Annotated in this window: 28 protein-coding genes; 8 read left to right on the plus strand and 20 right to left on the minus strand. The window is 68.7% G+C overall.

The features are described 5' to 3' along the window. Positions 1 to 197: 197 nt before the first annotated feature. The 7 genes from RWO33_RS05730 to RWO33_RS05760 all read right to left on the minus strand — a co-directional run bounded on the left by RWO33_RS05730 (position 198) and on the right by RWO33_RS05760 (position 5,417). On the minus strand, positions 198 to 539 hold the full coding sequence (locus RWO33_RS05730; protein ID WP_145478618.1) for a lipid-A-disaccharide synthase N-terminal domain-containing protein: 342 nt from the start codon (positions 537 to 539) through the stop codon (positions 198 to 200). Then, positions 539 to 1,261, minus strand: coding sequence for a glycosyltransferase family 2 protein (locus RWO33_RS05735; protein ID WP_314103078.1), 723 nt, complete (start codon positions 1,259 to 1,261; stop codon positions 539 to 541). The genes RWO33_RS05730 and RWO33_RS05735 overlap by 1 nt, the downstream gene beginning before the upstream one ends. 87 nt (positions 1,262 to 1,348) lie before the next feature. Beyond that, a complete protein-coding gene (locus RWO33_RS05740; RefSeq protein WP_314103080.1) occupies positions 1,349 to 2,314 on the minus strand; it encodes an SDR family NAD(P)-dependent oxidoreductase in 966 nt (321 codons plus the stop codon). A gap of 4 nt (positions 2,315 to 2,318) precedes the next feature. After that, the gene (locus RWO33_RS05745) at positions 2,319 to 3,242 is read right to left on the minus strand and encodes a ParB/RepB/Spo0J family partition protein (RefSeq protein ID WP_145478613.1); all 924 of its coding nucleotides are present in this window, start codon (positions 3,240 to 3,242) and stop codon (positions 2,319 to 2,321) included. Continuing rightward, positions 3,242 to 4,039, minus strand: coding sequence for a ParA family protein (locus tag RWO33_RS05750; protein ID WP_145478612.1), 798 nt, complete (start codon positions 4,037 to 4,039; stop codon positions 3,242 to 3,244). The genes RWO33_RS05745 and RWO33_RS05750 overlap by 1 nt, the downstream gene beginning before the upstream one ends. Before the next feature lie 88 nt (positions 4,040 to 4,127). Continuing rightward, positions 4,128 to 4,766 (minus strand): 16S rRNA (guanine(527)-N(7))-methyltransferase RsmG, encoded by a 639-nt coding sequence (rsmG, locus tag RWO33_RS05755; protein ID WP_314103084.1) that lies wholly within the window; start codon positions 4,764 to 4,766, stop codon positions 4,128 to 4,130. Between the two features lie 51 nt (positions 4,767 to 4,817). After that, positions 4,818 to 5,417 carry a 4'-phosphopantetheinyl transferase superfamily protein gene (locus tag RWO33_RS05760; RefSeq protein WP_145478609.1) on the minus strand — a complete coding sequence of 200 codons (600 nt, stop codon included), beginning with the start codon at positions 5,415 to 5,417 and terminating at the stop codon, positions 4,818 to 4,820. 90 nt (positions 5,418 to 5,507) lie between these two features. On the opposite strand from RWO33_RS05760, the gene RWO33_RS05765 reads away from it, so the two are divergent. Further along, positions 5,508 to 5,762: a GlsB/YeaQ/YmgE family stress response membrane protein gene (locus RWO33_RS05765; RefSeq protein WP_145478608.1), complete on the plus strand. Its 255-nt coding sequence runs from the start codon at positions 5,508 to 5,510 to the stop codon at positions 5,760 to 5,762. Between the two features lie 82 nt (positions 5,763 to 5,844). Here RWO33_RS05765 and xth read toward each other — a convergent pair whose 3' ends face one another. The 4 genes from xth to RWO33_RS05785 all read right to left on the minus strand — a co-directional run bounded on the left by xth (position 5,845) and on the right by RWO33_RS05785 (position 11,605). Next, positions 5,845 to 6,612 carry an exodeoxyribonuclease III gene (gene xth, locus RWO33_RS05770; RefSeq protein WP_314103087.1) on the minus strand — a complete coding sequence of 256 codons (768 nt, stop codon included), beginning with the start codon at positions 6,610 to 6,612 and terminating at the stop codon, positions 5,845 to 5,847. A 229-nt stretch (positions 6,613 to 6,841) separates the two neighbouring features. Then, the gene (locus RWO33_RS05775) at positions 6,842 to 8,257 is read right to left on the minus strand and encodes a coniferyl aldehyde dehydrogenase (protein WP_314103089.1); all 1,416 of its coding nucleotides are present in this window, start codon (positions 8,255 to 8,257) and stop codon (positions 6,842 to 6,844) included. A gap of 168 nt (positions 8,258 to 8,425) precedes the next feature. Further along, entirely contained in the window at positions 8,426 to 10,081 is a 1,656-nt protein-coding gene (locus RWO33_RS05780; protein ID WP_145478605.1) for an MFS transporter, read from the minus strand. Positions 10,082 to 10,177: 96 nt separating this feature from the next. Continuing rightward, positions 10,178 to 11,605 carry a DcaP family trimeric outer membrane transporter gene (locus tag RWO33_RS05785; RefSeq protein WP_314103093.1) on the minus strand — a complete coding sequence of 476 codons (1,428 nt, stop codon included), beginning with the start codon at positions 11,603 to 11,605 and terminating at the stop codon, positions 10,178 to 10,180. A 359-nt stretch (positions 11,606 to 11,964) separates the two neighbouring features. Here RWO33_RS05785 and acs point away from each other — a divergent pair, with 359 nt between their 5' ends. The 3 genes from acs to RWO33_RS05800 all read left to right on the plus strand — a co-directional run bounded on the left by acs (position 11,965) and on the right by RWO33_RS05800 (position 15,678). After that, complete coding sequence (gene acs / locus RWO33_RS05790; RefSeq protein WP_314103095.1) at positions 11,965 to 13,908, plus strand: acetate--CoA ligase; 1,944 nt, start codon at positions 11,965 to 11,967, stop codon at positions 13,906 to 13,908. Positions 13,909 to 13,926: 18 nt separating this feature from the next. Next, positions 13,927 to 14,592 carry a response regulator transcription factor gene (locus RWO33_RS05795; RefSeq protein ID WP_145478602.1) on the plus strand — a complete coding sequence of 222 codons (666 nt, stop codon included), beginning with the start codon at positions 13,927 to 13,929 and terminating at the stop codon, positions 14,590 to 14,592. Between the two features lie 507 nt (positions 14,593 to 15,099). Continuing rightward, positions 15,100 to 15,678: a manganese efflux pump MntP family protein gene (locus RWO33_RS05800; protein ID WP_314103098.1), complete on the plus strand. Its 579-nt coding sequence runs from the start codon at positions 15,100 to 15,102 to the stop codon at positions 15,676 to 15,678. A gap of 21 nt (positions 15,679 to 15,699) precedes the next feature. Here RWO33_RS05800 and RWO33_RS05805 read toward each other — a convergent pair whose 3' ends face one another. The 3 genes from RWO33_RS05805 to RWO33_RS05815 form a co-directional block, all read right to left on the minus strand. Continuing rightward, on the minus strand, positions 15,700 to 16,827 hold the full coding sequence (locus RWO33_RS05805) for a hypothetical protein (RefSeq protein WP_314103100.1): 1,128 nt from the start codon (positions 16,825 to 16,827) through the stop codon (positions 15,700 to 15,702). A 75-nt stretch (positions 16,828 to 16,902) separates the two neighbouring features. Then, entirely contained in the window at positions 16,903 to 20,349 is a 3,447-nt protein-coding gene (locus RWO33_RS05810) for a PAS domain-containing hybrid sensor histidine kinase/response regulator (RefSeq protein ID WP_314103129.1), read from the minus strand. Between the two features lie 51 nt (positions 20,350 to 20,400). Next, a complete protein-coding gene (locus RWO33_RS05815; protein WP_314103103.1) occupies positions 20,401 to 21,747 on the minus strand; it encodes an ATP-binding protein in 1,347 nt (448 codons plus the stop codon). Positions 21,748 to 21,850: 103 nt separating this feature from the next. Here RWO33_RS05815 and RWO33_RS05820 point away from each other — a divergent pair, with 103 nt between their 5' ends. After that, positions 21,851 to 23,722 (plus strand): tetratricopeptide repeat-containing diguanylate cyclase, encoded by a 1,872-nt coding sequence (locus tag RWO33_RS05820; RefSeq protein ID WP_314103106.1) that lies wholly within the window; start codon positions 21,851 to 21,853, stop codon positions 23,720 to 23,722. A 9-nt stretch (positions 23,723 to 23,731) separates the two neighbouring features. Here the strand turns inward: RWO33_RS05820 and RWO33_RS05825 are convergent, their stop codons facing one another. The 4 genes from RWO33_RS05825 to RWO33_RS05840 form a co-directional block, all read right to left on the minus strand. Continuing rightward, the gene (locus RWO33_RS05825; protein WP_314103109.1) at positions 23,732 to 24,742 is read right to left on the minus strand and encodes an OmpA family protein; all 1,011 of its coding nucleotides are present in this window, start codon (positions 24,740 to 24,742) and stop codon (positions 23,732 to 23,734) included. Between the two features lie 10 nt (positions 24,743 to 24,752). Beyond that, the gene (locus tag RWO33_RS05830; RefSeq protein ID WP_314103111.1) at positions 24,753 to 28,106 is read right to left on the minus strand and encodes a hypothetical protein; all 3,354 of its coding nucleotides are present in this window, start codon (positions 28,104 to 28,106) and stop codon (positions 24,753 to 24,755) included. After that, positions 28,103 to 37,642 carry an SdrD B-like domain-containing protein gene (locus RWO33_RS05835; protein ID WP_314103113.1) on the minus strand — a complete coding sequence of 3,180 codons (9,540 nt, stop codon included), beginning with the start codon at positions 37,640 to 37,642 and terminating at the stop codon, positions 28,103 to 28,105. The genes RWO33_RS05830 and RWO33_RS05835 overlap by 4 nt, the downstream gene beginning before the upstream one ends. A gap of 222 nt (positions 37,643 to 37,864) precedes the next feature. Beyond that, the gene (locus tag RWO33_RS05840) at positions 37,865 to 38,590 is read right to left on the minus strand and encodes a response regulator transcription factor (RefSeq protein WP_314103115.1); all 726 of its coding nucleotides are present in this window, start codon (positions 38,588 to 38,590) and stop codon (positions 37,865 to 37,867) included. Positions 38,591 to 38,764: 174 nt separating this feature from the next. Between RWO33_RS05840 and RWO33_RS05845 the strand changes: the two genes are divergently transcribed. Next, positions 38,765 to 39,496 carry a hypothetical protein gene (locus tag RWO33_RS05845; RefSeq protein WP_314103117.1) on the plus strand — a complete coding sequence of 244 codons (732 nt, stop codon included), beginning with the start codon at positions 38,765 to 38,767 and terminating at the stop codon, positions 39,494 to 39,496. 13 nt (positions 39,497 to 39,509) lie between these two features. On the opposite strand, the gene RWO33_RS05850 is transcribed toward RWO33_RS05845, so the two are convergent. Further along, the gene (locus tag RWO33_RS05850) at positions 39,510 to 41,657 is read right to left on the minus strand and encodes a S46 family peptidase (RefSeq protein WP_314103119.1); all 2,148 of its coding nucleotides are present in this window, start codon (positions 41,655 to 41,657) and stop codon (positions 39,510 to 39,512) included. Positions 41,658 to 41,779: 122 nt separating this feature from the next. Between RWO33_RS05850 and RWO33_RS05855 the strand changes: the two genes are divergently transcribed. Both RWO33_RS05855 and RWO33_RS05860 read left to right on the plus strand, forming a co-directional pair. Further along, entirely contained in the window at positions 41,780 to 43,465 is a 1,686-nt protein-coding gene (locus tag RWO33_RS05855) for a molecular chaperone HscC (RefSeq protein WP_314103122.1), read from the plus strand. Beyond that, positions 43,462 to 44,910 (plus strand): heat-shock protein, encoded by a 1,449-nt coding sequence (locus RWO33_RS05860; protein ID WP_314103124.1) that lies wholly within the window; start codon positions 43,462 to 43,464, stop codon positions 44,908 to 44,910. The genes RWO33_RS05855 and RWO33_RS05860 overlap by 4 nt, the downstream gene beginning before the upstream one ends. 557 nt (positions 44,911 to 45,467) lie before the next feature. On the opposite strand, the gene RWO33_RS05865 is transcribed toward RWO33_RS05860, so the two are convergent. Beyond that, positions 45,468 to 47,679 (minus strand): translocation/assembly module TamB domain-containing protein (locus RWO33_RS05865; RefSeq protein ID WP_314103127.1); only part of this gene is annotated, 2,212 nt, incomplete at its 5' end.

The raw sequence follows: 47,679 nt of genomic DNA on the forward strand, positions 1-47,679 counted from the left end.
CCCCGGCGGGGTGGCCCTCCGAGTTTTGGCGTGTGGTTGTTGTTGTTTGGGTGGGTGCCCCCCCCCGGTCCGCCCCCCCCCCCCCCCCCCCCCGCTACCGGGGCGGTGTCGGGCCGGGCCGGGCCGGTGTCGGGCCGGTGCCGGGTCGCCCCGGTATCCCCAGGGTACGGGCCGGGTATCGGCGAGGTTCGCAGCCCTCAATGTTCGGCTTTATCCCGCTTCCAACCCCGATGCTGGATATCCAGTTTCAGGCTGTACAGCGCGGTAAACGCCGGAAACAGGTTCTGCAGCACCCCTACCGAGTCCTGCTTGGCCGAAAACAGGAAATAGCTCAGGGTCATCAGGCTGCCGACCACGCTCATGTACCAGAACAGGCGCGGGATCACCGGCTTGCCGGCGCGCCGCGAGGCGACGAACTGCACCAGCCAGCGACCACCGAACATCAGCGCGCCGGTGTAGCCGATCAGTTTCCAGCCGGTCACGTGCAGGCCGGTCCAGTACAGCCAGCTCAACGGCTGGTCGAGCCAGTGCAGTTCCATCAGCGTTCTTCCACGGCGGTGCGCCGGCTGCGGGTGATCAGCCAGGCCACCCCGCGCAGGTCGCGGATGCCGACCAGCGCACGGCCCAGGTTGTTGTACTTGGATACCCCGGCGGTGCGGTGGCGGTGGTTGACCGGCACGCTCACCGTCTTCCAGCCCGCCCGCTGCATCAGCGCGGGCAGGTAACGGTGCATGTGGTCGAAGTACGGCAGGTCCAGGAACGCGGCCCGCTCGAACAGCTTGATGCCGCAGCCGGTGTCCGGAGTATCGTCGCGCAGCATGCGTGCGCGGATGGCATTGGCCCACCGGCTGGCCCAGCGTTTGCTGCCGCTGTCCTGGCGGTGGACCCGCCAGCCGGCAAACAGCTTGACCTCGGCGGGCGCGGCGGCGCGGGCGGCCAGCAGGCGGGGAATGTCGGCCGGATCGTTCTGGCCGTCGCCATCCAGCGTGGCGATCCACGGTGCACGCGCCTGTTTGACGCCGTTACGCACCGCCGTGCTCTGCCCGCTCTGGCTGACGTGGTGCAGCACGCGCAGTTCCGGATGGGCCGGCTTCAGCGACTCGAGCACGGCCAGGGTGTCATCGCGCGAGTGGTCGTCGACATAGACGATCTCGAAGTCCAGCTGGCCGCGCAGTGCGGTGGTGATCTCGTCGATCAGGGGCTGGACGTTATCGCGTTCATTGAATACCGGGACGACGACCGACAGCTGGGGTTGGCTCATGATCGGGCTCTGCGAGGGGCCAGGAGTGAAAACGACCGCGCATTTTCCGTGTTCAAGGTTATCCGAAGATGAACCCGCCGTCGCACCTCAGGCGCGATCGCCGAAATAATCGCGGCACCACGCCACCACCGGTGGCAGGCCGCGCTCGATCGGCGTCACCGGCGCGTAGCCGAATGCGTCATGGGCACGCCGGGTATCGGCCATGGTGCGGACCATGTCGCCGGGCTGCATCGGCTTGTATACCTTGTGCGCCGGGCGTCCAGCGGCCGCCTCGATGACCCCGATGAAGCGCTCCAGCTCGATCGGGGTGTGGTTGCCCAGGTTGAACACGCGGTGCGGCAAGTCCTCGTCGGACGGATGCGCCAGCGCGCCGAGGATACCGGCGACGATGTCGGAGACATGTGTGAAGTCGCGCTGCATCTTCCCGTCGTTGAACACCTCGATCGGCCGCCCGGCCAGCACCGCGCGCGAGAACAGCAGCGGCGCCATGTCGGGGCGACCCCAGGGGCCGTACACGGTGAAGAAGCGCAGGCCGGTGGCGTGCAGGCCGAACAGCTGGGCGTAGGTATAGGCCATCAGCTCGTTGGCGGCCTTGGTCGCGGCGTACAGCGAGCGCGGCCGGTCGATGCGCTGGTCTTCGGAGAACGGCGGCGTGGCCGAGTCGCCGTACACCGAACTGCTCGACGCATACACCAGGTGGGCCACGCCGCGATGGCGGCACAGCTCTAGCATGTTGACGAACCCGGCCAGGTTGCTGTCGACGTAGGCCTGCGGGTTTTCCAGCGAGTAACGCACCCCGGCCTGGGCCGCGAGGTGGACCACGCGGCGGGGCTGGACCTCGTCGAACAGCGCGGCCAGGCCATCGCGGTCGGTGAGGTCGAGCACGCGGATGTCGGCGTCCGGGCACAACGCGGCCACGCGGTCGCGCTTGATCTGCGGGTCGTAGTAATCGTTGTAGTTGTCCAACCCGACCACGCGGTGCCCGGCATCGAGCAGGGCACGCACGGTGTTGGCGCCGATGAAGCCTGCCGCACCGGTGACAAGGACGGTCATGGGCTCAGTCCTTGCGGACGCGGAGCTTTTCGAGCACGCCGTCGAGCGTGTCCAGGTCGGTGTAATGGATGATCAGCTTGCCCTTGCCGCCACGGCCATGGTTGATCGCCACGCGTGCACCCAGCGATTCGGACAGCTCGGTTTCCAACGAGGCGATGTCGGCCTGCGGCGCGCTGGCGCTGGGCTTGCGGCGCAGGTTCGATGGCACCTTGCCGGCCGCGAACTGCTGTGCGCGGTGTTCGACTTCGCGCACCGACCAGCCCTGGTCGGCCGCTTCCTGGGCCAGCTTGCTGGCCAGTTCCGGGGCCAGGGTGAGCAGCGCGCGGGCGTGGCCCATTTCCAGGCGACGGGTTTCCAGCAGCAGGCGGATCGCCACCGGCAGCTCGAGCAGGCGCAGCAGGTTGGACACCGCCGCGCGCGAACGGCCCACCGCCTGCGCGGCTTCGGCGTGGGTCAGCGCGAATTCGCTGATCAGGCGCTGCAGCGCTTCGGCTTCTTCAAGCGGGTTGAGGTCTTCGCGCTGGATGTTCTCGATCAGCGCCATCGCGATGACGGTGCGGTCTTCCAGTTCGCGCACCACCACCGGCACTTCGTCCAGCCCGGCCAGCTGCGAGGCGCGCCAGCGGCGTTCGCCAGCCACGATCTCGAAGCTGTCTGCGCCGAGCTGGCGGACCAGGATGGGCTGGATCACGCCCTGCGCCTTGATCGACTCGGCCAGCTCGGCCAGCTTGGTTTCGTCCATGTCGCGGCGCGGCTGGTACTTGCCCGGCTGCAGGTGCTGGACCGGCAGCTTGCGCAGCACTTCACCCGGCAGCGGTTCGACCACGGCCGCGGCCTGCACCTGTGTCACCGCGCCCTTGGGCCCCAGCAGCGCATCGAGGCCACGGCCGAGGCCGCGTTTCTTGCCGGGGGCGGGCTTGGTGCTCATCAGGCGGTCTCCATGGCCTTCCCGGCCGTGTTGCGTTGGTGGTGGCGGCGGATGATCTCGCCGGCCAGGCCGAGGTAGGCGACGCCGCCGCGCGAGGCGCGGTCGTAGCCGACGATGCTCTGGCCGTGGCTGGGCGCCTCGGCCAGGCGGACGTTGCGGGGCACGATGGTGCGGAACACGCGGTCGCCGAAGTGGTCGGTCAGTTCGGCCGACACGGCATTGGCCAGGTTGTTGCGCACGTCGAACATGGTGCGCAGCACGCCCTCGATCTCCAGGCTGGGATTGAGGCTGGCGCGCAATGCGTCGATGGTTTCCACCAGTGCGCTCAGGCCTTCCAGCGCGTAGTACTCGCACTGCATCGGCACGATCACCGAATCGGCGGCGGCCAGGGCGTTGAGGGTCAGCAGCGACAGCGCCGGCGGACAGTCGATCAGGATGAAGTCGTACTGGTCCTGGATCGGCGCCAGCGCGCGCTTGAGCCGCTGCTCGCGCTCGCCCTGGTCCATCAGCTGGATCTCGGCGGCGGTCAGGTCGATGTTGCCCGGCAGCAGGTCGAACCCTTCCGGGGTGGTGACCCGGATGTCCGCGGCGGTGCTTTCACCCAGCAGCAGGTCGCAGGTGGAGGCGGCGACTTCGCGCTTGTCCACGCCGCTGCCCATGGTGGCATTGCCCTGGGAATCGAGGTCGACCAGCAGCACGCGCTTGGGTGCAGCAGCCAGGGCGGCGGCCAGATTGACGGCCGTGGTGGTCTTGCCGACGCCGCCCTTCTGGTTGGCGATGGCGATGATGCGGGCCATGCGGGTGAGCCTCATCGGCAGGGAGTGGGACTGGGCATTATGCGGTCACCGGGCGTGTCATGCACTGTGAGATGCGCGCACGGGCCGGTCATGGCCCGGCCACCACGACCAGATGGCGCTCGCCGGTGAGGCCGGGAACCTGCAGCGGCAGCACCTGCTCCACCTGCCAACCGGCGGGCAGCTGGGCGATCTCGTCGTGGGGGTACACCCCCTTCATGGCCAGCAGCTTGCCGCCCGGGCGCAGCAGGTGGCCACCCACGGCGATGATGCCGGCCAGGGTGTCCATCGCGCGGGCGGTGACATTGTCATACGCGCCCGGCTCGGCCAGCGCTTCGGCACGCGATTCAGCCACGCGTGCATTGGTGAGGCCCAGCTGGCGTACCGCTTCGCGCATGAAGCGGGCCTTCTTGCCGTTGCTTTCCACCAGGGTCACCTGCAGCCGGGGGCGTGCGATCGCCAGCGGGATCCCCGGCAGCCCGGGGCCGGTGCCGAGGTCGGCCAGGGTGCCCTGTTCCAGGAACGGCTGCATGGCCAGCGAGTCGAGCAAATGGCGGGTGACCATCTCCAGCGGATCGCGGATCGCGGTGAGGTTGTAGGTGCCGTTCCAGCGGTTCAGCAGGGTCAGGTAGGTCAGCAGCGGCGGCGCCAGGGCGGCATCCAGGCCCATGGCGGCCAGGCCCTTTTCAAGTGCGGCGGCGACGGCCGGCGGGAGCGTATGTTCGGTCATGCACCCATTATTGCAGGGTGGCGCCGCTGGCATTGCGCGAATCCGGTGCGCTCAAAGCGCGTGCCAGGCCAGCGCAGCGCGGAAATCGGCGGCGGCCTGCCATTCGTGCAGGTGCCAGCGCCCGGCCGGGCCGAGGTCGGGGTCGGACCAGGCCAGGTGCAGGGCGCCGTCCGCGCCCGGGGCCAGCTGCAGGCGATGCAGGCCGAACGAAATGCCCTGGCCCTGCGCCTTGAGGATCGCTTCCTTGGCGCACCACACCCGGAAGAACCAATGCTGGCGGGCGCTGTCGTCCAGGCCGAGCAGCCAGGCCACCTCGGCCGGGTGGAAGAAGCGCTCGATGATCTCGGCCATGCGCGGGCGCGGGCGCAGCGGCTCCAGGTCGACGCCCAACCGCACGCCTTCGCCCAACCCCACCAGCAGCAGGCCGTGGCTGTGGCTCCAGCCGGTCCCGATGTGGGCCAGCGGGCCATGCAGTTCGGGCCGGCCGCGCGGGTCGCGCTGCAGCGGCAGGGTGTCGGGGCGACCGCCCAGCTGTTCGGCCAGCAGCACCCGGGCCTGCGGCTCGCCGCGGGTGCCGGGCACGTGCGGCAGCCGCCAGACCGTGACCGGACCGAACCGCCAAGGGCCGTCCAGGGTGGCCGGCAGGCTCATGCGCGGGGCCCCCGGGGCAGGCTGCACAGCGACTTCACGGGGGCTGCCGTCAACTGGCGCGGCTTCATCCACTCAGAGGGAGTCACCAACATGGGCATCATCATCTGGTTGATCGTCGGTGGCATCGTGGGCTGGCTGGCCAGCATCATCATGCGTCGCGACGCACAGCAGGGCATCATCCTGAACATCGTGGTCGGTATCGTCGGGGCGTTCCTGGCAGGGTTGATCTTCAATCGGGGCAACATCAACGACGGCATCACGCTGTGGTCGTTCCTGTACTCGCTGATCGGCGCGGTGGTCCTGCTGGCCATCGTGAACCTGTTTACCCGCAAGCGCATCCGGTAACCGGTAACGGTAACGGATGGGTAACGACGGTGGGTCGTTACGTGTTTCGACAGGGCCCGGCATCCGCCGGGCCCTGTTGGTTTCAGCCCAGCTGCACCCACGCCGGCGCGTGGTCGCTGGGGCGGTCCCAGGTGCGCGGTTCGCGGTCGATGCCCGAGGTAAGCGCGCGTGCCTTGAGCGCGTCGGAAACCAGGGTCAGGTCGATGCGCAGGCCCAGGTCGCGGCGGAAACCGGCGGCCCGGTAATCCCACCAGCTGAACACGCCCGCGTCCTCGCTGTGCAGGCGGAAGGCGTCGTGCAGGCCCAGCTGCAGCAGCTTGTTGAGTGCACCGCGCTCGGCGGTGGAGGTCAGGATGTGGTTCTCGTTCCAGACCAGCGGGTCGTGCACGTCGCGCGCGTCCGGGGCGATATTGAAATCGCCCATCACCACCAGCTCCGGGTACTTCTGCAGTTCCGAGGCCACCCACGCATGCACGGCCTCGAGCCAGCGCAGCTTGTAGTCGTACTTGTCGGTGCCCACGTCCTGGCCGTTGACCACGTACAGGTTGATGATGCGCACGCCGTTGACGGTGCCGGCGATGACGCGCTTCTGTTCGTCCTCGAAGCCGGGAATGCCGATCTGCACGTCCTGCGCCGGTTCGCGCGAGAGCAGCGCCACGCCGTTGTAGGTCTTCTGGCCCGCAAACACGCTGCGGTAGCCCAGCCCGGCCAGCACCGCGTCGGGGAACTTGTGGTCCTCCATCTTGGTTTCCTGGATGCCGACCACGTCCGGCGCGAACGCGGTGAGCCACTGTTCCAGGTGCGGCAGGCGCACGTTGAGGGAGTTGACGTTCCAGGAGGCGATTTTCATGGGCGCATTGTAGCGGGTCGGCGGTGCCGTACCGACCAACGGTCGGTACCTACCGGTCCAGCGCGCGAGCGCCGGGCGAGGCGCCGGTCCACCGCGCGGGCGTCGGCATCGGCGCCGGTCCAACGCGCGGGCCTCGGTCGTGGCGCCGGTGGAACGCCCGCCTCGGCCGCGACGCATGCGGAACGATGCTGCCTCTCCGGTAGGTACCGACCGTTGGTCGGTACCCCCGTCAGCGCAGAATCACCTTCAGCAGGCCCGCAATGCGTGAATACGGCGGTTTGAGCATATCGCTCGCCGCCCAGCGCGACTGCCACAGCACCGGCAGCTGCTTGCTCATCGCATCGAAACCGGCACGCCCGTGGTACGCGCCCATACCACTGGGACCGACGCCGCCGAACGGCAGGGCGTTGACGGCGAAGTGCAGCAGGGTGTCGTTGACGGTGACGCCGCCGGCCACGACCTGGCCGAGGATCCGCTCCACCACCGCGCGATGTTCGCTGAAGACATACATCGCCAGTGGCCGGTCACGGCCTTGCACGTCCGCCAGCGCAGCGTCCAGGTCGGGGTAGGCGCAGACCGGCAGGATCGGGCCGAAGATCTCCTCCTGCATCAGCTCCAGGTCGGCCGGCGGGTCGAGCACGATGGTCGGCACAATCAGCCGTTCGCGGCGCGCGCGCTCCGGGTCGACACTGGCCAGTTCGATCACCGGCACGCCGCGTTCGCGTGCCTGCGCCAGATAGCCCTGCAGGCGCTGGTACTGCCCGTCGTTGATGATGCGGGTGTAGTCGCTCGGGTCGCTGAAGTCGCCATAACGCGCACGCACCTGGGTCTGCAGCTGCTGCACCAGTTCGCGCTGGCGACGGCTGTCGATCAGCACGTAATCCGGCGCGATGCAGGTCTGCCCGGCGTTGAACCACTTGCCGGTGGCCAGGCGCGCGGCAGCCTTGGGCAGGGGGTAGTCGCTGCACACGATGGCCGGCGACTTGCCACCCAGTTCCAGGGTGAGTGGCGTCAGGTGCCGGGCGGCGGCGGCCATCACCTTGCGCCCGACCGCAGTGGAACCGGTGAACACCAAGTGGTCCAGCGGCGAACCGGAAAGCGCCGAGGCCAACGCGGCGTCGCCCTGCACCACCGCAACGCGGTCGGCGGGGAACACGTCGGCCAGCAGCTCGTGCAGGAAGGCGCTGGTGTGCGGCGTGTGCTCGGAGGGTTTGAGGATGACGTGATTGCCGGCCGCGATGGCGGTGGCCAACGGAATCAGCGCCAGGTTCACCGGGTAGTTCCAGGGTGAGATCACCCCGACCACGCCGAGCGGAACTGCGCGGGTCTGCGCCCGCGCTGGCCAGAACCGCCAGCCCACCCCCACCCGGCGCGGGCGCATCCAGCCGCGCAGGTGCCCGAGCAGGTGGTCGATCTCGTTGAGCACGGTCATGCCATCGGCGATCAGCGATTCATGGGTGGAGCGGTGCCCAAAATCGGCGGCGATGGCTTCGGCCATCTGCGGCAGGCGCGCCTTGAGGATCGCGCGCAGGCGCTGCAGGTCGCTGCGGCGCTGTTCCAGCGACGGGCGGTTGGCCTGCCAGGCGGTTCGCAGGGTCTGCAGGATGGCCGGAAGGGCGGTGGGAGCGGTGTCGGCATTGTTCATGCCCGGAATATAGCAACGCCCGTTTCAGGCACCGCGAAGCCACGCAGGGCGTGGCTCTACGGACCATGTTCCCACGCGCGTAGAGCCACGCCCTGCGTGGCTTCGCGGATCCAAACGAAGAAGGGCCGTGGCAATGCCACGGCCCTTCCTTGGTCACGCCATCACCGCTTACTTGGTGATGTCCACACCCTTGGTTTCATGCAGGAACAGGCCGCCGACCACGACCGTCATCAGCGCGATGATGATCGGGTACCACAGACCGTAGTAGAGGTTGCCGGTGCCGGCCACCAGCGCGAACGAGATCGCCGGCAGGAAGCCACCGAACCAGCCGTTGCCGATGTGGTACGGCAGCGACATCGAGGTGTAGCGGATGCGGGTCGGGAACAGTTCGACCAGGTAGGCGGCGATCGGGCCGTACACCATGGTGACGTACAGGACCAGGATCCACAGCATCAGCACGGTGCCGGCGATGTTGATGCGCGCGTTGTCGGCCTTGGCCGGGTAGCCCGCCTCGGTCAGCGCGGCCTTGAGTTCACCGCCGAAGGCATCGCCCTTGGCCTTGAGCTCATCCTTGGTCAGGCCCGCGGCCTCGAACGAGGTCACCTGGCTGTTGCCCACGCTTACCAGCGCCAGCGAACCGGCGGCGGCAGGCTGCACGTCGTACGGCACACCGGCCTTGGTCAGCGCGGCGGTGGCCACGTCGCAGGAGCTTGTGAACTTGCGCAGGCCGACCGGATCGAACTGGAACGAGCAGGTGTTCGGGTCGGCGATGACCAGCGCCGGCGAGTTGCTGCGGGCTTCTTCAATGGCCGGGTTGGCGAAGTGGGTCAGGCCCTTGAATACCGGGATGTAGGTCACCGCAGCCAGCAGGCAGCCGGCCAGGATGATCTTCTTGCGACCGATGCGGTCCGACAACCAGCCGAAGAAGATGAAGAACGGCGTGCCCAGTGCCAGTGCAGCGGCGATCAGCAGGTAGGAAGTGGTCGCGTCGACCTTGAGCATGCTGCTCAGGAAGAACAGCGCGTAGAACTGGCCGCCGTACCACACCACGGCCTGGCCGGCCGCGGCACCCAGCAGCACCAGCAGCATCAGCTTGAGGTTGCCGTCCTTGAGGCTGTCACGGAACGGGGTCTTGGAGCCCTTGCCTTCGGCCTTCATCTGCTGGAACAGCGGCGATTCGCTCAGCTGCAGGCGGATCCACACCGAAATGCCGAGCAGGATGATCGAGACCAGGAACGGAATACGCCAGCCCCACGCTTCGAACTCCTCGTTGCCCAGGAAGTAGCGGCAGGCCAGGATGATCAGCAGCGACATGAACAGGCCGAGCGTGGCGGTGCACTGGATGAAGCTGGTGTACAGGCCACGCTTGTCGGCCGGTGCGTGCTCGGCCACGTAGGTCGCCGCGCCGCCGTACTCGCCGCCCATGGCCAGGCCCTGGGCCAGGCGCAGGATGATCAGGATCACCGGGGCGGCGAAGCCGATCGACGCGTAGTTGGGCAACACACCGACCAGGAAGGTCGAGATGCCCATGATCAGGATCGTGACCAGGAAGGTGTACTTGCGGCCGATGCGGTCGCCGAGGCTGCCGAAGAAGGCCGCGCCGAACGGTCGCACGAAGAAACCGGCGGCGAAGGCCAGCAGGGCGAAGATCATGCCCGTGGTTTCGTTGACCCCGCTGAAGAACTGCTTGGCGATGATCGCCGCCAGCGAGCCATACAGGAAGAAGTCATACCATTCGAACACGGTGCCAAGGCTGGACGCGAAGATGACCTTCTTGTGGCCTTTGGTAAGTTCTGCTTTTGCAGGTACGGGTGTGGTGGACATAAGACGCTTCCCCTCCGAAGCAATCATTGGTAGCGCCGACTGTGTGTCGGCGTTCGTGTTGTGTTCCGGTAGCGCCGACTGTTAGTCGGCACTCCTTTAAAAACTGTATTTAGTGGTGAATTGAACGCGGTTGATGTCGCCACGGCGGCCGTCTTCGATCTCGCGCACGCCGTACATGTACTCCGCACCGATATCGACCTTCGGCATCGGCGTGTAGAAGACGTTGCCGCGGATGCTCTGCACGCTCTTGGTGACCAGCGGGCCCAGCACGCTGTCGTTGTCGTAGTCGCTGCGGGCGTAGATCAGGTTGGTGCGCAGCTTGGGAGTGAAGGCGTGGCGCCAGCCGACATAGCCCGCCAGCACGCCGGTGGGATTGAGTTCGTCCTGGGCCACGTCGTAGGCGGTATCGGCGGTAACGCCAAGGCCCACGTAACGGGCGATGCCTTCGCCGCCGCTGATCTGGTAGTGCAGCTGGTCGCTGCCGCCCATGACCCACTTGCCGCCCAGGGTCAGGCCGCCGCCGATCTTGTCGGCGTCGGCGCCGGTGGCCTGGTTGTCGACCTTCAGCTGGCGCACGATACCGCCGACGCCGAAGGTGCCCCAGTCGCCCTTCCAGCCGTAACGCAGGGTGAGGTCGGGAAGCGAGCCACGGTCGCTGTTGCTGGCCGTATTGGTCCACGCGCCGGTGACCGGGTTGCGGGTACCGGTGAGCACGGTGGTTTCCGGGTTTTCCAGCGCGACGCTGAAGCCGCCGTTGGTGTAGCGGATCTGGGCCTGGCGCACGAACAGCACGCCGTCGGTGGGACCGACGAAGTCGGCCGCTTCCGGCAGCGAGGCGGCGTCCATGAAGTTCGACCAGGTCTGGCCGGCCATCCAGTTGTTCCAGTACATGTACGCATGGCGCAGGGTCACGCCATAGGTATTGGTAGCGGTCTGGTTGCCCAGCGAGTTGCCGAAGAAGTCCATCTCGAAGAACGCGCCGGCCTTGTTGCCCTTGTCCGAGACGTTGTCGATGCCCAGGTTGAAGCGCGAGAACTTGGCGTGGGCATTGAAGTCCACGTCCGAGCGCTCGCCGCTGCCGCCGGCACCGGCGACCGGGGTCTGGCCCGGCAGGTACAGCGCGCGGCCGGTGGCGTCGTCGGCCAGCTGGCCGTCGCCGGTTTCGGTGAGCAGGAAGTCGGCCTTGATGAAGCCGCCGATCTTGACCGTGGTGCCCGGCGCGGCGCCCGGGGTGATGGTGGTGACCTGGATCGGCTGCTTGCCGGCTGGCACGGTGGCCACGGCAGGCTGCTGCGCCTGCACCGACTTGACCGCGGTGACGTCGGTCTGGGCCTGGCTGATCTGGCTCTGTTGCTGCTGGGTGGTGGACAGCAGCAGCTGCACCTGGCGTTCCAGCTCGGCAACGCGCGCCTCCAGCTGCTTCTCTTTGGCGGTTTCGGCAAACGCCATGCCCGGCGCCACCAGGGCGACCAACAGGCAGGTCGCCAACGGCTTGCGCATGGTCTTCAACATACGGGTACTCATGTTGCCCTCTCTCCCGGGTGGCAAAGTGATCGCCGCGTGTGGGGTGCACGGTCGAGCCGAGCGTGCGGCCGGTTGACGCACCCGGGCTATTGGCAATTGGTCGTATCCGCCCCGGCGGGGCGGATACCTGGACGCCAAAGGCAGACAGCAGATGCCGCAGGCACATGGTAGGTACCGACCGTTGGTCGGTACGCTTCGGTCCGACAGGTGCAGCCACGCAGGGCGTGGCTCTACGCTGTTAATACGAAGGTCTAAGGGTCTGCGTACCGCTCGAGGCAGTGGATGCGGCAAACTGGGTGGGAACAATCGCGGGTTATGCTGCGATCGCACAACCCAGTCCTAGTGCAAGTGAGGGTGCCATGGCCGATCTTTACCCCGTCAAGGCGGACGTTGCCGCCAAGGCGCGCATTGACAAGAACACCTACCAGCAGCTCTACCGCGAATCGGTGGACAACCCCGACGCGTTCTGGGGCAAGGCCGCCGAGCGGCTGGACTGGTACAAGAAGCCGTCCACGATCCGGAATGTCAGCTACCAGCTCGACGATTTCCGCATCAAGTGGTTCGAAGACGGCGAGCTCAACGCCAGCGTCAACTGCCTCGACCGCCAGCTGGACAAGCGCGGCGACAAGGTCGCGCTGCTGTTCGAACCGGACAGCCCGGATGCGCCGTCGCAGGGCGTGACCTACCGCGAGCTGTACGAGCGCACCTGCCGCCTCGGCAACGCGTTGCGCAACCTGGGCGTCAAGAAGGGCGACCGGGTCACCATCTACCTGCCGATGATCGTAGACGCCGCCGTGGCCATGCTGGCCTGCGCGCGCATCGGCGCGATCCACTCGGTGGTGTTCGGCGGCTTCGCGCCGAACTCGATCGCCGACCGCGTGATCGACTGCGGCAGCAAGTTGATCATCACCGCCGACGAAGGCCTGCGTGGCGGCCGCAAGATTCCGCTGAAAGCCAATGTGGACGCGGCGCTGAAGCTGCCCGGCACCACCACGGTGGAAACCGTGCTGGTGGTCCGCCACACCGGCGGCGCGGTCGACATGCAGGCGCCTCGCGACCGCTGGTTCCACGACGTGGTGGACCCGCAGCCGGCGCAGTGCGAGCCGGAACGCATGAACGCCGAAGACCCGCTGTTCATCCTGTACACCTCCGGCTCCACCGGCAAGCCGAAGGGCGTGCTGCACACCACCGGTGGCTACCTGCTGTACGCGGCCTACACCCATGAAGCGGTGTTCGACCTGCGCGAAGACGACATCTACTGGTGCACCGCCGACGTCGGCTGGGTCACCGGGCACAGCTACATCGTCTACGGGCCGCTGGCCAACGGCGCCACCTCGCTGATGTTCGAAGGCGTGCCGAACTACCCGGATACCTCCCGCTTCTGGCAGGTGATCGACAAGCACCAGGTCAGCATCTTCTACACCGCGCCGACCGCGATCCGCGCGTTGATGCGCGAGGGCGATGCCCCGGTCAAGCGGACCTCGCGCGCGTCGCTGCGCCTGCTCGGCAGCGTCGGCGAGCCGATCAATCCCGAAGCCTGGCGCTGGTACTACGACGTGGTCGGCGATGGCCGCTGCCCGATCGTGGACACCTGGTGGCAGACCGAAACCGGCGGCATCCTGATTTCGCCGCTGCCCGGTGCCACCGACCTCAAGCCGGGGTCGGCCACCCTGCCCTTCTTCGGCGTGCAGCCGGCCCTGGTCAACGCCGATGGCGAGATCAAGGACGGTGCCACCGAAGGCAACCTGATCATCCGCGATTCGTGGCCGGGCCAGATGCGCACCGTCTACGGCGACCACCAGCGCTTCATCGACACCTACTTCCGCACCTACCCGGGCAGCTACTTCACCGGTGATGGCTGCCGTCGCGACGAAGACGGCTACTACTGGATCACCGGCCGCGTCGATGATGTGATCAATGTGTCCGGCCACCGCATCGGCACCGCCGAAGTGGAAAGCGCGCTGGTATCGCACCCGAAGGTGGCCGAAGCAGCCGTGGTCGGCTTCCCGCACGACATCAAGGGCCAGGGCATCTATGCCTACGTGACCCTGGTGGCCGACGAGGCCCCGAGCGACGAGCTGCACAAGGAGCTGGTGGCGTGGGTGCGCAAGGAGATCGGTCCGATCGCCTCGCCGGACCACCTGCAATGGGCGCCGGGCCTGCCGAAGACGCGTTCGGGCAAGATCATGCGCCGCATCCTGCGCAAGATCGCCGAGAACGCACCCGACCAGCTGGGCGACACCTCGACCCTGGCCGATCCTTCCGTGGTGGCCTCGCTGGTTGAAGAACGCAAGGTCAAATAGTTGGACCCCACCTCCCCCATGCCTACCCTGTTGATTGCCGATGACCACCCGCTGTTCCGCGAAGCCCTGCGCGGCGCCGTGCAGCGGGTGATGCCGGGCGTGCAGCTGTACGAAGCCGACAGCGTGGAAGCGCTGTACCAGCTGGCCGACGATCATGCCGACGCCGACCTGGTGCTGATGGACCTCAACATGCCCGGCGCGCAGGGTTTCAACGCGCTGGTGCACATGCGCGCGCTGCATCCGCAGTTGCCGGTGGTGGTGGTGTCGGCGCGCGAAGAGCCCACCGTGATGCGGCGGGCACTGGACCACGGCGCGTTCGGCTTCATTCCCAAGTCCGCCGACTCGGACACGATCGGCCATGCATTGGGCGCGATCCTGGACGGCGAAACCTGGGCGCCGCCCGAGGCGCACAACGTGCCGCAGACCGGGCGCGAGGAACGCGAAGTAGGGCAGCGGTTGCGCGAGCTGACCCCGCAGCAGTTCCGGGTGCTGCAGATGCTGGGCGCCGGTCGGCTCAACAAGCAGATCGCGTACGACCTCAATGTGTCCGAGGCCACGATCAAGGCCCACGTCACCGCGATCCTGCGCAAGCTGGGCGTCACCAACCGCACCCAGGCGGTGCTGATGGCCGGCAAGCTGACGCTGGACGACGAGCCGCTGGTGTTGCCGCCGGAGGAGGATTGATCGCGGATTGCGTGGCCGCGTGGCTGCGTGGCTGCGTGGCTGCGGTAGAGCCGACTGTTAGTCGGCTGCGGAGACATGCAGCGGACTAACAGTCCGCTCTACCTCCGGCTGCGGAGACATGCAGCGGACTAACAGTCCGCTCTACCTTCGGCTGCGGAGACATGCAGCGGACTAACAGTCCGCTCTACCTTCGGCTGCGGAGACTGCAGCGGACTAACAGTCCGCTCTACCTGCTTCGGCTTATAGCCGAAGCTATACATCCCAGCATGCCCTGCGCAATTCGGTGGTTTGGGCGATGAACCGCATCCGCGGTGCTAAGCTTCGCGTCCCCTTGGGGAGTAGCCTGTTTCCTGCTGAAGGAAACGCCCGTATCAACATGCTCGGCCAGTGCGCCGTGGTGCGGGCAGCCAGTGATGGTTGGCGAGACCAGCGGTCCGCGTGCGCAACGACAGGTTGGGCGCGAACGTGGGCCGTTGTCCGCCGTCGCCCAACCTGCACTGTCGTGTGATGTCCCCCATTTCGATGTTGTTGATCGGCTTTGCCATGTCCACCGATGCGTTCGCTGCGGCGATCGGCAAAGGCGCTGCCATGCGCAGGCCGCGCTTTCCCGATGCCCTGCGGGCCGGTCTCATCTTCGGCGTGATCGAAGGCGTTACCCCGGTGATCGGCTGGCTGCTCGGCCACGCTGCGTCGTCCTATGTGCAGGCCTTCGACCACTGGATCGCCTTCGTGCTGCTCGGCGCGCTGGGCGTGCACATGATCATCAACGGCGTGCGGCACGACCCGGCCGCTGACAGCGACGACCCCGACAAGCACCACGGTTTCTGGCACCTGGCCGTCACCGGTTTCGCCACCAGCATCGATGCCCTGGCCGTCGGCGTGGGCCTGGCGTTCCTGGATGTGCATATCGGGGTGATGGCGGCGGTGATCGGCCTGTGCACGCTGGTGATGGTCACGACCGGCATCATGCTGGGGCGGGTACTCGGCAACCTGATTGGCAAGCGCGCGGAGATCGCCGGCGGCGTGATCCTGATCATCGTCGGCAGCGCCATCCTGTATGAACACCTCAGCGGCGCCGCCGGCTGAGCGGCATCGGGCGGCCTGGCCTCAGCTGCGTGGATCGTGGTAGTCGACGATGTCGACCAGTTCGTGCCCGGCCGGGCCTTTGCGGTGCAGTAGCCGCCACACATTGCGGCCGGGGCTCTGCCGGCCCGCAAAGTGGATGTCGATGGCAAGGTAGTTCCTGCCTTGGTAACGCACCGGATGGCCGCACGGACGGTTCGCTGCGAGGTCCTGTTCGATCCGTCTCAGTTCCCTGCAGGTACGATTGCCCGCAGGCAGTCCGGCAATCTTTGCGCGCAGCAGCGGCCCCCGGATGATCCGTTCGCGGTCGGCGCCTGCTGGCGCGGGGATGTCCGCCACGGGCGCGGCGCTGGCGTGGCTCACGTACCGGCGCCGCGGCAGTCGGCGATGGGTGACATCCACCAGCGGACTGGTCGCCAGCGTTTCAACTGTTTCCCGGGCTCGCTCATGCAACGAATGCACGCGCATCTCGCCCTCGCATTCGTCGGTGGTGAACGCCTGCGCATCACGCAGCGCGGAATTGGCAAGATCCACCCGCAGGTACGGGCAGTGCAGCTGCCGCAGCACGGTGCCGGCACGGGTGCCTTCCCGGTTCAGCGCCTCGCCGATCGCCGGGGCCTGCCCTTCGCGCGCCGCCACCAGATAACACGCCGTCGCGCTGCGCTTGGCCACCAGCATGACCGCACGGTCGCGGAAATGGGTCAGGCAGAAATGGCGGATGACTCCGCCGATGAGTGGATTCGGCGGCACCTGGCGGCTGCGGCAGTACGCGTTGAACTCACCGGTCACCCGGCTGAAATCCCGCTCCAGCTGATCGGCCAGCCGCTTCAACGCGTCCAGGTCGTCCACGCTGGTACCGGCGTCGTGCAGCAGCTGGCGCACGCCCGGGTAATCGACCAGCGCGCGCTCATGCGGCTGCAGCGGCGCGATCGCCTTGCCCGGGTCCAGATAGCGCTGCACGTTGGTCCAGCCGATGCCCAACCAGCCTCCGATCAAGGCATCCGGTACGATGTTGGCGCAGCTGCGGAAGGCCAGTGAGAAGGTCAGCGAGACCGCGCCGCCCGTCAGCGCTCCCACGCTGCACCCGAGTGGCACGGCCCACGGCGAATGCAGCGGCGTGGCCAGGATCGAACGCAGCGAGGGAACGGGCACGGCAACTCCGCAGTACGGGTATAGGCCGCGCAGCATAGCCAGCCTGCCGGCGCGGCCGGGCCGCGCCTGTCGCCTTCACCCTTTCAGGGTCGAGTGCGCCGCCAGGTAGGCGCGCAGCGAGGCCGGCTTGATCGGCTTGGTCAGCAGGCGGTATCCGCGCTCGCGGGCCATCCGCTTCAGTTCGTCACGGCCATCGGCGGTAAGCAGGGCGCCGGGGATGTCGCTCCCGGCGCGCTCGCGCAGCGCCACCAGCGTGTCCAGCCCGTCCAGGCGGTCGTGCAGGTGGTAGTCCACCAGCATCACGTCCGGCTGTGCCATCACCTCGTCCAGCGCCTGGTCCACGGTGCTGGCGGTGATCACCTGTACCTGCCAGCGGCCGAGCAGCGCGCGCATGCCGTCGAGGATCTCCTGGTCGTTGTCCACGCACAGCACCCGCATGCCGGCCAGCGAATCGGTGCGCGTGGCGTGCTCGGGTGGGGCCGCCGCCGCATCGCTGGGCGGAAGTTCCGGCACCTGCGCGCGTGGCAGCAGGATCGAGAACATGCTGCCGCTGCCTACCTGGCTGCGCGCATTGAGCCGATGGTCGAGCAGGCGCGAGATGCGCTGGCAGATCGACAGGCCCAGGCCCAGCCCCTGCTCGCCCCAGTCGAACGGCTGCTGGTAGCGGTGGAACTCGTTGAAGATCTGCTGCATGTGGTGCTCGGGAATGCCCGGACCGGTGTCCCACACCTGCAGCTCGATCTCCTCGCCGCGGTGGCGCACCGCCAGCACGATGCGGCCCTGGCGGGTGTAGCGCAGGGCGTTGGCCATGAAATTCTGCAGCACCCGGCGCAGCAGGCGACGGTCGCTGCGCACCCAGGCCGGGCGCGCGAACAGGTCCAGGCGCAGGCCGCGCCCGGCCGCCACCGGCGAGTACTGTGCGGCCAGTTCCCGCATCAGCAGGCTGACGTCGAAGTCGCCGATCACCGGGTGCAGGCCGCCGGCATCCAGCCGCGATACGTCCAGCAGGCCGTCCAGGAGTTCTTCGGCCGCACGCAGCGAGGCATCCACGCGTTCGGCCAGGTGGCGCTGTTCGTCGTTGTTGTGGTGGCTGTCGCGCAGCGCCGACGCGAACAGGCGCGCCGCGTTCAACGGCTGCAGCACGTCGTGGCTGATCGCGGCCAGGAAGCGGGTCTTGGACTGCTGCGCCACTTCGGCTTCGTGCGAGCGCTCGGCCACGCGCTGTTCCAGGGTTTCATTGGCTTCCAGCAGCGCGTTCTCGGCGTGCTTGTAATCGGTGATGTCGTTGTAACTGGTGACATAGCCACCGCCGGGCAACGCCTGGCCGCGCATTTCGATCACCCGGCCGTCGCTGCGGGTACGTTCGAAGATGTGCGGCGAACCGGCGCGCATGTAGCCGATGCGGCGGTTGATCTGCACATCGATGTCGCCCTCGCCCAGCTCGCCGCGCTCGGCGTTGTAACGGATCAGGTCGGCCACCGGCCGGCCCACGTACAGCATGCCGTCGGGATAGCCGAACATCTGCTGGTAGCGGCGGTTCCAGGCGGTCAGGCGCATGTCCGGGTCGACCACGCTGACGCCGGCACTGATGTTTTCCAGCGTGGTGGACAGGATCTCGCGATTGAAGCGCAGCTCCTGGCCGGCCTCGTCCAGCACCGCCACCACCTCGCCCAGGTCCATCCCCGAGCCGCGCAGCAGGCTGGTCAGCAGCAGGCGCGCCGAGGCCGCGCCGATCGACGCAGCCAGCAGGCGCTCGGTGAACTGCACCCAGGCGCGGTCGGCGGCCGCCGACGCCTGCAGTTCGCTACCGAGCGACTGCGCCTGTTCGAAGAATGATCGGCGCGCGTGGCGGTCGCCGACCACGCGCGACGCCAGCGCCAGCAGGTCGCCCACGTGCACGTGGCCCGGCCATGCGCCGGCCACCGAGGGCCGCTCGGCATACGGGTCCAGGAACGGCGCGGCGCGCAGGCGCTCGTCCACGCCCGGGCGCCAGCGCACGGACACCAGCAGCATCGCCGCGGCATTGACCAGCAGCGACCAGAACGTGCCGTGGGTAAGCGGGTCCCAGCTGGTCATGCCGAACAGGCCCTGCGGCCGCAGCCAGGCGATGCCGAACGGACCGTCGCTCAGCCAGCCCGCGTCCATCCACGCGGCATGGGTCAGTGCCGGCAGCAGCAGGGTGTAGATCCAGGTGCCGAAGCCGAGCAGGATGCCGGCCTCCACGCCGCGACGGCTGGCGCCACGCCAGTACAAGCCCCCGATCAACCCGGGCGCGAACTGCGCCACTGCCGCGAAGGCCATCAGCCCGTACGAGGCCAGGGTGCTGTCGTTGCTGCTGCCGCGGTAGTAGCTGTAGGCCGCCATCGCCAGCAGCAGGATCGCCAGGCGGCGGATCCACAGGACCCGCGACGCTACGTCGGCCGCTTCTTCGTGGTCGCCACTGCGGCGCAGCAGCACCGGCATCACCAGGTCGTTGCTGACCATGGTGGCCAGCGCGATGGAGGCCACGATGACCATGCCGGTGGCGGCAGAGAAGCCGCCCACGTAGGCCACCAGGGCCAGGAACTTGCGACCCTCGGCCAGCGGCAGGGCCAGCACCATGCTGTCGTCGGCGACGCTGCCGCCGGTGCCGAACAGGGTCACGCCGGCAGTGGCGATCGGGATCACCATGGCCGAGATCACCACCAGGTAACCACCGAACATCCAGCGCGCGCGGCGCACGTCGCGCACATCGCCGCATTCCACCACGGCCACGTGGAACTGGCGCGGCAGGCAGATGATCGCCAGGAAGCTGAGCAGGGTCTGCGAAATGAACCCCACCGGCGGCAGGCCGGTGAACAGCGTGTGCGCGCTGCGCACCACGGTTTCGCCGCGGTCGGCCAGCCACAGGTAGGCGAACAGCCCCAGCGCCACCATCGCGATCAGTTTGATCATCGACTCCAGCGCGATCGCCAGCATCATGCCGTGATGGTGTTCGGTGGCGTCCACCTGGCGGGTGCCGAACAGGGTGGCGAACAGCGCCATCAACAGCGCCACGTACAGCGCCGGGTCGCTGAAGTACCCGGTTGGGCCGTCATGCCCGGTCAGCACCTGCAGGCTCATCGCCACCGCTTTGTACTGCAGCGCCAGGTAGGGAATGATGCCGATCAGCGCGATCACTGCTACCAGCGCGGCCAGCCGCCGCGAGCGGCCGAAGCGGGAAGAGATGAAGTCGGCGATGGAGACCACGTTCTGGCTGCGTGCGATCAGCGCCAGCCGTTCTATGATGCGCCAGCCGAACATCAGCAGCAGCAGCGGGCCCAGGTAGATCGGCAGGTAGCCGATGCCGTTGCGCACCGCAGTGCCCACCGCGCCGTAGAAGGTCCACGACGAGCAGTACACCGCCAGCGCCAGGCTGTACACCACCGGGCGCAGCCACGGGCGGTCGGGGTACATCGGGCGTCGGTCGCCCCACCAGGCCACGCCGAACAGCAGCGCGGCATAGGCCACCGACACCAGCAGCAGGATCCAGCTAGAAACCACGGGCATGTTTCCGCAAGCGCAGGCCGCAGTGTAGCCGCTGCACGCGCCTGCTCACGCCGCCAGTGGACGCGAGGGCAGCTGCAGGTCGATCCGGGTGCCTTCGCCCGGGCGGCTGTGCACCTGCACCGTACCGCCGGCCGCCTCGACCAGGCTGGCGGTCACCGCCAGGCCCAGGCCGGTGCCCTGCCCGACCGGCTTGGTGGTGAAGAACGGCTCCAGGCAGCGGGCGCGCACCGCTTCGCTCATGCCCTGGCCGGTGTCCTGCAGCTGCAGTACCAGCCGCCCATCACTGTCGGGCGGCTGCAGCCGCAGCGTGAACCGGCCACCGTCGGGCATGGCATGGCTGGCGTTGACCGCGAGGCTGAGCAGGATCGATTCGAGCTGTGCCGGGTCGAAGTGGATCAACCGCCGCACGTCGCCGGTTTCCACTTCGCACTGCACGCGCTCACCGAACACCTGCTGCAGGGTGGGCGCCACCGCGGCCAGCGTGGCGGCAGCGTCCAGCAGCTGCGGCCGGCCGGGCTCGAGCCGGCTGAAATCCAGCAGCCGCCGGCTGACCGCGCTGGCCCGCCGGGTCGCCGAATCCGCGCCCTGCAGGGCGGCGTGCAGCGCCTCGCCCTCGCTGCGCCGCGCCTTGGCCACGTAGCCCTGGATCAGCGCCAGCAGGTGGTTGAAGTCGTGCGCGATGCCGCTGGCCAGGCGACCGACGTTGTCCATCTTCATGGCGTGCACGAGCTGGTCGCGCGAGCGCTCGCGCGCCTGCATCTCCACCTGCAGCTCATCGCGCTTGCGGGCCAGTTCGTCGCTGCGCTGGCGGGCCTCCTGCAGGCTTTCGCGCAGGCCGGTGACACTGTGGTGGAGCAGCCAGGCGGCCATGACCGTTCCGAAGGCCGACACTGCCAGGTCGGTGGTCGCGTGCAGCACGCGCTCGGTGCGGAACAGGGCCGCGGCCGCATCGACCCAGCCACCCAACGCCATCAGCCCACACAGCCACGCGGCGGTCCAGGCCAGCGGACGGCGGCCGAGCACCGCCGCGACCAGCAGCACCGGCAGCAGTTGCACCAGCTGCACCCGCAGCTGGGCGGCCAGGCCCCAGTACCCGTAGGCCAGGACCAGCAGCAGCAGTTCACCGACGAGGAAGGTCGCCGCCGCATGCAGGGTGCGGCCGGCACGGTGTTCGATCGTGCACAGCAGGCACAGCAGCAGGTGGGAGGCGGCCATGGCCGGGACCATCATGTCCAGCCCCGTCCCCAGCCGCGCCGCCATCCAGGCGGCCAGTACCACGTGGTACAGCCCCACCAGCAGCAGCAGCCCGCCCAGCATGGCATCGGTGCGCCGACCCAGCCCGGTGGGGCGTTCAGCGACGGCGGCGCGGACGGAAGGCGACGGCTCGGGCATGCGGCAGGAAATGGGCGGGCGGCGCCGGCGCGCGGCGGCAACATGGGTATATTAGCAGTGCGCTGTAGATCGTCTGCACTCGACCGGGGAAGTCGTTGTCGCCATGCCTATGTTGTCGCTAGTCCGGCGCGGACTGACTGCGCCTGCCGTCCTGTTGTTCCTGGCCGCGCTGCCCGCACTCGCGCAGCGCCCGCTCGACGCGGCGCCGCAGATGGCCAAGGTGGAGCAGTGCCATGCCCTGCTCACCAGCGAACCACAGGCCTCGCTGCAGCTCGCACGCAGCCTGCTGGCAGCGCCGTCGCTGTCCACCTCGATGGAAATAGGCGCGGTCGGCTGCCTCGGCGTGGCCCTGCGGGCGCTGGGCCAGCTGGACCAGACCACCGAGCTGCCCGACCGCCTGCTCGCGGCCGCAGCGCGCGATGACGCCAGCGAAGACGATATCCAGCGCGCCCGCACGATGGCCGCGCACCTGCTGCTGTGGCGCGGCGACCATGAACGCGCGCTCGGTTTGACCGGCACCCTGCTCGACGATGCGGTACGCCAGCGCGACGTGCATGGCCAGATCGGCGCGTTGATGCAGATCGCGATGATCCGGGGCGACGCCATGGGCGATGCCGAGGGCGCACTGGCGTATCTGAAAAAAGCCACCCAGCTCAGCGACCACCTGCACCGGCCGCCCAATCCGGGCGACCTGATCCTTTACTACAACTACGGCTACGCGCTGCTGATGCTGCAGCGGAATGACGAGGCGTCCGCAGCGTTCAGGCGCGCCGAAGCGATCGGGACACGGCTGAGCGGGCAGGAGGTGTTCCTGCATCGCATCGCCAGCCACCGCGCCGAGATCCTGCGGGTGACGGGAAAACGCGATGCCGCCGAAGCAGGCCTGCGCAGCGTAGTGGCCTGGCAGGCGACGCAGGATCCACAGGGCCAGGTGGTGACCCTGCAGCGCCTGGCCCGGCTGGCGATGGATCGCGGCGCCGCCGCCGCAGCGTTGCCGCTGGCGACCGAAGCACAGGCGGTGGCCGAGCGAGGGCGATTCGTCGAGGAAGTGCGCAACGGGCTGGACCTGCTCGGCGACATCCACACCCTGCTGGGCGATCGTACGCAGGCGCTGGAGTACCTGCGCAAGGGGCGTGCGATGGACCAGGCGCGCAGCAAGGGCGAGACCCTTGGCCAGCTGGCCCGGCTGCAGGCCTCGGCCGAACGCAGCATCGACCCGGCCCAGGTGAATGCGGAACAGGACCTGGGCCGCGTGCGCGTACTGCGCAACAGCGCGGTGGTCGCCTTCCTCGCCGTCGCGGTGATTGCCACGGTGCTGGTGCTGCGGCTGCGCCAGCAGCGAGGCCAGCTCACCGCGCTCAGCCGCACCGACACCGTCACCGGCCTGCCCAACCGCCGCGAAGCCGAGCGCAGGCTCGACGAACGCGCCGCAGGCCACGGCGGTGCGGCGCGAAGTGCGTTGCTGCTGATCGAACTGGACGACTTCAAAGCGCTGAACGAGCGCCACGGACAAGCGGCCGGCGACAGCGTGCTGCGTGCCGTGGGTGAGTGCCTGCGTGCGGCCTGCGACCGGCACGACCTGCTGGCACGCTGGGGCGGCGCGGCCTTCCTGGTCGCGCGCCACGATACCAGCGCGGAGGCGGCGCAGGCCCTGGCCGGGCACCTGCGGCTGGCGATCGAGCGGCTCGTGGTGGACCTGGCAACCGGCGAGCACCTGACCCTCACCGCCAGCGTGGGGATGGCGCCGCTGCCGTTGTTCGGTGACGCGCCGGCGCAGCCGGATGACAGCCTGCGCGCGGCCGATCGTGCGTTGCAGGGCGCCCGCCAGAGCGGACGCAATGCGTGGGCGGGGCTGTGGGGCGAAGACGGCACCCAGGCACCGCATCTGTATGCGGTGCTGGGAAATCCGGAAGAGGCGATGGCCGCCGGGTGGGTGCACCTCAGCGGCAGCCGACCGATCCGGTGGGACGCGTAACGCCTGACGTCAGCGGGTGACCTCGAAGCGCACTTCCACCCGGCGGTTCGGCAGCAGGCATTCCAGCAGCGCCGCGCGCGGCCGCACGCCGTCGCACTGCTGCACCTGCTGGGTGTCGCCACGGTATTCGTAACGGATCGTTGCCGGGTCCAGGCCCCGCCCGATCAGCAGCTCCCGCACGGTGCGTGCGCGGCGTTCGGACAGCGCCTGGTTGGCGTCGAAGCCACGCCCCTGCAGGCGGTCGGCATGCCCTACCAGCACCACTTCCTCCAGCTGCAGCTTCTCGGCCGCGACGCTGGCCAGCGCGCGGTCGATGCTTTCCAGCGAGTAGGTGCGGATGTCGCGGTAGCCGTCGCGGTCGAACTCGAACAGCACATTGGCCACCAGCGGGCCCGGTGCGGCGATCGCCGCCGGAGCCACGTCGCACTGGCGGGCCAGCGCTTCGGCGTCGTTGACCAGCTCCTCGGCGATCTGGATGTACGGCTTGGAATGCCGCCACTGCTGCTGGTTGAACTCGTTGCCGGCGTGCACCAGCTCGACCTCGCCGCAGGCCACCTGCTGCGCCGCGCAGGCAAAGCCGGGCGTGCCATGCAGCACCCGCAGGCGCTGCCACAGGTCGTCGCGCAGGTATTTCGCGTTGTTGACCAGCGGCGTGTCGGTCGGCAGCGGCTCGGCACCCTGCTCCATGCCGATGATCAGCCGCTCCGATTCGCCCAGCGCCGCCTGCGGGAAATCGCTGCGGTCGTTGCGGCTGTATTCGTGGAAGGACACGTCCAGCCAGCACTGCGCCTTGGACAGGTGGTAGTCGCGGATCGGCCGGCCGCCATCGTTGAGCGCCTGGATGCGGCCCTGGGTGGCCTCGTAGGTCGCGTGGTCGGCGTGGATGGCCTCGTCGGTGATGCGCTGCTGCTGCGGCAGCAACTGCGCCGGCTGCGCCGTAGCAGCGCCGGCAAGGCCGGCGAAGATCGCCGCGCCCAGCAGCGGGCGCACGAGACGGTAGGTCGGGTTGGCGTGGTTCATCAGGGCATCCTCAGCGTGCCGGGTCGCGGTAGCGGACGGGGTCCGGCCGGAAAAGGTCTTCGTCGAACTTGAAGCGCAGGCGCACGAACACGCCCTGCTGGGTGTACTCGTATCCGTTCAGGTCGCGGTCGCCGGTAAAGCCGGTCCAGTTGTAACCGGCCGACAACCACAGGTTCTGCCGCAGCAGGCGGCCGACTTCCATGCCGTAGGCATACTGGTTGGCGCCGGCCTGGCCACGGAAGGTGGAGGCCAGCACGCCGACGTCCCAGTTTTCGGTGATGTCGTACACCACGCGCCCGGAGAACAGCATGGCGCGGAAGCGGCTGTTCACCCGTCCCCCATCGGCATAAGCGAACTGGTCCTGCTGCCACTTGCCGGCCACGCGGCCGGTGAACCACCATGGCCGCGACGGGTGCCAGTCGGCGTGCGTCGAGACGATGTGCGCACGCGTGCGCACGTCCTGGCTGCTGCCATCGACGGTGCTGCCGTCGACCAGGGTCAACCCGCTCTCGTCGCGCTCGAGCTTGTACTCGTATCGGGCCAGCGCGTTGATCCGGTTGCGGTCGGTATCGCGGTATGCCACGCCGAGCTGGAAACGGTCCTGCAGCACATCGCCGCGGGCGTCGTAACGCGTGCTGAGCAGGTAGTTGCGGGCCAGCAGGGTCCAGTCGCGGCTGAGCTTGCGGGCCAGCATGAACTGCAGCAGCGAGGTGTTGAACGCTTCGTTGGTCTCGGTGTCTGGCACGTCCTCGGAAATCCGGTGCTCGGCACGGATCGCGCCCCGCCACAGCGGATTGGCGCCGTAGTCCAGCGCCAGCGCCAGCCCGGTGCTGTCGCCGGTGCTGCCGTCGATCACTTTCACGTGCTCGGCCGAGCTGGACAGGCGCAGGCCCTCGGCGATGTCCCAGTTGTTGCGGATACCCGAGGCGGCCTGTACGTCGCGGCCACTGATCGCATCGCGCAGGCGGTACTCGCTGAAGGTCTGGGTATCGCGCAGGTAGCTGCTGTCGATACCGAACACCAGCGCGTCGGCCTCGCGGTCGGTGGTGGTGATGCCGTAGGCGCTGGTCAGGCCGGTCTGCTTTTCGTAGCGGCCGTACAGGCGGCTGCGTTCGAACACCTGGTAATCCAGCCCGGCGGCCAGGCGCCGACGTTCTTCGCCGCTCACGCTGTGCTCGATCTCGGCACCACTGCTGAGCTTGTCGCTCAGGCGGTAGCCCAGGCCGAAGCGGGCGCTGTCCGATTCCAGCTCGGTGCCCACCGGCAGGTCGCTGGTGATCGGGCTGCCGGTGCTGCTGCCGTTGATCACCATCAACCCGGTAGCCGGGTCCAGCGCCTGCTGGCCGTAGCCGAGCGCGCCGCCACCGGCACCGGTGGCGAAGCCTCCGGTCAGCCCGCCGGCATTGCCGAACGGTACCCCGGACGACCACGGCGAGGTCACGCCGATGGTCTCGCGGATGCTGCGCACGCCCAGGTCCACGGTCAGCCGTTCAGTCGCGCCAATGCGCACGCCGGCGCCGCCGGCATCGCGCTTGCCGCCATCCGGGTTGCGGTCTTCGCTGCGCAGCCCTTCCACGTACAGCTCCAGCCGCGGCCCAAGCTCGTAGGCCACGCGCGCGTTGTACTCACCGCGACCGCCGTACAGCGGCGCGGCCGGGTTGTTGAACGCCGGATCGGTACGGGCGGCAAACAGGCGCGCTTCCAGCTTCTCGGTCTGGTGCGCGAATTCCACGCGCCAGGCATCACCTTCCACCTCGCCGGTGACGTCTTTCAGGCCCTGCGAGGTTATCTGGTTGATGCTGTTGGTGTTGACCTCGCTCTGGGTGCGCGCGAACTCGGCCACCAGCAGGGTGTTGTCACCGAACCGGTAGCTTGCGTTGGCGCTGCCCATGCGGAATTCCGCATACGGGTTGCGGTCATCCACCGCCGCCGCGCCGACTTCCAGCCGGTCGGTGAGCTTCACCTGCGCGTCGGCTCCCACCACCCAGAACTTCTCCGTGTCCTGGTCCAGTTCATAGGTGATGCGCAGCGAGACCGGGTTGAGGTCGCTGTCGAACGCCGGCAGGAACTGGTTGAGCAGGATCCGGCCGGAGAACGGCTCGAAGCTGTAATCCACCAGGCGCGCCTGCGGCCGCACCGAGACGATGCGGGTGGGCTGGTTGCGGTCGCGCACGATCACTTCCACGCGCTCGCTGCCTTCCAGCACTGCGTTGTTGCGCAGCGCGTAGGGCCCGCTGCCCTGGCTGCGGAACTCTTCGATCACCTGGCGCAGGGAGTCTTCGATGGCAAACACATTGCTGCGCACGCGCTCGCTTTCGAAATGCCAGCCCAGCCCGGTGGCGGTGCGGTTGTAAGTGCCCAGGCTGCGCTGCGGGATCGGGCCGCTGCCGCCGATCCCGGTGGCGGTGGCCAGGCCGTCGCCGGTCTGGAAGTCGCCGTACAGCAGGTAGCTGCGCTGGTTGTCGATGCGCACGTAGAGGCGCTCGGCCGAGCGCGCGTCGAACCCGCGCAGCGATGCGTCGCCATAGACCGGGTAGAACTCCTCGGGCTGGATGTCGCGCAGCAGGCGGCCGCGGGTGTCCTTGTCCGAATCGTAGGCAGCGGTCAGCAGCGCGTCGCCCTTGATCCGGCCCTTGACGAAGAACGCGGTGCGCGCAGCGGCATTGGCCTTGCCGTTGTTGAACTGGCGCTCCCAGCGACGGATGTCGCGGTCGAAGGCATCGTTGTGCTCCACTGGCGAGACCAGGCTGCCGTTGCCGTGGCGACGGAAGTTGACCACGCCTTCGATCAGGCCGGTGGCGATCATCTCGCGCATTTCCGGCACGAAGCCGATGCTGCCCTGCGCGGTTTCGGCGCCAGCGGTGATCCGCAGCAGCACATCCTGCGGCTCATGCGGCGCGACCAGGTCGAACTCGGCCACGCCATCGACCACCTGCAGCTGCACGCCCGGGGTGACCTTGTCGGCGTCCAGCGCACCCGGACCAAGCTCATCGGTACGCGAGCCGGGCAGGCGGATCCGGCCACCACTGTTTTCAATCGTCGCGTAGGTGGTGCCGGACAGCGGCAGGCCGCTGGAATCCAGCAGCTGCACGCGCACGTGCACCGGGCTCTGGCCATCGGCCGGCACACCGTCGCGGTCCAGTTCGACCACGATCCGGTCGAGCGTGCCTGCCGCAGCGCGCACCGCCACCGGGGCGCCGTCCACGCTGGCCGGGCTGCGCGGGTACAGCGTGCTGGCATCCCCCAGCACCGGCGTGAACCGGCCAGGGGTGCCGACGCTCTGGGCCATTGCAGGCAGCGTGGCCAGCGCACAGGCCAATAGGCTCAGGCGCGGCAGCTGGCGCACTGCGGAAGCACGGCTCATGGCTGGCCCTCCGTAGCGGCGGCGGGCGGTGTGGCTCTGGGATGCACGATCGGTCTCTGGTTGGCCGTGTCGGTCGCCTGCTGCGGCGCCCGTGCGGGTTTGCTCTCGAAGCGCAGCGGCGCCTGACCCGGTTCGGTTTCCGGCGCCTGCACCTCACCCTGGGTGCGGCGGGCCTTGACCTGCTCCAGCACCGGGTTGGCACAGCTGCCTTCGATGAAGTCGGCGCGGTGCAGCTCGCCGTTCTTCAGGTCCAGCAACAGGCTGTCGGCGTCGCCCAGGTTGCGGTTGCTGCTGGTGGTCAGGCGCGCACCGACCGGCAGCGTGCTGCCGTCAACCTTGAGCGTGTGGCTCTGCGGCGGCAGGCCGCAGAAGCTGTACTTGCCTTCCGAATCGCTGATCACCCAGGTGCCGTCGGAGAAGTACAGGCGCACGCCGGGAATGCCGAGCTCTTCGCGGTCCTGCAGGTGGTTGTTGTTGCAGTCCATGAACACCTTGCCGAGCACGCAGGCCTGTTCGGTGAACACGCCACCGGTGACGCGCACGCGGTATTCGGCACGGTTGGAGGCCAGCGAACCAGGCAACGGGGTGACCGCCACCGGGTCGATGCAGCCGCCGCTGATCGAACAGCCATGGGCCTGCGCACGGTTGATGCCGTCGCCCTGCTGCGCGCCCACGCCCACGCGGACCCGGTAGGTCAGCACGATCTGGCCACCGACAGTGATCGGCCCCAGCGCGAAGCCCAGCAGCGGGCCCGGCTTGCCGGCCGGGTCGGCCACCGCACGGCCGTCGGCACGCGCGGTGCCGTCGATGTAGGTGAAGCCACGCGGCAGGCGGTCGATCACGTTCAACGCGGCCAGCGCACTGCCGGCGGTCTGGCGCACGGTGATGGTGTACTGCACGGTGTCGCCGATCTCGGCGGTCTGGCGGTCGCCGGTCTTGGTGATCGCCAGGCCGGTGGCCACTGCCGTATCCAGCGGCAGATGGTTGTGCACGATGGCGGCGGTGGCCGAACCCGCGAACAGATTCAGGTAGTACTCGGTCGCCGTACCCACCGCGCCGGTCGGCGCCTGGGTGTTGGCCTGCACGACATGGTTGGCACCCGCCCCGCCGGCCGGCGACAACGCGCTGGCCTGCGGCGGGATCATGTTCGACACGAAGGTGTAGCCACCCGGCGGAGTCACCGTCAACTGGAACTCGCAGCGTGCCGGCGCCGCCGGACCAAACGCGAACTGGTAGAAGCCTTCGCTGCCCACCGTCATCGCGATGGTGCTGCCGTCGATGCGGTAACCGCCACCGGCGGCATTGAGCACGGCCGTGCGCGGGTCGTACCCGCTGCACATACCCACGGGCGCCAGGGTCACGATCGAACCCGGTACCGGATCGCGGGTGGTGGCGTCATACACCACGCCCGACGGGTCCACCGGCAGGCTCTGCTGCGCCAGGTGGTCGCCGGCGCGCAGCACCACTTCCAGCTGGCTGGCGCCGTTGTCGGTGGTGCGGCAGGCACTGACCCCGCCGCGCGCGATCGCCGTGGCGGCATCGCAGGCTTCCTGCACGCCGCCCGCGGTTTCGCGGGTGACCGGGAACGGCCACAGCACCGACGAACGCGGGTCGCGGAAGCGGATGTTCCACTTCACCCCGGGCACCACGTCGCCGAAGCGGTAGCTGCCGTCGGCGGCGGTCACGGTGCTCTTGACCAGCTGGCCGCTGGCCGGGTCCACCAGTTCCACGATCCAGGCCGACAGGCGGCTGTCGCCGCCGTCCAGCAGCTGGTCGTCGCTGCCCACGTCGAACCACACGGTGCCGCCGACCGAGGCGGCCAGCTGCACGCTGTTGGGCACGCGGCAGGCGTTGTGGGTGATGCCATCCACGCACGCCGGCAGGTTGCCCACCTCGCCGTCGAACGCGGCGCGCTCGGCGGCGGTCGGGGCACGGAACGGGTTCTCGCCGCCGCCTTCGACCAGCACCGCATTGTTGACGGTGCCCGCCTCGGCCGCGGCTGCGGCCACGCGCACCACCACGGCGATGCTGTCCGGCGATACCGCGCCGGCGGCCAGCACGCGCTGGCTGCTGCAGCTGAAGCGGGTCGCGCCGGGTTCGCCGGTGCAGGTCCAGCCGGTCCCCACCGGCAGGCTGTCCAGGCTCAGGCCCGCCGGCAGGCGGTCATGCACCACGTACTCGCCACGGCTCGGCTGCTGGCCGGCGTTGCGCACCTGGACCGTGTAGCCAGCCAGGTTGTTCACGGTGAAGCGGGCGCTGGTGGACGCCTTGCTGACCATCAGGTCCGGCGAATCGCCGATCTCACCGAAGTTGTACTCCAGCGCATCCACGCCCAGCGGCAACGCGATCTGGCTGATCGTGGACGGCACGCTGGCGCGGTCGCTGGGCACGCCCACCGTGGCGGCGTTGACGGTGCCGGCGCTGGTGATGCCGTTGAGCGTCTGCGGCGGCTGGGTCGGCTCGGTCACCACATAGGTACCCGGACGCAGGCCGTCGAAGCGGTAGCGGCCTTCGGCGTCGGTGTTCAACGTGAGCGACACCGGCTGGCCGAGGTCGTCGGTACCGGTCAGCACCACGGCAACGCCGGCGATGCCGCCTTCTCCGCTGTCGACGCTGCCATTGTCGTTGCTGTCGTTGTAGACGCGGCCGGCGATGCTCGCGGTCGGGATCTCGCCGAAGTTGTTGTTGACCGACTGCTGGTTTACGCCCAGCACCACGGCACTGATCTGCGAAGGCGCCGTACCCGGCGCGGTGACGCTGCCACCGGTGCTGCCGGCCACGGTGCGGCCGTCGCGGGTGCCGGTCGGCTGCTCCGGTTCGGTCACCACGTAGGTGCCCGGCGGCAGCTCGGCGAAACTGTAGCTGCCGTCGGCATCGGTCACGGTGTCGCGGCTGATCGGGTTGCCGGCGAGGTCGGTCCCGCTCAGGGTGACGCGCACATTGGCCAGGCCGGCTTCGCCCGCATCGACCACGCCATCATTGTTGCGGTCGGTCCAGACCTTGCCGCTGATGCCGCTGTTGAGCGGAATCTCACCGAACAGGTTGTCCACCGAAGCGCTGCCCGGCGTGGTGAGGTCGATGGTGCTGATCGCACTGGGCACGCTGGTGATCGGGGTGGCAGTGCCACGCGGCGTCCCGCCCACGGTGCCGGCGGTGGTGATGCCGTTGCTGGTGCCGGCCGGCTGCTGCGGTTCGGTCAGGGTGTAGATGCCCGGGCGCAGGCCTTCGAACACGAAGCGGCCACCGGCATCGGTCTGCACGCTCACCGAGACGCTGGCGCCGGTGTCGTCGGTACCGGTGACCTGCACGGTCACGCCTTCGATGCCGGTTTCAGCGGCACCGCTGCGCACGCCATCGTTGTCGACGTCGAAGAACACCGCACCGCCGATCGAGACCGGCAGGATCTCGCCGAAGTCGTAGGCGGTGCCGGCCTTGCCGGCCGGCAGCGTGATCGCGCTGATCGCGCTCGGCACGCTGGCCACGGCGGTGGCCACGCCCACGGTGGTGCCGTCGATGCTGCCGGCACGGGTGAGGCCGTTGAGGGTCGGGCCGCCATTGAACGACGGCTGCGCGGCCTGCTCGGTCACGCTGTAGGTGCCGGCCAGCAGGTGGTCGAAGCGGTAGCGGCCGTCGGCATCGGTCGCCACGCTGACCACGGCGTTGCCCAGCGCGTCGAGCGTGCCGGCCGGCAGCTGCAGCTGTACACCGGGCAGGCCCGGTTCGCCGGCGTCCTGCACGCCGTTGTTGTTGCGGTCCAGGAACACGGTACCGGACAGCGACGCGGCGAGCTCGCCGAAGTCATTGCCGCTGGCACCGGCGGCCGGCAGGTTGCCGATGAGGATGACGTTGCCCGGCTGCTCGCGGCCTTCGCCCAGCCCGGTGGGCTGGGTTTCGGTGATGCGGTAGGCCTGGCCGGCGATCGCGCCGGGGTAGCTGTACTGGCCATCGGCATTGGTGACCAGGCTGACGCTGGTGTCGTCGGGCGTGCCGAACACGCCGTCGGCGCCACTGCCGACGATGGTCACCTGTACGCCCGGAACGCCGATGTCGCCGGCGCTGTTGTCGCCGTCGTCGTTGCGGTCCAGGTACACCGTGCCGCTGATCGGCGCATTGGCCAGTTCACCGAACAGGTAGCCGCTGGCGTCCTGCCCGGCGTTGATCGCGATGGCTGAAATGATGTTGGCCACGGCGGCGCTGCCGGGGGTGGCGGCATTGCCGACCGCATGCTTGCCGTCCAGGTAGCCGGCCGGCTGCGTTTCGGTCAGGGTGTAACCGGTGCCGGCCTGCGGCGGCAGCAGGTCGCTGAAACGGTAGCCGCCATTGGCATCGGTGGTGGTGGTCAGCGTCACCGGATTGCCGAGCACATCCGTGCCGGTCAGGGTCACGGTAACGTTGGCGATGGCGTTTTCACCGGCGTCGCGTCGGCCATTGTTGTTGTTGGCCGCGACGTTGGAGAAATCTTCGTAGACCTCGCCGCTGAGCGAGCCGAGCGTCTCGCCGAAATCGTTGCCGGTCGAACCGGTCAACGGCAGCGCGTTGAGGGTGATGCTGTTGGACGCGTTCTCCGCAGCGTTCGCATAGCCCTGCGGCTGGGTTTCGGTGATGCGGTAGTTCTGCCCCACCACCAGGCCGTCGAATTCATAGCGGCCCTGCGCGTCGGTCTGCACCACCACCGGCGGCTGGTCGTCGCCGGTACCGAACACGCCGTCGGGACCCGCGCCGACCAGGGTCACGGTGACGCCCTGCAGACCGCCATTGGGCTGCGAATTGCGGGTACCGGCATCGCCGGCGTCGAAGTTGCCGTTGCCGTTGCGATCCAGGTACACCTGGCCGGAGATGGCGGTGACCGCGTCTTCGCCGAAGTTGAACGCGGTGGCGTCGTCGCCGCGCGAGAGGTCGATGTTGCCGATCCGGTCGGTGCTGGCGGCATCGCCGGCCGCACCGGTGGCGACCGTGCAGGCCACGCAGGCGGTGCTGCCCACCAGGCCCGGGTTGATCGCGCTCGGGCGGTTGCGATAGCTGCCGGTGGGCAGCACTTCGCGCAGGGTGTAGGTCTGCAGCGGATCCAGCGCGGGGAAGCTGTAGCTGCCGTCGGCCGCGGTGGTGGCGCTGGCCACCACGGTGCCGGCCGCGTCGAGCAGCTCGACGGTGGCGTTGGCGATCGGGGCGTCACCGCTGTTGCGGATATTGCTGTAGTTGCTGTCGACGTAGACGAAGCCGGACAGCGAAGGACGGCGCACTTCCGGGAAGTTGTAGCGCACGCCCTCCACGCCCGCGCCGAGCGCGATGGCGGTGTACAGCGAGTTGGCGCTGGTCGCCGGGGCGACCACCGCATACGTGCCGCCGGCCGACGGCGCCAGGCCGCCGCTGGTGGGCGGCGCTACCGGGCCGTTGACGTAGGCGGCCGGCTGCACCTGGGTCAGCGTGTAGCCATCCGCTCCCGCCGGCGCGAGGTTGTCGAAGCGGTAGGCGCCGTTGCCGTCGGTGGTGGTGGTCAGCGCAACCGCGTTGCCATACGCATCGGTGCCGGCAAGCCGCACTTCGATGCCGGAAATGGTCGGCTCGCCGGCCTGCGGCGTGCCACCGTCGGTGCCGCCGCGTTCGCGATCCTGGAACACCACGCCGGCCAGCGAAGACTGCACCACGGTGTGGGTGCTGGTGCCTTCGTCATTGCCGGGGGTGGGGTCGAGCTGGTCGCTGGTGGCGCGCGCGGTGTTGATGCCGGTGCCGTTGGCCGGCAGCGTGGTCCAGCGCGCGGGCACAAGCACGCGGACGCGGCCGTCCAGCGCCAGGTCGCCCATGCGGCAGGTGAGGGCGCGGCCGTTCAACGTGCAGCTGCCGCTGCCGTTGCTGACCACGCCGGCGTCGGCGGTGTTGCCGGCTTTCTGCCAGCGGGTGCCTTCGCCGCCGCCAATCACTTCCAGGCCTGCCGGCAGCGTATCGGTCACCACCACGCCATCGCCGCGCAGCGGGTTGTCGCCGCTGCGGTCGCGCGACAGGCTGTGGCCCGGGCCTTTGTTGACCACGTCGAGCACGTACCAGAACGGCTGGCGCAGGCTGATCGTGGTGGCCGCGGCAGGCAGCGGCTGGGTCGGGTTGGCATCGGGCGCCAGCACCACGCTGGCCTTGGTCATCGCCAGGTCCGAGCGGGTGCGGATGCTGGTTTCCTGCACCGCGCTGTTGTTGCTGGTGTCGCGTTCGGTTTCGGCAGAGCGTGCGGTGACCGCGTTGAGCAGCGTCGCGCCGGTCGCCGGCGGCGCACTGAGGTATTGGTAGACCAGGTACAGGTAGCTGGTCTGGTTGGCCGCGATCGCGCCCTGTTCGGTGGTCGACACGCCCACGCTGGGCATGCTGCACGACAGGGTCTGCGCCGCCGTGGTGGGGTTGCTGCTGCCCGGGGCAACGGTACAGCGGACGCCCGGTGCTTCCATCGCACCCTGCGGCGTGGTGGCGTTGCCGGTGCGGCTGCCGACGAACGCGACATTGGCGCCACTGGCCGGGGTGATGGTGTCTTCGATGACGGTGCGGGTGGCCAGCGACGGGCCGTCGTTGCGCACGCTGACCTGGTACAGAATGTAGTTGTTGGCTTCCTGGCCGACGCGCGAATCGAAGCCGAGCGGATCGACGGCGCCGTCGAACCTCTGGTCGATCTTGTTGACGATCAGGTCCACTTCGCCGGCGGTGAAATCCAGCGCGGCGGCGCGGACATCGTCATCGGTGCGGCTGTTGTAGTTGTAGCTGCGGCCATTGCCGTCGACGCCGCTGGGCGGCACCGGGGTGCCGGTGTTGGCCGGATCGAAATGGAACGAGCCGTCGTTGGTGAACCGGCGGCCGGTGTTGCCGCTGTTGACGTTCGGGCGGATCACCACCGTCATGGTCTGGGTGGAGTTGTTGGCCATGTCCTGCGGCGCGCAGGTCAGCCGCAGCGTCGCCGGAGTACCGCCGGTGTTGAACCACGAGGTGCCGCCCGGCGCGGGCGCCGAGTTGATCGCGGGGTCGTAGGAGGTCACGCTGCATGCCGTGCTGCCGCTGCCGGTGCGCAGCGCGGAAATGAGCACGAAACCGGCGTCGTTGGCCGGCAGGGTGAAGGTATCGCTGAACACCACGCCGCGCGCCGTGGACGGACCGCGGTTCTGGTAGGTGATGCGGTAGGTGGTGTTGACGCCGGCGCGGCCCGGGCTGCCGGAGGTGATGTCCTTGGCGGTGGTGGCCATGTTGGCCACCGGGTCGACCTGCACCCAGTCCGAGGCGCTGTTGTTGCCGGGGTTGGCTTCGCCGATCGCGCCGCTCACCGCCGGATTGATGCTGACCCCCGCCGTGTTGCAGAAGCGACCGGCCTGCATCGGCACGCCACCGCAGGTGCCGGCGGCCTGGCTCTGGCTGTCGAACAGGCCACGGTTGACGGTGAACACGATGGTGGCGGTGGCGCCTGCGGCCAGCGCAGTGCTGGTGGAGTTGCAGATGTAGCCGCTGCCGACCACGTCGCAGCTCCAGCCCGCCGGCACGGTGTCCTTGGTGACGGTGGTGACGCCGGTGACGAAGCCGGGGATCGGGTCGTTGACCACCACGCCGGTGGTGGTCGCGCCGTTGTTGGTGACCTGCAGGGTGTAGGTGACCCCGCCGTCGCTTTCGCGGATCACGTTGTCGGCATCACCGACGCCATTGGTGCGCTTGGTGATCGACAGATCGGCGCGGGCGTCGGTGGCGCGGCTCTGCCCGCCGGTGCAGTCATTGCCGGGGTTGGGATCGAGGTTGATGCCGCCGGCGGTGGTCGGCTCGGCCGAACCGCCGCTGCCGCCGGTACAGGCGGTGTTGGCCAGGGTGCCCTGCAGGCGCGCGAGGGTATGCAGGGTCAGCGTGGCGGAGTTGGCATTGACCGCGACCGGGTAGCCGGCGGTCTGCGTGCAGGTGACCACCTGCGCCGCGGCGCCGTTCCAGGCGCGGTCCACGCTGCAGCTGAAACCGCCCACGGTGACCGGCACGCCAGCTGGATGGGGCTGCCCGCTGGCATCGACCCACTCTTCGCCCACGGCAAGCGTATCGACCAGCTGCAGGTTGCCGGTGACCGTGCGCGGCCCCAGGTTCTGCGCGCGCAGGGTGCTGGCCATCACGCTGTCGGTGCGCAGGCCGGTGTTGTTCCATACCGGCACCAGCGCCGGCGTCTTGGACTTGGTCATGCGCAGGTCGGCGCCGTCGGGGATGACGGTCAGGCCGACGCTGCCCTGGTTGTTGGTGAGCACCGGATCCGGCGTGGCCGCGCTGATCTGGGCGGTGTTGGTCACCGTGCCGCTGCTGTTGGTGCCGGTGGACGGCACCTGCGCCTGGATCGCGATCTGCGCCTGCGCGCCCGGTGCGAAGTTCGCGGCGTTGCAGGTGACCACGGTGCGCTCGGCATTGTTGCTGCACGACCAGCCACCGGGGCCGGATACCCCGTTGACCTGGAAGCCTTCCGGCAACGTATCGCGCAGGACCACGCTGGTGGCCGCGCTGGGACCATCGTTGCGCGCGGTCAGGGTATAGGTGACCACCGACCCGGCGGCAGCCGGCGCGGGCGACACCGACTTGGACACCAGCAGGTCGGCACCGGCAGTGACCTGCGTGGTCACCTGCGCGGCGTTGTTGTCCGGCACCGGGTCGGGCACGTTGCCGGCGTTGACCACCGCCGAATTGACGATGTTGCCGGTGCCGACATTGACCTTGCCGCGGAACGAATAGCTGGTGCTCGCGCCTACCGCCAGGGTGCCGTTGTAGGTGCCGTTCTGCTGGGTGAAGGCCCAGTCCGCACCGGTCGGCGCGCCGACCAGGGTGACGTTCGGCGGCAACGTATCGGCCACCCGGAAGCCGGTGGTCACGCTGGGGCCGGCATTGCGCACGGTCAGGGTATAGGTGACTTCACCGCCACCGATCACCGGATCGGGCGTGGCGCTCTTGCTGAGTTCAAGGTCGGCCGCCGCCTGGATGGTGGTGTTCTGGCTGGTGCGGTTGTTGGCAACGTTGGTATCGCTGCCGAAGAACGGGTCGGTGTTCTGCAGCGTGCTGATCGGCGTGGTCGCCGGCGGCAGCGCGTTGGCGAAACCGATCGCGGCGCGCACGGTGATCGTGGCCGGCTGCGAGGCGATCGTGGTGACCGGCAGCTTGAATTCATACGGCGCCGTGGAGGCGTTCAAGGCCGGGTTCGTGCACACCACGCGGGTGGTGCCGGACGCGCCAGCAGAGGCGCTGCATCCGGCCGGCGCGGTGCCACCCAGCGCGGTGCCGGCGGGCAGGTCGAACAGGGTCACGGTGCCGCTGGCGGTGTCGTTGGCGCCGTTCTCGACCTTGACGTTGTAGATCACCGTGGTGCCCGCGGGCACCGGGTCGTAACCGGTATCGGAGAAGTCGGTGATCTGCAGGTCGATGGCCAGCGCGCTCAGCGGCGACACCATCAGCACGGCTGCCAGGCTGCGGCGGAACCGGGTGCGCCACGACGGCGCGTGCGCGCGCTCGAACGGCGTCACCGTCGCGCAGATGGCTGCGCGATCGCTATGGCTGGACATGCGTTTTCCCCTGTTCCGGTCGTTGCAGCGTTCACAGGGAACGCCACGCGATGCGTACCCAACGCAACCGGTCCAGACGTCCCCTGTCAGATGAATCCCGACCCTTCAGGCGACAGACGTCGCCGACGATGCCGGGCGGGGTGCATTGTGATGTTGCCGTGAAGCCAAGTCAGTGCCGCCAGCTCACGCACGCTCACACTGGCTCACGCCCATGCGGACAGGTCAGGGGGTAAGCAGATAGCCCTGGCCGCGCAGCGCGCGGATCGGCAGCTCGATGTCGGTGGCGCCGCGCACGCGCGTGCGCAGGCGATGGACCAGAACGTCCAGGCGGTGCGGATCGAAATCCCACGGGGTGTCGGTGATGTTCGCGATCAGCTGCTCACGGGTGACGGCGCCGCCGTCTGCCGCGAACAGCAGCTGCAGCACGCCGCGCTCCATCACCGTCAGCGCCAGCGTCGCCGCGGTGGGTGCGTGAAGGGTCCAGCCATCATCGGCCAGTCGCCAGCGCGGCGGCGGCGCGGTGGTGGCGGGCGCCGCCACAGGGGACGGCGGCGACAGGCGACGGCGCAGGCTGTGCAGGCCGGCCGCCAGCACGTCCAGGTCCGGTGGCTTGACCAGGTAGAGGTCTGCGCCCTGGGTCAGTCCCAGCGCCATGTCGCGCGGGTCGCCGCGGCCGGTCAGCATCACGATGCCGATCGGGGCCGAGGCGCGAAGATGGCTGGCCACCGCGTAGCCGTCTTCGCCCGGCAGGCCCACGTCGAGCACCACGATGTCGCAGCGGTCGCTCAGCAGCGCGCGGTACAGGGCTTCGGCACTGCCAAGGCCACGCACGGTCGCGCCGCGCCAGGCCAGGTCGTCCAGCAGCAGCGCCAGCAGCTCGGCGTCGTCTTCGACCACCCAGACCTGCAGCCCTTCAAGTTCCCGTACTGCCGTCACGTGGCGCGTCATCTCCCCAGATCCAGGCTGCAGTCTAGCCGCGGGCTGCAGGTGAGCCAAATCAGACAAAAGCAGCAGGGCGGGACCATCCGGGTGCAATCGGACACCTCGGCGTCGGGGATGCCCCTTGTCCGCGTCCCGCCCGGCGGGCAGCTTGGAGCGCCCCGATCAACATGGACTCCAAGCATGCCTGTAGCCACTGCCCGCCTCGACCCGTTGACGCCGATGCTGCGAAACCGCCTGGAAACTTCGTTGCCGCCAGAGCAACGCACGATTGTCTGCAAGGCGCTCGGCAACCTGCTGGATTCGGTCGGCAACCTCGAGGCGCCCACCGTGACACCGCCGCCGAGCGATCGCAGCAGTCCCTGGCCGATGGCCCAGCTGTACCTGAGGCTGGTGGCGCCGGTGCCGGGTTCGCAGGCGGGCCCCCTGAGCGCCGGGGAACACCGCACGCTGCACCTGATGCACTACCTGCATGAAGTGGCCATTGCACCTCCCCTGCAGCCCGGCGACGATCCTGCCGTGAGCAGACCCCAGAGCCAGATCCATGCGCGCATGCTCAACCAGCTGCGCCACGAGCTCGCGCTGCTGGACCTGCCGGACATACAGGACCTGCAGAAAAAACAGGCCTGGCGCGAACTGGCGGTCATCGACATCGCCCCCCGCCTGCTGCAGAAAGCCGAGCGGCTGGGCTTCCAGCCAACCGAAGTCCGGGTGCTGGGCACGCAGCACGTTGCGCCCGCAGCGGGCATCCACCAGGGCGGTCTGAAGCTGACCCTGGTGGCCTGGAACGGCGCTGCGCCGCCTGACAATCCGAACGTCTGGGATCCCGGCAACCCGCTGGGCAACGAGCCGGACCTGCTGCTCGCGCCGCTGCAGATGGACTGGACCGGGCTGACCCCGCTCCCGCCCGCCTGAGCGGCGGCCGCCCTTATTCGGCCGGCACGCCCATTTCCTTCAACAGTTCCGGCGCCGGGTAGACCTTGGCCAGCAGCCAGCGCAGGTAGCGCATGTCCACGTGCACGGCACGCTTGAAGCGCGGGTCGAACCACCAGCTGGCGCTGACCGATTCCCAGTTGCTGTCGAAGTTCAGCCCGATCAGCTCGCCGCGGGCATTGAGCACCGGCGAGCCGGAGTTGCCGCCGGTAGTGTCCAGGTTGGTCAGGAAGTTGACCGTCTGGGTCTTCAACACCGGGTCGGCGGTGCTGCCGAAATCGCCCTTGGCGATCGCCGCCAGCAGCGGCTTGGGTGCATCGAACGGGAACGCATTGGTGTTCTTCTCGACAATGCCGGCCACGGTGGTGACCGGGTCGAAGTGCACCGCGTCGCGCGGCGACAGCGCTTCCACCTTGCCGTAGCTGATGCGCAGGGTGCGGTTCGCATCCGGGTACACCGCGCGGCCCTGTTTTGCCCGCCACGCGAACAGCGCCTGCATGTAGGCCGGGCGCAGGCGCAGCTGTTCGCCTTCGCGTTCCTTGCGCTGGTCTTCCAGCCGCAACTGCGCGGCTACCAGCGGGCCGGCGAGGTCGATCAGCGGGTCCTGCGCCAGCGGCCTGCCTTCCCTGGCGGCGGCGAAGCGGCTCAGGCGTTCGGCTTCCTCGCCCAGGCGGGTGCTGGCGTACAGGCCTTCCAGCGCCTTGGCCAGCGAGGCCGGCGTGCGTCCGAAGGCAGCATCGAATTCGGGCACGCGCTGCGCGTCCGGCAGCTGCTGGTAGCGGGTCAGCAGGTTGGTCAGCAGCGCCTTTTCGACTTCCGGCGCGTAGCGGCGCTGGACCTGCTTGAGGGTGCCTTCGATCAAGGCCTGGTCGCGCTGCTGGTAACCGCTCTCGCGCTCGGCATCCGGCTTGGCCGATTCGATGCGCAGGCGTTCCAGCATCAACGCCGACCGCAGCAGCTGGCTCTGGGTGGCGGCCTGTTCGAGCACGAGATCGCGCTCGCCCATCGCCGCGCCCTGCGACAGTGAGCCGAGCAGCGCCTGGATGTCGGTCTGGTACGCGGCGTCGGTGGCCTTCAGCATCGCCGCTTCGTCGGTGGCGCGCTGGGTCTTGGCATCGCTGCGCAGCAGGCCTTCCAGCTCACCGGCAGCGCGCTTGCGGTTGTTCTTCAGCGACTGCAGCTGCGCGGCGTAGCGGGTGCGCGCCTGCGCATCCCTGGCGGTGGCCGCTTCGATGGTGTCGATCATCTGCTGGAACACCGCCACCCGGCGCGGCAGCACCGCATCGATCTGGCCGGCGAATTCGGCGGCGGTGCGATGACGGTAGGTGATGCCCGGGTAGCCGGCCAGCATGGCGAAATCGCCGGCCTTCGGCCCATCAACCGACATCTTCAGGTGTGCCGGCGGGTGGTAGGGCACGTTGTCCGGGCTGTACGCGGCCGGCTTGCCGTCCTTGCCCACGTAAGCCCGCAGCAGGGTGAAATCGCCGGTATGGCGCGGCCACATGAAGTTGTCGATCTCATCGCCGTAGTTGCCGATCGCGCGCGGCGGCGCGTACACCAGGCGCACGTCGCTCAGTTCCAGCTGGCGGATCCGGTAGAAGTCGGTGCCGTAGTACATGTCGGCCACGCTGCAGCGCACGTTGCCTTCCTGTTCGCACTCGGCCACCAGCCGCTTGCTGGCGCGGTCCACCGCGTCGAAGTAGGCGCGCCCGGTCTTGCCGCGGGCATCGCGCAGCACCTCATCGGTGACCTTGTCGAAGCCGGTGGTGACCAGCACGCGGAAGTCCGGATTGGACGGGCGCTCGTCGGCGCGACCCTGGGCGATGAAGCCGCCGTCGATCAGGTTGTGCTCGGGCGTGCTGTTGTACTGGATCACCCCCATCGCCACGTGGTGGTTGGTCAGCAGCAGGCCGTCGCCGGACACGAAGGAACCGGTGCCACCGCCGGCACGGACCACCGCGCTGAGCGGCGGTGCGGTGACGTTGGCCAGATCGGCCGGGTTGCCCTTGAAGCCGGCCGCCTTCAGCGGCTTGGCCAGGTCGGGCAACTGGGTCGGCATCCACATCCCTTCGTCGGCGTGGGCGGCGGCGGCGAGGGTGAGACCGAGCGCCAGGGCGGCGCTGAGGGGCTTGCGTGCGGGCATGGGTGCATCCGGTACGGCGGAACGAGCGGGCACCTTAGCTATTGGACGCCTGTGGGGCAACGCCCGATGGTCAGGGGTCGCCAGCGCTGGCTAGAATTGCCGCTTGGCAATGGGGATGGCAGATGATCGTAGGGATTGATCTTGGCACCACGCATTCATTGATTGGCGTGCACCGGGCCCAGGGAGGGGAACTGTTCCCAAATGCACATGGCGACCTGTTGACGCCCTCGGTGATCAGCCTGGACGGCGATACGGTGCTGGTCGGCAAACCGGCGCAGGAGCGGCTGGTAAGTCACCCGCAGCAGACCGTCGCGCACTTCAAGCGCTGGATGGGCAGCGACCGTGAGGTGCGCCTCGGCGGCCGTGCGTTCCGCGCCGAAGAGCTTTCCGCGCTGGTGCTGCGCTCGCTGGTGGCCGACGCCGAAGCCGCGCTCGGCCAGAAGATCGAGGAAGCGGTGATCAGCGTGCCGGCCTACTTCTCCGACGCACAGCGCAAGGCAACCCGCGCGGCGGGCGAACTCGCCGGTATCCGCGTGGAGCGGCTGATCAACGAACCTACCGCCGCCGCGCTGGCCTATGGCCTGCAGCAGCGTGGCGAGGAAGGCCGGGTGCTGGTGCTGGACCTGGGCGGCGGCACCTTCGACGTGTCGATCCTGGAGCTGTTCGAAGGCGTGATCGAAGTGCACGCCAGCGCGGGCGACAATTTCCTGGGCGGCGAGGACTTCCTTCAGGTGGTGGTGGATGCGTTCCACGCCGACCTGGGCCTGGAGCGCACCGCGCTGGCAGCGGTCGAGCAGGCCCAGCTGCAGCGCCGGCTGGAGCAGTTCAAGCGCGAGCTGAGCCAGCAGGGAAACTGCGAACTGCAGATCGCGCTGGCCGGCCGGGAATTCACCTGGCAGCTGGACGAATCGCGCTACGCGCAGCTGTGCGAGCCGCTGCTGCAGCGCATGCGCGCGCCGATCGAACGCGCCATCCGCGACGCCCGGCTGAAGCCCGAAGCACTGGATGACATCGTGCTGGTCGGCGGCGCCGTGCGCATGCCGATGATCAGCCGGCTTGTTACACGCATGTTCGGGCGGTTGCCGCTGCGCCATATCCACCCCGACCAGGCCATCGCGCTGGGTGCCACGGTGGCCGCCGGCTTGAAGAGCCGCGACCAGGCGCTGGAAGAGATCGTGCTGACCGACGTGTGCCCCTACACGCTGGGTACCCAGGTGTCCCGCCGGGGACCGGATGGCAGCGAGCGTGCGGGCTACTTCCACCCCATCATCCAGCGCAACAGCGTGGTGCCGGTCAGCCGCGAGGATCAGTTCTTCCCGGTGCGCGACGACCAGCGCGAGGTGATCCTTGATGTCTACCAGGGCGAAAGCCCCACGGTGGACAAGAACATCAAACTGGGCGAGCTGCGTATCCCGCTCGGTCCCGGCAAGGCTGCCGACAAGGGCTTGACCACCCGCTTCACCTACGACGTGAACGGGCTGCTGCAGGTGGAGGTCGTCCAGGACGCCACCGGCGTCCGCCATGAACTGGTGCTGCAGCAGAACCCGGGCCTGCTGTCGCCGGAAGAAATCCAGTCGCGCCTGCAGGCGCTGCAGGGGCTGAAGATCCACCCGCGCGATGTACAGCAGAACGTGGCCATGCTGGCCCGCGCCGAGCGCCTGTACGAAGAGTTCATCGACCAGCGTCAGCTGGTGCAGCACTGGCTGGAGCAGTTCCGTCATGTGCTGGAAAGCCAGGACCTGGACCGCATCGAGAAGCACCGCAGTGAGCTCTCGGCGGCGATGGACGCACTGGAACAGGACGCGTGAGCTGGGGCCATGCCGCGCTCGAACTGGAGCCGGATGCGGACGAACGTGCGATCAAGCGCGCCTACGCCAGGCGCCTGCGGAGCACCCGCCCGGATGAAGATCCCGCCGCGTTCCAGCAGCTCCACGAGGCCTACCAGGCTGCCTTGGCATGGGCGCAGTACCGTGCGCAGTGGGACGACCAGGGCGATGGGGACGATGGGCATGCCGGCGGCGGAGACAGCGCCGGGGATGCCATCGATGTCGCACCCGGGCAGGTGGAAACACAGCATGATCCCGTGCAGGAGGTGGACAGCGGCATGGCATCACCGAGCCTGCCTCCGCAACGGCCGGCAACGCCGCTCACCGAAACGGTCGAGCGGCCGCTGGACGTGGTCGCATTCGCGCACCGGGTGGTCGCCGCAGCGGCGGAAGGGCCACCGCTGGAGTTCGAGCGCTGGCTGCATCTGCGGCCGGAGCTCTGGTCACTGCGTGACAAGCCGCGGGTGGGCGACACCGTGCTCGAGCTGCTCCTGAATATCGACGCGCCCATACGCATGGAGAACTTCGATGCATTGAGCCGGTGCTTCAGTTGTGATGAGATCGGTAGCGGCCTGGACCCTCATGTCGCCAATGGATGCCGCCAGCGGCTGCATCGGTATTGGGTCGTGCAGCCGGCCAACACGGCCTGGCTGGCCTACTTCCTGCATCGTCCGGACGCCGCCGTCAGCGCAGCGCAGGCAAAGGTTCAACTGGCATGGCTGACCCGTCCGTGGCACCGGCTGCGCAGCCTGTTGACGGCCTCCGTACCCGGGCGCGTGCCTGTCATGCGCCTCATGCTGACCCAGCTGGGCATAACCGAGGTGGGTCAGGCGCCGCCACCGCTGCGGTCTGCCCAGGTGGATTTCTGGCTGGATCTCACCCGTCGCGATCAGATCAACGCAACCAAGGTGCAGCTGGTTGCACTGCGCAGCCTGGTATGCGCGCTGGCCTGGTTGGCTGTTGTTGGCACGATTGCCGTGTTCGACACGCCCACGCACCCGACGGGTCCGAACCATCTGGTCGACTTCGTCGGCTACGGCGCGTTGACGATTCTGCTGGGCGGCATGCTGGTCCTGCCGCTGCGCCGACTCATGGACTGGCAGTCTGCGCCCGAAGCGCCCCAGCAGCGCGCGAAGTACCTTCGTCTGCTGCTCATTCCGGCGCTGCTGATCGTCTCACTGGTGATCATCCACGGCTTCGATCAGCGCGTGGCCGGCACCCTGCTGGCGGTCCCCACCCTGCTGCTTGCAGTGGTGCGCTGGTGGCGGCGCGGGAATTACCAGCTGCACTTCAATGGCTGGCTGCTGCTGGCCTTGTGGCCGCTCGTGAAGCTGGCTGGCCTGGCCATCATGATCGGAGAGATCTCGCTGGCCATGGCACTGCTGCTGTGGGCCATTGATGCGATGAAGCAGGTAGGGCGGAGATAGGCGCATGCGCCGGGGACCGGCATGGCTGGAACTGGCGGACGAACGCGCTGATGCCTGCGCACGCGCACCATCCCTTTGACGCATGGACGCCTGCAATCGCACGACCGGTGCAGGCGCGATGCCGATCATTGCAATGCCATCACCGGACGCGGGTGCATGGCCGGCGGTCGATCGGGATGCGACCCTACCAGCGGACGCGGTCGGTGCGCTGCGCGGCCTGGTACCATCCCGGCCAACATGCGACCCGTGCTACCGGGCTGGCTGTGCGCAGCAGCAGGCAGCCGGGCGCGATATGCACGCCCAGGCAGCTGCCGGTTTCGATGCCTGGCACGTGCTGCGCACCGGTAGGGTTGGTTCCCAAACAACCGCCGACCTTGATTGCGATCGCATTGACGCATGGACCCGTGCAACTGCACGTGCGGCGAAGGCGCGACGCCGATGATTGCAGTGCCGCACCGGGCGCGGTGGATGCATCGGCGGTCGATCGGGATGCGACCCTACCGGTCCGTGGCCGGGTTGATGTTGGTTGGGGGAAAGCAGCCGGGCAGAGCCCGGCTCTACTTTTCTCTTCGCCAGTTGATGGAGCCGCGGTTTTCCACCGTGCTCGATTCCACTTCGATGTCGAAGCCACGCCGCAGCAGGTATTTCAGTGTGATCACCGAGCCGCTGCCGACCAGCGAAACGCCGTAACCCACGTACAGCTTGGGCGAGATGTACTTGCCGAAGCCGATCACCGAGCCGCCCAGCGCGCGCGACTGGCTGACCCCGGCGTCGTCCAGGCCCAGCTTGGCGCCCAGCTGCGAGGCGAGCAGGCCGCTGCCGGCCGACAACGCGGCGGAGGCGGCGTTGACCTGCTGGGTCTGGTCGCTGCTGGCACCGGTGAGGCTGCGCCCCAGCACCAGGAACGCCAGCGCTTCGGACTGCGACATCGCCGGGTCGGACCACACGTCCACCCGCGGCGACTGCGCGCGACCGGTCACGTCGATGCCGGCGGTGACATCGCCCACCCGCCGTTCGGCACGAATGTCGATGCGCGGATCCGATACCGGGTTGAAGTTCCAGTTGAGGTTGCCGCGGGTGATGGTCAGGTCCTGGCCGTAGGCCTTGTAACGCCCGCTCACTTCCAGCGCGCCGTTGGCGGTCATCTCGCGCCCGGGCCGCGCCCATACCTGCATCTTGCCGCCCAACCCGCCCTTCAGGCCGAACCCGGCCATGCGCACGTTGTCGCCCAGGCTCACGGTCAGGTCCATGTCCAGCGGCGAACTGGGGCCTTCTTCCGGGTCGGCCGGGTCCAGCACCACCACGTCTTCGGACACCGACGTACCGCGATCCAGCCGTTCCAGGTCGAGGTCGGCCTCGGGCACGTGCACCGTGCCGCGCAGCTGCATGGCCGCGGCGGCGAGGGTGAAGTCCAGGTTGGGGTTGGCCACGATGCGCAGTTCCGGCGTGTTCGACAACAGCACGTTTTCGCCGTGGATGTGCAGCTTCAGCGGCTGTGCGTCGCCGAACCACGACAGGCCGCCGTCGACGAACAGCGTGCCCTTGCCGGAGTTGGCCTGCGCGGTGATCCTGGCCGAGCCGTCCGGCTGCGCGATGAAGCTGCCGCTGCCCTGGTCGAAGGTCAACCCGAGCGCGGGGAACTCGCCCTTGAAGTTGCTCAGCTTGGCGTCGCCGCCCAGCGACGGCGTGCCGCGCGTGCCGCGCAGGCTGACGTGGCCTTCGATCAGGCCGGTGGGGCGCACGATGTCGGGCGAGAACAGCTCCAGCCAGTACAGCCGCGACATGTTGAGGTACAGCTCACCATTGAGCGGCGCGTTGGCATCCCAGCCGGTCTGTACCTTGGCGTCGACGAAACCGTTGCCCTGGAAGCCCACGCCGAGTTTGGCGTTGATCTGTGCCGGGGTCATCTCCAGCGTGGCCGAGAACTGGTCGTAGCGCACCAGTTCGCCGCGCGCGTTGTCGCCCAGGCGGATGCCGCCTTCCAGTGACGCGATCCTCGCGCTGCCTTCCCAGGCGTTGCCACGCGGCCGGATCTGCCCGTCCAGGGTGAGCTCGCCACGCAGGTGCAGGCGCCGCCCCGATTGCGGGGGCAGCCACGGCTGCACCAGCGCCAGCGGCAAGGCGTCGCCGCGGATCTTCAAACCATCGCGCGGCCAGTTGGCGCTGGCGCACAGCGCGCCGCCGGTGGCCGCACCCAGGCAGGTATCGCTCAGGGTGAAGCTGCTGCCCTGGATGCCGAAGGTGGCCGGCGCGCGCAGCGCCCAGGGATCGCCCTTGACCGGCGCGATGCGCAGCGCGGCGAGGTCACCGCGCCAGGCGCTGCCCTGCTGGCGCACGCCGCCCTGCAGGGCCACCGCGCCCAGTTCGTTGTTGGCCTGCGCGTCCAGCCGCAGGTTGGAGACGCTACCGCTGGCGTTGACGTTGATCGTGTCCAGCAGCATGCCGGCCTGCACCTTGGTGCCCTGCAGCGCGAGCGTCCCGTTGCTGCCCTGCCAAGGCAGGCGGCCGCGGAGGCTCAGCGCTTCGGCACTGTAGTCGGCGTAGCGCAGGCCGCTGCCGACCAGGTCGGCGGTGATGTCCGGCGCAGTGCGCGGGCCGCGTACCTGCACCTGGCCACGCAGGGTGCCGGTGCTGCCCGGCATCAGGTCGTCCAGCTGCACCGGGTCGAGCTGCGCCTGCACGTCGAGGCGGTCGCCTACGCTGCCGCGTGCGGTCAGGCGGCTGTTGCCCACGGCCAGGCGCACGTTGCCCTCGCCCTGCTGCCCGCGC

This window comes from uncultured Stenotrophomonas sp., from assembly GCF_963519925.1.
In the GTDB taxonomy this organism is placed as follows: Bacteria; Pseudomonadota; Gammaproteobacteria; order Xanthomonadales; family Xanthomonadaceae; genus Stenotrophomonas; species Stenotrophomonas maltophilia_AE.

Excerpts from the sequence above, each read along its gene's own strand:
- RWO33_RS05730 (WP_145478618.1), bottom strand. The coding sequence starts at position 539 with ATGGAACTGCACTGGCTCGACCAGCCGTTGAGCTGGCTGTACTGGACC.
- RWO33_RS05735 (WP_314103078.1), bottom strand. The coding sequence starts at position 1,261 with ATGAGCCAACCCCAGCTGTCGGTCGTCGTCCCGGTATTCAATGAACGC.
- RWO33_RS05740 (WP_314103080.1), bottom strand. The coding sequence starts at position 2,314 with ATGACCGTCCTTGTCACCGGTGCGGCAGGCTTCATCGGCGCCAACACC.
- RWO33_RS05745 (WP_145478613.1), bottom strand. The coding sequence starts at position 3,242 with ATGAGCACCAAGCCCGCCCCCGGCAAGAAACGCGGCCTCGGCCGTGGC.
- RWO33_RS05750 (WP_145478612.1), bottom strand. The coding sequence starts at position 4,039 with ATGGCCCGCATCATCGCCATCGCCAACCAGAAGGGCGGCGTCGGCAAG.
- rsmG (WP_314103084.1), bottom strand. The coding sequence starts at position 4,766 with ATGACCGAACATACGCTCCCGCCGGCCGTCGCCGCCGCACTTGAAAAG.
- RWO33_RS05760 (WP_145478609.1), bottom strand. The coding sequence starts at position 5,417 with ATGAGCCTGCCGGCCACCCTGGACGGCCCTTGGCGGTTCGGTCCGGTC.
- RWO33_RS05765 (WP_145478608.1), top strand. The coding sequence starts at position 5,508 with ATGGGCATCATCATCTGGTTGATCGTCGGTGGCATCGTGGGCTGGCTG.
- xth (WP_314103087.1), bottom strand. The coding sequence starts at position 6,612 with ATGAAAATCGCCTCCTGGAACGTCAACTCCCTCAACGTGCGCCTGCCG.
- RWO33_RS05775 (WP_314103089.1), bottom strand. The coding sequence starts at position 8,257 with ATGAACAATGCCGACACCGCTCCCACCGCCCTTCCGGCCATCCTGCAG.
- RWO33_RS05780 (WP_145478605.1), bottom strand. The coding sequence starts at position 10,081 with ATGTCCACCACACCCGTACCTGCAAAAGCAGAACTTACCAAAGGCCAC.
- RWO33_RS05785 (WP_314103093.1), bottom strand. The coding sequence starts at position 11,605 with ATGAGTACCCGTATGTTGAAGACCATGCGCAAGCCGTTGGCGACCTGC.
- acs (WP_314103095.1), top strand. The coding sequence starts at position 11,965 with ATGGCCGATCTTTACCCCGTCAAGGCGGACGTTGCCGCCAAGGCGCGC.
- RWO33_RS05795 (WP_145478602.1), top strand. The coding sequence starts at position 13,927 with ATGCCTACCCTGTTGATTGCCGATGACCACCCGCTGTTCCGCGAAGCC.
- RWO33_RS05800 (WP_314103098.1), top strand. The coding sequence starts at position 15,100 with ATGTCCCCCATTTCGATGTTGTTGATCGGCTTTGCCATGTCCACCGAT.
- RWO33_RS05815 (WP_314103103.1), bottom strand. The coding sequence starts at position 21,747 with ATGCCCGAGCCGTCGCCTTCCGTCCGCGCCGCCGTCGCTGAACGCCCC.
- RWO33_RS05820 (WP_314103106.1), top strand. The coding sequence starts at position 21,851 with ATGCCTATGTTGTCGCTAGTCCGGCGCGGACTGACTGCGCCTGCCGTC.
- RWO33_RS05825 (WP_314103109.1), bottom strand. The coding sequence starts at position 24,742 with ATGAACCACGCCAACCCGACCTACCGTCTCGTGCGCCCGCTGCTGGGC.
- RWO33_RS05830 (WP_314103111.1), bottom strand. The coding sequence starts at position 28,106 with ATGAGCCGTGCTTCCGCAGTGCGCCAGCTGCCGCGCCTGAGCCTATTG.
- RWO33_RS05835 (WP_314103113.1), bottom strand. The coding sequence starts at position 37,642 with ATGTCCAGCCATAGCGATCGCGCAGCCATCTGCGCGACGGTGACGCCG.
- RWO33_RS05840 (WP_314103115.1), bottom strand. The coding sequence starts at position 38,590 with ATGACGCGCCACGTGACGGCAGTACGGGAACTTGAAGGGCTGCAGGTC.
- RWO33_RS05845 (WP_314103117.1), top strand. The coding sequence starts at position 38,765 with ATGCCTGTAGCCACTGCCCGCCTCGACCCGTTGACGCCGATGCTGCGA.
- RWO33_RS05850 (WP_314103119.1), bottom strand. The coding sequence starts at position 41,657 with ATGCCCGCACGCAAGCCCCTCAGCGCCGCCCTGGCGCTCGGTCTCACC.
- RWO33_RS05855 (WP_314103122.1), top strand. The coding sequence starts at position 41,780 with ATGATCGTAGGGATTGATCTTGGCACCACGCATTCATTGATTGGCGTG.